Origin of the sequence: Fodinibius sediminis, assembly GCF_900182555.1 — a bacterium.
Classification (GTDB): domain Bacteria; phylum Bacteroidota; class Rhodothermia; order Balneolales; family Balneolaceae; genus Fodinibius; species Fodinibius sediminis.
In genome coordinates this window covers 230,687-277,566 of the sequence record NZ_FXTH01000006.1, presented here as the reverse complement: position 1 = coordinate 277,566, position 46,880 = coordinate 230,687, and the positions used below count along the sequence as shown (strand labels likewise).

40 protein-coding genes, 6 tRNA genes and 1 pseudogene (1 of these 47 cut by a window edge) are annotated in these 46,880 nt (G+C 50.6%); 30 read left to right on the top strand and 17 right to left on the bottom strand.

From position 1 onward, the window contains the following. The 9 genes from FN808_RS09065 to queA all read right to left on the bottom strand — a co-directional run. On the bottom strand, positions 1–137 hold a 137-nt coding region (locus tag FN808_RS09065), incomplete at its 3' end, for a GTP-binding protein (RefSeq protein WP_246068320.1). Between the two features lie 60 nt (positions 138–197). Beyond that, positions 198–269, bottom strand: a tRNA-Thr gene (locus FN808_RS09060). Positions 270–292: 23 nt separating this feature from the next. After that, a tRNA-Gly gene (locus FN808_RS09055) sits at positions 293–365 on the bottom strand. 70 nt (positions 366–435) lie between these two features. Then, positions 436–518, bottom strand: a tRNA-Tyr gene (locus FN808_RS09050). Positions 519–589: 71 nt separating this feature from the next. Next, positions 590–661: transfer RNA gene (locus FN808_RS09045), tRNA-Thr, on the bottom strand. 163 nt (positions 662–824) lie between these two features. Beyond that, positions 825–1,445, bottom strand: a complete 621-nt coding sequence (locus FN808_RS09040; RefSeq protein WP_142714236.1) for a DedA family protein — start codon at positions 1,443–1,445, stop codon at positions 825–827. Continuing rightward, the gene (gene ispF, locus FN808_RS09035) at positions 1,442–1,921 is read right to left on the bottom strand and encodes a 2-C-methyl-D-erythritol 2,4-cyclodiphosphate synthase (protein WP_142714235.1); all 480 of its coding nucleotides are present in this window, start codon (positions 1,919–1,921) and stop codon (positions 1,442–1,444) included. The genes FN808_RS09040 and ispF overlap by 4 nt, the downstream gene beginning before the upstream one ends. Before the next feature lie 2 nt (positions 1,922–1,923). Then, positions 1,924–2,622, bottom strand: a complete 699-nt coding sequence (gene ispD, locus FN808_RS09030; protein WP_142714234.1) for a 2-C-methyl-D-erythritol 4-phosphate cytidylyltransferase — start codon at positions 2,620–2,622, stop codon at positions 1,924–1,926. Then, entirely contained in the window at positions 2,623–3,669 is a 1,047-nt protein-coding gene (queA, locus tag FN808_RS09025) for a tRNA preQ1(34) S-adenosylmethionine ribosyltransferase-isomerase QueA (RefSeq protein WP_142714233.1), read from the bottom strand. A 108-nt stretch (positions 3,670–3,777) separates the two neighbouring features. On the opposite strand from queA, the gene FN808_RS09020 reads away from it, so the two are divergent. From FN808_RS09020 to FN808_RS08970, 11 genes are all read left to right on the top strand, one after another. Continuing rightward, positions 3,778–3,866, top strand: a tRNA-Ser gene (locus FN808_RS09020). A 176-nt stretch (positions 3,867–4,042) separates the two neighbouring features. Continuing rightward, a complete protein-coding gene (locus FN808_RS09015; RefSeq protein ID WP_142714232.1) occupies positions 4,043–4,570 on the top strand; it encodes a hypothetical protein in 528 nt (175 codons plus the stop codon). 15 nt (positions 4,571–4,585) lie between these two features. Continuing rightward, positions 4,586–5,038: a LytR C-terminal domain-containing protein gene (locus FN808_RS09010; RefSeq protein ID WP_142714231.1), complete on the top strand. Its 453-nt coding sequence runs from the start codon at positions 4,586–4,588 to the stop codon at positions 5,036–5,038. Between the two features lie 6 nt (positions 5,039–5,044). After that, complete coding sequence (gene rsfS / locus FN808_RS09005) at positions 5,045–5,458, top strand: ribosome silencing factor (RefSeq protein ID WP_142714230.1); 414 nt, start codon at positions 5,045–5,047, stop codon at positions 5,456–5,458. Between the two features lie 3 nt (positions 5,459–5,461). Continuing rightward, positions 5,462–5,890, top strand: coding sequence for a hypothetical protein (locus FN808_RS09000; RefSeq protein ID WP_142714229.1), 429 nt, complete (start codon positions 5,462–5,464; stop codon positions 5,888–5,890). Between the two features lie 3 nt (positions 5,891–5,893). Further along, positions 5,894–6,868 (top strand): 2-hydroxyacid dehydrogenase, encoded by a 975-nt coding sequence (locus FN808_RS08995; protein ID WP_142714228.1) that lies wholly within the window; start codon positions 5,894–5,896, stop codon positions 6,866–6,868. A gap of 44 nt (positions 6,869–6,912) precedes the next feature. After that, positions 6,913–10,830: a sensor histidine kinase gene (locus FN808_RS08990; protein WP_142714227.1), complete on the top strand. Its 3,918-nt coding sequence runs from the start codon at positions 6,913–6,915 to the stop codon at positions 10,828–10,830. A 79-nt stretch (positions 10,831–10,909) separates the two neighbouring features. Beyond that, positions 10,910–12,280: an MATE family efflux transporter gene (locus FN808_RS08985; protein WP_246068317.1), complete on the top strand. Its 1,371-nt coding sequence runs from the start codon at positions 10,910–10,912 to the stop codon at positions 12,278–12,280. Between the two features lie 76 nt (positions 12,281–12,356). Beyond that, complete coding sequence (locus FN808_RS08980; RefSeq protein ID WP_142714226.1) at positions 12,357–13,460, top strand: type III polyketide synthase; 1,104 nt, start codon at positions 12,357–12,359, stop codon at positions 13,458–13,460. 50 nt (positions 13,461–13,510) lie between these two features. Further along, positions 13,511–14,161, top strand: a complete 651-nt coding sequence (locus FN808_RS08975) for a methyltransferase domain-containing protein (protein ID WP_246068316.1) — start codon at positions 13,511–13,513, stop codon at positions 14,159–14,161. Beyond that, entirely contained in the window at positions 14,154–15,323 is a 1,170-nt protein-coding gene (locus tag FN808_RS08970) for an FAD-dependent oxidoreductase (protein WP_142714224.1), read from the top strand. Before FN808_RS08975 ends, FN808_RS08970 begins: the two co-directional genes overlap by 8 nt. A gap of 115 nt (positions 15,324–15,438) precedes the next feature. Here the strand turns inward: FN808_RS08970 and acnA are convergent, their stop codons facing one another. Next, complete coding sequence (acnA, locus tag FN808_RS08965; protein ID WP_142714223.1) at positions 15,439–18,156, bottom strand: aconitate hydratase AcnA; 2,718 nt, start codon at positions 18,154–18,156, stop codon at positions 15,439–15,441. Between the two features lie 366 nt (positions 18,157–18,522). Here acnA and FN808_RS08960 point away from each other — a divergent pair, with 366 nt between their 5' ends. The 9 genes from FN808_RS08960 to FN808_RS08920 all read left to right on the top strand — a co-directional run bounded on the left by FN808_RS08960 (position 18,523) and on the right by FN808_RS08920 (position 31,258). Continuing rightward, positions 18,523–21,840 carry a PAS domain S-box protein gene (locus FN808_RS08960; protein WP_142714222.1) on the top strand — a complete coding sequence of 1,106 codons (3,318 nt, stop codon included), beginning with the start codon at positions 18,523–18,525 and terminating at the stop codon, positions 21,838–21,840. A gap of 174 nt (positions 21,841–22,014) precedes the next feature. Beyond that, positions 22,015–22,458: a 50S ribosomal protein L13 gene (gene rplM, locus FN808_RS08955; RefSeq protein ID WP_142714221.1), complete on the top strand. Its 444-nt coding sequence runs from the start codon at positions 22,015–22,017 to the stop codon at positions 22,456–22,458. Positions 22,459–22,464: 6 nt separating this feature from the next. Continuing rightward, positions 22,465–22,851: a 30S ribosomal protein S9 gene (rpsI, locus tag FN808_RS08950; RefSeq protein WP_142714220.1), complete on the top strand. Its 387-nt coding sequence runs from the start codon at positions 22,465–22,467 to the stop codon at positions 22,849–22,851. A gap of 152 nt (positions 22,852–23,003) precedes the next feature. Further along, the gene (gene rpsB, locus FN808_RS08945; RefSeq protein WP_142714219.1) at positions 23,004–23,840 is read left to right on the top strand and encodes a 30S ribosomal protein S2; all 837 of its coding nucleotides are present in this window, start codon (positions 23,004–23,006) and stop codon (positions 23,838–23,840) included. Positions 23,841–23,894: 54 nt separating this feature from the next. Further along, entirely contained in the window at positions 23,895–24,728 is an 834-nt protein-coding gene (tsf, locus tag FN808_RS08940) for a translation elongation factor Ts (protein ID WP_142714218.1), read from the top strand. A gap of 121 nt (positions 24,729–24,849) precedes the next feature. Continuing rightward, on the top strand, positions 24,850–25,575 hold the full coding sequence (gene pyrH, locus FN808_RS08935) for a UMP kinase (protein ID WP_142714217.1): 726 nt from the start codon (positions 24,850–24,852) through the stop codon (positions 25,573–25,575). A gap of 66 nt (positions 25,576–25,641) precedes the next feature. Next, positions 25,642–26,211, top strand: coding sequence for a ribosome recycling factor (gene frr, locus FN808_RS08930; RefSeq protein WP_142714216.1), 570 nt, complete (start codon positions 25,642–25,644; stop codon positions 26,209–26,211). Positions 26,212–26,316: 105 nt separating this feature from the next. After that, entirely contained in the window at positions 26,317–29,838 is a 3,522-nt protein-coding gene (gene smc / locus FN808_RS08925; protein WP_142714215.1) for a chromosome segregation protein SMC, read from the top strand. 160 nt (positions 29,839–29,998) lie between these two features. Then, positions 29,999–31,258 (top strand): 4-hydroxy-3-methylbut-2-enyl diphosphate reductase, encoded by a 1,260-nt coding sequence (locus FN808_RS08920; RefSeq protein WP_142714214.1) that lies wholly within the window; start codon positions 29,999–30,001, stop codon positions 31,256–31,258. 25 nt (positions 31,259–31,283) lie between these two features. Here FN808_RS08920 and FN808_RS08915 read toward each other — a convergent pair whose 3' ends face one another. The 5 genes from FN808_RS08915 to FN808_RS08895 all read right to left on the bottom strand — a co-directional run bounded on the left by FN808_RS08915 (position 31,284) and on the right by FN808_RS08895 (position 36,234). After that, complete coding sequence (locus tag FN808_RS08915) at positions 31,284–32,288, bottom strand: CdaR family protein (protein ID WP_142714213.1); 1,005 nt, start codon at positions 32,286–32,288, stop codon at positions 31,284–31,286. Positions 32,289–32,406: 118 nt separating this feature from the next. Continuing rightward, positions 32,407–32,709, bottom strand: coding sequence for a DciA family protein (locus tag FN808_RS08910; protein WP_142714212.1), 303 nt, complete (start codon positions 32,707–32,709; stop codon positions 32,407–32,409). A 22-nt stretch (positions 32,710–32,731) separates the two neighbouring features. Further along, complete coding sequence (gene recF / locus FN808_RS08905; protein ID WP_142714211.1) at positions 32,732–33,859, bottom strand: DNA replication/repair protein RecF; 1,128 nt, start codon at positions 33,857–33,859, stop codon at positions 32,732–32,734. An 88-nt stretch (positions 33,860–33,947) separates the two neighbouring features. Beyond that, positions 33,948–35,234, bottom strand: a complete 1,287-nt coding sequence (gene eno, locus FN808_RS08900; RefSeq protein ID WP_142714210.1) for a phosphopyruvate hydratase — start codon at positions 35,232–35,234, stop codon at positions 33,948–33,950. Positions 35,235–35,394: 160 nt separating this feature from the next. Then, positions 35,395–36,234, bottom strand: coding sequence for a hypothetical protein (locus tag FN808_RS08895; protein WP_142714209.1), 840 nt, complete (start codon positions 36,232–36,234; stop codon positions 35,395–35,397). A 200-nt stretch (positions 36,235–36,434) separates the two neighbouring features. On the opposite strand from FN808_RS08895, the gene FN808_RS08890 reads away from it, so the two are divergent. The 9 genes from FN808_RS08890 to FN808_RS08850 all read left to right on the top strand — a co-directional run bounded on the left by FN808_RS08890 (position 36,435) and on the right by FN808_RS08850 (position 42,201). Beyond that, complete coding sequence (locus FN808_RS08890) at positions 36,435–36,827, top strand: hypothetical protein (RefSeq protein WP_142714208.1); 393 nt, start codon at positions 36,435–36,437, stop codon at positions 36,825–36,827. A gap of 18 nt (positions 36,828–36,845) precedes the next feature. Then, the gene (prmC, locus tag FN808_RS08885; protein WP_142714207.1) at positions 36,846–37,715 is read left to right on the top strand and encodes a peptide chain release factor N(5)-glutamine methyltransferase; all 870 of its coding nucleotides are present in this window, start codon (positions 36,846–36,848) and stop codon (positions 37,713–37,715) included. A 399-nt stretch (positions 37,716–38,114) separates the two neighbouring features. Further along, a complete protein-coding gene (gene dnaA / locus FN808_RS08880) occupies positions 38,115–39,566 on the top strand; it encodes a chromosomal replication initiator protein DnaA (RefSeq protein ID WP_142714206.1) in 1,452 nt (483 codons plus the stop codon). Positions 39,567–39,572: 6 nt separating this feature from the next. Further along, positions 39,573–39,944, top strand: a complete 372-nt coding sequence (gene folB, locus FN808_RS08875; RefSeq protein WP_142714205.1) for a dihydroneopterin aldolase — start codon at positions 39,573–39,575, stop codon at positions 39,942–39,944. Next, positions 39,926–40,414 carry a 2-amino-4-hydroxy-6-hydroxymethyldihydropteridine diphosphokinase gene (gene folK, locus FN808_RS08870; protein ID WP_142714204.1) on the top strand — a complete coding sequence of 163 codons (489 nt, stop codon included), beginning with the start codon at positions 39,926–39,928 and terminating at the stop codon, positions 40,412–40,414. The genes folB and folK overlap by 19 nt, the downstream gene beginning before the upstream one ends. Positions 40,415–40,418: 4 nt before the next feature. Continuing rightward, entirely contained in the window at positions 40,419–41,069 is a 651-nt protein-coding gene (locus FN808_RS08865; protein ID WP_142714203.1) for a deoxynucleoside kinase, read from the top strand. Continuing rightward, positions 41,069–41,332 carry a hypothetical protein gene (locus FN808_RS08860; RefSeq protein WP_185958321.1) on the top strand — a complete coding sequence of 88 codons (264 nt, stop codon included), beginning with the start codon at positions 41,069–41,071 and terminating at the stop codon, positions 41,330–41,332. Before FN808_RS08865 ends, FN808_RS08860 begins: the two co-directional genes overlap by 1 nt. 92 nt (positions 41,333–41,424) lie before the next feature. Next, a complete protein-coding gene (locus FN808_RS08855; RefSeq protein ID WP_142714201.1) occupies positions 41,425–41,970 on the top strand; it encodes a tetratricopeptide repeat protein in 546 nt (181 codons plus the stop codon). A 146-nt stretch (positions 41,971–42,116) separates the two neighbouring features. Beyond that, positions 42,117–42,201: transfer RNA gene (locus tag FN808_RS08850), tRNA-Leu, on the top strand. Positions 42,202–42,365: 164 nt separating this feature from the next. On the opposite strand, the pseudogene groL reads toward FN808_RS08850, so the two are convergent. Together groL and FN808_RS08840 are read right to left on the bottom strand one after the other, a co-directional pair. Then, a pseudogene (groL, locus tag FN808_RS08845) lies at positions 42,366–44,001 on the bottom strand (chaperonin GroEL). Positions 44,002–44,130: 129 nt separating this feature from the next. Further along, positions 44,131–44,484: a hypothetical protein gene (locus tag FN808_RS08840; RefSeq protein WP_142714200.1), complete on the bottom strand. Its 354-nt coding sequence runs from the start codon at positions 44,482–44,484 to the stop codon at positions 44,131–44,133. Between the two features lie 302 nt (positions 44,485–44,786). On the opposite strand from FN808_RS08840, the gene FN808_RS08835 reads away from it, so the two are divergent. Further along, a protein-coding gene (locus FN808_RS08835) for a Lon protease family protein (protein ID WP_142714199.1) crosses the window boundary here: on the top strand, positions 44,787–46,880 show its 5' portion. Its footprint extends 372 nt past the window's final position; only the first 2,094 of its 2,466 coding nucleotides appear in the window; it begins with the start codon at positions 44,787–44,789; its stop codon lies beyond the right edge, outside the window.

Genomic DNA, 46,880 nt, shown 5'->3' with positions numbered 1-46,880 from the left:
TGCTTGGCAACCCCGCCGTAGTGCTTGGCCATCACCGTCGTGATCGCCGCCGTCGTGGTCGTCTTCCCGTGGTCCACGTGACCAATCGTTCCTATATTTACATGTGGCTTCGTTCGCTGATATGTCTCTTTTGCCATGAGTACAGTGTTTACAGTTAAATGTTACAATCACATCGATGTTTATTGCAGCACTTCGTGAGCCGTTAGTCGGAATTGAACCGACGACCCCTTCCTTACCATGGAAGTGCTCTACCCCTGAGCTATAACGGCTTGGTGCATATCCCAGCGGGATGAGCGGGCGACCGGAGTCGAACCGGCAACATTCACCTTGGAAGGGTGACACTCTACCAATTGAGTTACGCCCGCTTGTCCTAAACCCCAAATCAGAGCCTCATAACAACTGCAATGAATGGCTGCCTGTTGGAACTTAGCGTTGTGGGGGGAGCAGGATTCGAACCTGCGAAGTCTCACGACAACAGATTTACAGTCTGCCCCAGTTGGCCACTTTGGTATCCCCCCAAATGAGTTCAATATGTCAAGTATCGGCATTTGCGCTTGCACTCACAAGCAACCTCCCGATGCGCTATATGAGCCGGTGGCCGGAATCGAACCGACGACCAACGGTTTACAAAACCGTTGCTCTACCGCTGAGCTACACCGGCTTATCGAGACAAAATATCTGCCTGCTTACCCAACGCACGGGTTTACATTTCAGCCTCCTGCCGAAAGACTCGAAAGCTAAGCACAGTTTTTATTTTTGTCAACAATCAAAGACAATAATTTTTCTTTTTTTCATCACCGCGCCGGCAACCATAAAATCACCGCCTATTTTCTGTAATAATGAATTCCAATTCGTATCAGCGCATACAGGACGACAACACCAAGGATCACTTTTCCATAAATCGAAAGATATTCTCCAATCAATCGCCAGTTCTCGTGCACGACCCATCCAAAACCGAGCAAAATACCGTTCCACAAAACAGAACTTATGGTTGAACACAGAATAGTGGAGCTGATGCGCGTGTGACCAAGACCGGCGGCCAGGGAGATGACCGATCGCGTTCCGGCCAGGAAACGGTTGGCCAGCACCACTCCCATGCCCCACTTCTGCATCCAGGAGCGCACCTTGTTGAGATATTCCACGGGGATATACCGAAGTACACGCACCCCTTTCTGCTTTTGCTCTATCTGCTCGCCCCAGCGGTGACCGATCCAGTACATCGTCATGAACCCAAAGACAGAAGCCACCGTTGTCAATATCAGCACGGGGACCACCCCGACTACCGACTCTGCGGCCAGATACCCCCCGAAGGCCACAAGAACGTCGCCCGGGATGGGAGGGATGACGTTCTCCAGGTAGGCAATGGCAAGAAACACCAGGTAGATACTTGCCGGGGGCAGTGTCTTGATCAGTTGAATAAGCTCCTGCGTAAACTGTTCAATCATACCTTCTCTTGTATCAACAGGGCGACGGCACGCGCCGACATTCCCCGTTCTTCTCCTTCAAATCCCATGGCTTCGGATGTCGTTGCCTTGACCGATACCTGCGAGCGGTCTACCTGGAGGTCATCGGCGATGTTCTGGCGTATCCGCATCACATAGGGAGCCAGCTTCGGCTTTTCCGCCACCACAGTCGCATCAATATTAGCTACTTCATATCCCCTTGCCCTGACCATTGCAACAACTTCCCGCAGGAGGTTGCGACTGTCGGCCCCTGCATACTGCTCATCCGTATCGGGAAAATGCTGACCGATATCGCCCAGCGCACAGGCCCCAAGGAGGGCATCGGAGATAGCGTGAAGAAGCACATCAGCATCAGAATGCCCCTGCAGGCCCTTTGTGTGGGGAACCTCCACGCCTCCCAGAATCAGGGGCCGCCCCTTTTCGAGACAATGGACATCATATCCGTAACCGATACGCATGGTCATTTTCTGTTTTTTGCTATGAGTAAACTCGCCAGTTCCAGGTCCACAGGATAGGTAAGCTTGATGTTCATGCGCCCCCCTTCAACCATTTTTACCGGATGCCCCATACGTTCGATGAGAGAAGCGTCATCGGTAGCCGTAAAATCCTCTTCTTCAGCACGCCTGTAGGCTTCCGTCAACAGTTCTTTCTTAAAAATCTGCGGCGTCTGGGCCTGCCACATCTGGGATCGCGGCGGTGTCTCCCTGACCATATGCTGGTCGTCAAGATGCTTTATGGTGTCTCGCGAGGGAACGCCCAGAAGAGCGGCGCCCACCTCTGAAGCTGCCTGACAACATGCCTCTATATGCCTGTGTTCCACAAATGGACGGACGGCGTCATGGACCAGCACAAGCTCTGCTTCATCAGCAATTTGGTCCAGGGCATTGCGGATCGAATGCTGCCGCTCGGCTCCGCCGACCACTGCCAAGCCGTCAATATGATCTGGAAGGATCGTTTTCAAAAGATCCCGGGTATCCTCCAACAAAGCCTCCGAGGTCGCCACAACGACCTGCCGCAGCGACGCAAGCGGAATGAAAGCGCTTATGGTACGCTCCAGAATAGTACAACCCTCGAGCATCAAATAAGGCTTTGGAGTCTCCTTCCGCATACGGCTGCCCGACCCGGCTGCTGGAATAATAAGTGCTTTTGGGTCCGCCATCTAGATGATCAGCATTGAATCTCCAAATCCGAAGAAACGGTAGTCATTCTCCTTTGCCTCCTCATAAGCTCTCATGACAAAATCATAGCCGCCGAAAGCCGCACCCAGCATAAGCATGGTTGACTCGGGCCGGTGGAAATTAGTGATCACACCTTCGGTAATCTTGAAATCGTAGGGAGGATATATAAACTTGTCGGTCCAGCCCGTGCCCGGCTTGGAAATACCGCTTGCCGTGATGCTCGTCTCGATTGTTCGCACAGCCGTAGTACCACATCCAACCACCTTGTTATCCCTGCTCGCCAGGGCTTTGTTGATCTTGTCGGATGTCTCTTTGGAGATATGATAGTTCTCGGAATCCATCCGGTGCTTGGTCAGATCCTCCACCTCTACCGGCCGGAACGTTCCCCAGCCGATATGCAGGGTGATGGGCAGCACTTCCACGCCCTTGTCTTCCAGCTTTTCGACCAGTTCATGCGTAAAGTGCATGGCTGCAAAAGGAGCCGCAACCGATCCGCGCTCCTTGGCAAAAATAGTCTGGTACTGCTCCTTGTCCTCTTCCCGCGCCTCCCGTTCGATATAAGGGGGCAGCGGCATCTCTCCTATCTCATCGAGAAGCTTGTAAAGCTCTTCGTTGGTCCCTTCAAACAAAAAGCGGATGGTGCGTCCGCGCGAGGTCGTATTGTCGATTACCTCCGCCATCAGGTTGGGACCAAAATACAGCTTATTGCCAATACGGATTTTTCTTGCGGGCTCTACAAGCACGTCCCAAAGCATATTTTCAGGAACCAGCTCACGCAGCAAAAAGACTTCAATATCGGCATCCGTCTTCTCCTTCTTGCCCTTCAGCCGCGCAGGAAACACCTTGGTATCATTATAGATAAGGACATCACCCTCATTTAAATACTCGTGGATATCCGAAAACTTTTTATGGGTAATGCTCTCATCTTCGCGATCCAGAACCATCAGCTTCGAGGCATCGCGCGGCTCTACCGGTTCCTCGGGAACATTAAAATCATCTGTCTCAAACTTAAAGTCGGTTAGTTTCATTAGCGAACTATTGCCTTTTAATTGGTTTTATTAACCCGTATTTTTATTAAATTCAAAGCTTTCAAATATACTCTTTTTTCACCCGCAGGACAAGTTCAAAATTTCTACGGAGGTGTGCCAGAGCGGTCGAATGGGGCGGTCTCGAAAACCGTTGAGCCGTTTTTACGGTTCCGGGGGTTCGAATCCCTCCACCTCCGCACCGTTAGCATGCCCCTCCCAACGAGGAAGAATACCTGCCGGGCCGCCGGGGCTGCCCCCCCGTAAAAACGACCTCAAAACCCTTTCTTATAGATTGATACTTTATTATACTTAACCACAGGGTCAATGCGTTATACCAAGCCTTATGAGTTTAATTAATCTGGGATCTTGCATTATGAAAAAAACATCACTTCTCTCATTTCTGGGTGCATTCTTGACACTGACAATCGGCATCCAGTCGTTGGCACATGCTCAGCTTCGAAAAGATACCCATAACAGCACGGAACTGATGGGGCCCGTTATCAAAAAACAGGATCCAAGCGAGGGAGCCAACCTGGGGAATTTGTTTAACATGCAGATGGATCATTCCTATTCCATGATGTTTGGAAGCGCTGGCGGGCAGATGCAAAATATGAACGCCTATACCAACACCATGCACTTTTTCTTCACCGATAAACTGACCGGCCGGGTAGACCTCTCCCTCTTGCACTCTCCTTTCGGCAACAGCTTTATGTCGAATGGCAACGGGATGAATACCGAATTTTTGCTGCGCAATGCCGAGCTCAGCTACCAGATCAGTGAGAAAAGCAATATCCGCATTCAGGTGCAGCAAATGCCTGACAATTACTACGGAATGAACCCCTGGGGCATGGGCGGCAGCCATTACAACCCTTTCTATTCAAGGCATAATATTTTTGATTGATCCGGGCTGTACCGCATGACTTCAAGCAACAAGGAATCTAACTCGTTTGCTCTCAATGCTGCCATCGGTTTTCTCAGCCTGCTGCTGGTATTGTTGCTGTTCGGGCTTTTCACCCGGCTTGTTTATCCCCGCATAGAAAACCAGCGTACAGAGGAAAATTCCAAGCTCATTGGCAAAATCATCCAGCTTGAAGTGCTCAATGGGTGCGGCGTACCGGGGCTTGCCAACACCTTTACCTCTGCCCTCCGTAAAAACGGCTTCGATGTTGTGGAAACCGGCAACTTTAAAAACTTTGACATGACCGAGACCGTCGTCATTGCCCGCACCAGAGATCCCAAGAATGCACAGCGGGTAGCTGATGCACTGGGAATAGATCCCGAAAATGTTTTTATAGAAGCATCCGAGGATTTTTATCTCGATGCAACCGTTGTAATCGGATCCGATTACAAATCTCTAACACTCAACTAAATTTCTATGAACAATACGTCTCCTCAAGAGGACCAACAATTTATAAGCGTTGACAACACTAAAACGGCCGACTCGGACAAGCTTATCGAGGTCATCACTGATGCCATGCTCGACCGCAAGGCCGAAGATATTACAGTGCTGGATGTCCATGCACTCACCACCCTGACCGATAAATTCGTGGTATGTCATGCCTCGACAGATGTCCAGATCAAAGCCATCGCCAACAACGTTGTCAAGGAAACCCGTGAGAGGCTGGGCGAGAAACCCTGGAAAGAAGAAGGACTCGAAAGCCGGCGCTGGGTTATCCTCGACTATGTCAATGTGGTTGTGCATATTTTCAAGGAAGAGCTGCGCGAATACTATGGCCTTGAACGGATGTGGAATGATGCCCCGGTGCAGAAAATCCAGGATAATTCTTGATTGATGCTCAAATTTTACCTGTTTTCAGCCCTATCGCTTATCCTTCTCGGCGGCTGTGCCTCTTCCGAGCACAAGCAGCAGACGGATGATGGGAAACCGGCCTACCCTGACCTGGTAGAACTGAAAGATCCCGAAACAACACCGCATCAGAATGGAAAGGTTTATGTCGACTCGGTCAGACAGGTCACGGTCAAATCCCGTGAAGCACTGCTGATCTCCGGAAGCCTGGCCGATGGCTGTACGCACCTGGCCTCGATCGACCATCGCATTGCAGGTCAGACACTGATTATTGAGCTTTCGGCCTGGCGCAACGCCGATCGCATGTGTACACAGGCCCTGGTCCCTTTTTCTTTTATCTACGACAAGTTGAAACCGGAAGAACTCAAAGAATACTCAACAGCTACCATTAACGGCCAAAAATATTCTCTCTGATTCATGAACAAGCGTGTACTGGTTACCGAACCTATCATTCCCTCTGTCATTGACACCCTCAAAGAACATTTCGAGGTAGAGGTTGGCGAGCGCGGAACCTACAACGATGAACAGGCCCTTATCGACGCCATCCCTGAGTATGACGCTCTTCTGCCGATGCTTTCCAACCCCGTCACCGTAGACGTTATCAATGCCGGCAAGAACCTTAAAATTATAGCCAACCATGCGGTCGGCTATAACAATATTGACGTGGAAGCGGCCCACAGGCAAAACGTGCACGTAGCCAACACCCCCGGGGTACTCAGCGACTCCTGCGCAGAGTTCACGATGGCCCTGATGCTGGCTGTAGGCAGGCGGCTTTACGAGGCCCAACGCCACCTGCAGGACGGAAACTTCGACGGCTGGGACCCACTTGGATTCCTGGGCATGGAGCTGCAGGGCAGCAGGCTCGGCATTATTGGAATGGGACGTATCGGGCAGGCGGTGGCGCGGCGGGCCCGGGCGCTGGGCATGGAGATTCTGTATCACAACCGGAGTCGGCTTGCAGCGGATATCGAGGACCCCCTGAGTGCGGAATACTGTGAAGAGGTTGCCGATCTGGCCCGCCGCGCCGACGTGCTAACGCTCCACTGCCCGCTTACCGAAGAAACAACCCATTTGATAGACAACCGCATTCTCTCGATAATGGGCGAGGATACCATCCTGATCAACACGGCCCGGGGCCCGGTTGTGGATGAAGCCGCCCTTGCCGAGGCCCTGCATGAAGGGAAGATTGGAGGAGCCGGTATCGATGTTTTTGAAAAAGAACCCGAGGTACATCCCCGGCTAAAGACCGCGCCCCGTTGTCTTCTGACGCCTCATATAGCCAGTGCCAGCCACAAAACGCGGGAAGCTATCGGCATGCTGGCGGCCAACGCTATTATCGGCATCCTCCAGGGGGCTTCACCTTCTGACATTCCCAACTTGATTGAACCTTAAATTCGATTCATATTCATTATGTCTGATGAATCGATAATTTTTACATGGAATATTCTCTGGATAAACGTCGCTTGTATTACCTGTTGGGAGCGACCCTGATAGCACTGCTGGTGCTTCTTCTTGCTCTTGAAGGATGGCGGTATGCCGTAAAACCATCGCAGTCCGGCAACCGGCAGCTGGTGCAGCAGGAACTGGCCAATGCCGCTGAAACGTTCAGTGAGAAGCAGCAGCGGCTGCTCGACCGTTCCGAGGAACTGTCGCTGGCCCTGCAGCCCCTGTTGCTGAACAACAGTGCCACCTCCGAACTCTATAACGCCCTGGAGCCCTATTCCGACTTCTGGAGCATTTCACTGTACCAAAGCAAGAAACCTGTTGTATGGAAAGGCTTTGCACTGGATAACCGTACATCGGAAGACCCTTTTAATAATTCGCGTGAGCCACAGGTTTTGCTGCGCAAGAAGAATAACATCATCTACTGGGAATGCCATGTCCCATTCAGCATCAAGCGTGATGAAAAGACCGTATGGTACCGTCTTTTCACCAGCTATCGCGTTGAACAGAGCAACCCCCTGGCCATCGGTGATCAAAGTGAGTTCAACCTGTTCCATTCCGGTCGTTCGTCGGAAAATTCCTATCTGCTCGATTTCAGTCTTTTCAGTCCCCCCCCGGAAGATTTCACCGCGGCACACCCGCTCACCAACCTCGCCGGTGATTCGGTGGGTGTCGTGTATGCCAGTGCTGACAAATTTCAACAAAAGGAAGCAGAATGGATACAGGATAGCCGCTTCTGGCGCTCGATATTTGCCGTATTTTGCGTTGTCGTTCTCATCTCTTTTTTCTTTGCTGCCATCGATTATATCAGCTGGTGGGCCAGCCTGTTCATTCAGCTTGTTTTCATTGGCCTTGGCTGGCTTATCTTCACCCATTATGACCTCCTTTCCTATTGGATGCTTGCACTCACGGAGGCTTCAGGGGCCACACCCTCGTGGACCCAGACAGTTGTACATCTGAGTGATACCTTTGCCCATGCCACCTTTGCACTGCTTGCATCCATTGCCTTTACACGAAAGATGCCGTTCTTTAACCGCAGTATCAGTGCGCATTCGTACCTGGGCACAATGGTCCTCGCCAGTTTGGTTGGCATCATCAATGCCGTCACCCTTCCAGTCGTGTTCGACTGGATTTATCAGCAGACGGTCGTCAGTAATATCCCCCTCCTGGACCTCCGTATTTTTCCCTACTGGCGCACAATTGTACTTTATCTAATCGTGGGGTTGAGTATTTTTGCCCTTGGGAACCTCCTTATTTCTCTCAATCTGCTGCTCTTCCGCACCACGCATCACCAGGTCAAGCTCTCAGCTTCCGTACTGTCAATATCGTTCTTTATCAGTCTTTTTATTTCCCAGCTGTTTATCTACGACCAGGCCGTGCTGAACTGGTTATTTCTGACAGGCACCTGCAGTTTCATCATCATTACAGGCATGGCCCTGGGGTATGCCCGCAATATCGCATGGATCGCTTCCCTTTCCCCATTGCGGAAAGTCGTTCTCGGGAGTATTCTTATCGCCGCCATCAGCATGCCGATGTTCTACCAGGCCTATCTTAACCATCTGGATGCCGAACTGATGCAAACAGCCAGGGAATATGCCCAGGAAGAGGACAGCCAGGCCAATGAGTTGACAGAACAGCTTCTGACTACACTGGAAGGGGAATTTAATTCCATCACTTATGAGGATATTCAGGAAAACCGGTCGGCGTTGCAGGCCCGTTTCACTGAAGTCATCCAGCGTTTCCTGGACCCCAAGCTGAATGTCTACTCTTTCGATCTTCAGCTCGTCAGTAATTCTCAAGAACTCATCGCCGACTACTCAACCAATTTAAACTCTCCTGACTGGACCAACATCTTTAATATTTCTGCCCTGGAGCTGGTAACCGAGATCCAGCAGATCACCAAGTCTACCATCCGGCCAATCGTGCAGCAGCCGAACCTGATCAACCAACAGGACTACCAGACCTTCTACCGGGGCTGGATTCCGATCTTTGGCTCCTCGGAATACACTCCCCTGGCCTGGATCCTCTGCTCCGTATATAAGGAACGGCCCCAGTTCAACAAGCCCCTTCGGGCGGTCATGGCCTCCCTGACCTACGAAGACTGGAATAATGCCTACCTTATGCAGCGGTATGAGGACGGCAACCTTGTTAATACAACCCACAAAGGGTTTACAGGCTATTTCCCCAACTATCAACAGCTGGACAGTCCTGATTTCGGGCAAACGAACACCGATTCGGTAATGTACTATAACAACCGGGCCAGCGACTCTATATACCGCATGCTGCTAAAGAAGGAATCGGATGATACCATCATCAAGATAAGTACTACGCTGGCTGAGTACCGCGTAATCCTGTTCTCTTTCTTCCGGTTTAGTTTTACCCTGCTCATTGCCGGATGCCTGTTTGCCCTTCTCATCCAGCTGGTCAGCCGGGGGCGCATCCCATTTTTGGGTGAAAATAAACGATTCCAGGATCGCATCCTTGACAGTTTCCTGCTGGCTACCCTCATTTTTCTGGGTTTTCTGATAGGCACCTCTCACTATGCCATCAAACAACAGAACCGGGAAATCGTACGGCAGGAACTGTTCGATAAACTCCGGCAGCTGGCCACTTCCATCGAAGCGAACCAGCGTACCTTCAGCAGCAACAATCTGGATGCATCCCTTTCGCTGGAATCACTGGCCACCCCCTGGAATGTGGATGCCACTCTGTATAACGACAACCAAGCCCCAAATGGTCATCGGGTCCGGGCAACAACCACGCCCCAGATTTTTCAGCAGCATCTTCTGCCCGCGGCACTGCCGTTTGAAATTTACAACCAGCTGTACGTCCGCCAGCAGCGTGATGCTTACTCAAACGTGAACCTGGCCGGACAGTCGCTGCTCATCGGCTATCGCTCAATCCTTAATAACCAGGGCGAAACGGTAGCAACAATCGCCATTCCGACCTTTCTGGAATCTCCAAAGTATGACCAGCAGCTCCTGGAGACCACCAGCTACCTCATTTTAACCTACCTGCTGGTATTTGGGTTGTTTATTCTGGGCTCGGTATTCATTTCCAAATCATTAACACGCCCGCTAACCCACATCCAGCGGGGACTCAACCAAATCTCCGGGGGCGACCTGGATACCACCATCCCGGTTACCAGCAAAGACGAAATTGGAAATTTGGCCGAGGCCTACAACCAGATGGTCTTTAAACTTAAAAAACTGCAAAAAGAACTGGCGGAAGCTGAACGGGAAGCAGCCTGGAAAGAGATGGCCCAGCAGGTAGCTCATGAAATCAAAAATCCTCTCACCCCGATGAAGCTTAACGTTCAGCATCTGGAACGACAGCTTAAAACGGATAAATACGAGGGGCAGGAACTTAAAAAACACATTCAAAAAATTACCGGAAATCTCATAGAGCAAATACAGTCGCTCAGCAACATCGCATCCGATTTCTCCAAGTTTTCCCAGCCTATTGAAAAAGATTTTACTGTCATAGATCTCGGGGAGGTGTTAACATCCGTGGTTCAGCTGTATGAACACGACCGGCAGCTGAACATAACCCTTGACATTCCCGACCAACCCGTGGAGATACGCGGCATCGCTGACGATCTGAAAAGGGTGTTCATCAACTTGGTGAAAAATGCCTACGAAGCGATGGATAAGGAGGGTACTATTTCACTTACCCTTTACCGTGAGCAAAATAACGCCTTTATTGAAATTGAGGATAACGGCCGTGGCATCCCCGAAGAAAACCGCAGCGATATCTTTGTCCCCAGCTTCTCCACAAAATCCGGGGGCACTGGTCTCGGGCTGGCGATCTGCAAAAAAATTATCGAAGCCCACGATGGCAGCATCTCTTTTGCCTCGGTGGAAGGCGAAGGCACCACCTTTGTCATTAAGTTGCCCCGGAAGCAGGGATAATAATTCCGCCCCCCTATCTTTTACGCCGCAGTTTTCGTACCATTAGCGCTCCCTGACAAGTTAGCTGAAAAACCCAATCGTGCTTTCGTATCTACGATCAGAAAAACACCATCTGCGCAAAGAAGCGAGCCTCACTCTCAAAATAGGTCTGCCTGTCATCATTGCACAGCTTCTGCAGATGTCGATGAACTTTGTGGATACCGTAATGGCCGGCAACCTGTCTGCGCAGGACCTTGCCGCCGTAGCTGTGGGAGGCGCCGTTTTCATGCCCCTGATCATGCTTGCAGCCGGCATTCTGATGGCCGTCACTCCCGTTGTGGCCCAGCTCATAGGCGGCCGCAATTTTAAGGAAGTCGGCGTCAATGCACGGCAGGTGCTCTGGCTCAGTCAGATTATGGCCATCCCCATCTTTTTTATGATCCGCAATTTAGCGTTTGTAATGCACTTCCTGGAGGTTACTCCGGACATCATTCCCATAGCACAGGGATATTTGGATGCCATATCCTGGGGCGTATTTGCCGTTTGCGGATACATGGCCCTCCGGTTTTTTAACGAAGGCATGTCCGTCACCCGTCCTGCCATGTATTTTGCACTCCTGGGAGTGGTAGTAAATATCGGTGGCAATTACATTTTCATGTACGGGAAGCTCGGCTTTCCCCGGATGGGTGCGGCAGGCTGTGGTTACGCCTCGGCCCTTGTCGGCTTTGTGATGTTCCTGGGGATGCTTTTGTTCACGATGACCTATCGGCCATACCAGCGGTTTGAGATTTTTTCCAACTTCCGAAAACCGGAATGGACCTACCTCAAAGAATTGCTCCACGTGGGGGTCCCCATCGGTCTCAGCTCAACGATGGAAGTCACCATGTTTGCCCTGGTCAGCCTGCTGATGGGATCACTGAGTACCATCGCTGTTGCCGGTCACCAGGTTGCAATCAACTTTGCAGCCATGACATTCATGGTTCCTTTCGGGCTGTCCACGGCCATCACCACGCGGGTGGGCAATGCCATAGGCAAGGGCAAGATCCACGAGGCCCGGCGTCGCGGATATATCGGCATATCCCTTGCCACCTTTTTCATGTGCATGACCGCGGTCATCATGTACCTCTTCCCGGACCTCATAACCAGCATTTATACACAGGATGAGGCGGTGCGGGAAGTAGCTGTCAGCCTGCTGTATATGGCTGCTATTTTCCAAATTTCCGATGGTCTCCAGGTCAGCGGCTACGGGGCTCTTCGCGGCCTCAAGGACACGAAGATTCCCATGGTCGTCAATTTTATTGCTTACTGGCTGGTCGGACTGCCCCTGGGCTACTATCTGGGCATCATACGCGGCATTGGTCCCCAGGGCCTTTGGATGGGACTCATCGCCGGACTCACCATCGCCGCTATTCTTCATAACGTTCGATTTTACTCGCTCACCCGGGGCTGTTTGCCTAACCGAACCCCCTGATATTCAAATTAGGATTTGGGGATATTTAGTTTCAAATTTAAGTAGTTTCGTGTCAATCCTCCTTAACCCCAGCTGGATGTCAACCTTCATACACAATATTGCTACTGCTGTCCCCCCGCAGTCTTATGCACAGACGTTTCTGCGCGATCAGATGAAAGAATATCTGGGAGACCGGGAGATCACCCAGCGCATCATCCACCGGATCTATTCAAAATCCGGCATTAAAAAAAGACACACGGTCATCAGGGACTTTGAAGCCAACGGGGATGCACGCCTGTTTTTCCAGCCGGACGGCTCCCTGTCCATGCCTTCAACCGGCACCCGCAACCAGATCTATACCGAGGTAGCCAAATCCCTTTTTGTTGAAACGGCGCGCAAAACCATCGCCCAAAACCCCCGGATTGACAAAACAGATATCACTCATATCATAACCGTTTCCTGCACGGGTTTTTTTGCACCTGAACCCGGTTTTGAAATTATCAACCAACTTGGGCTCGAGGCAACGACCGACCGCTACCATATCGGCTTCATGGGGTGTTTCGCTGCTTTCCCGGCCATGCGCATGGCCCGTTCATTCTGTGCATCTCAGCCGAATGCCACAGTACTGGTCGTATGCCTGGAACTCTGTACACTTCACCTGCAGGACTCCACCATACCCGACCACCTTATTTCGGCTTCGGTCTTTGCCGACGGTGCTGCAGGAATGATTATCAGCAGCCATCCCCCAACCGGTTCGGCCCTGCGATTCGATGAGTTTTCTACCTCCATCGCACATAAGACCGAGCAGGAGATGACCTGGACAATTGGCGACACCGGCTTTGAGATGATGCTTTCAAGCTATGTGCCCGAAATCATCCAGTCGAACCTGGCAAGTGCCCTTCAACCGCTGTTCAGTCAATATGACTGTCAGCCGGGGGCCATCGAACACTGGGCAGTACACCCCGGGGGGCGCGCTATCCTTGACAAGATCGAGCAAAATTTTGAGCTTTCCACCAACCAGCTGGCAGCCTCGCGAACCGTTCTGGCCAACTACGGCAATATGAGCAGTGCCACCATTCTCTTTGTCCTCGACGAACTGATGCAGCAGCCGCAGGAGAACCCCCATGCATCCATCCTGGCGATGGCTTTCGGCCCCGGCCTCACCATTGAAAGCGCCCTGCTAACAAAAACCAATGCCTGATCCTCATGCCGCTGTTCCTTTCATCACGCAATAGAACCGGTAAAGAGCGGATGGATGAACCGGACTGCCATCCGCTGAAGCTTGAAAACACTTACCGGCAGTTTAAAAAAATTAATGGTCTTCTCTCCCAGTGGCGCTCTATTTATCAGAAGGAATTGCGTCCCTACCTCCAGGCAGCAGGACATGCTCGCTTGCTGGATATCGGCTTCGGCGGAGGAGATATTCCACTCAAACTGGCAACATGGGCCGCCGGAGATAAGCTGGACCTTCATATTACTGCTGTGGATACGGACAAGCGTGCTTTTGACTTCGTAAGTAAGCAATCACACCCTGATAATATATCGTTTCTCAACTGTTCAGCAGAAAAACTGGCCGGAGAAGGCAAAAAATACGATTTTGTTATTTCCAACCACCTGGTTCACCATCTGTCCAAAGAGCAGCTCCGCACCTCCCTTTCGGAAGCACGAGAGCTGAGTACGCACAAAGTCATCTTCAATGATATTCGGCGCAGTGATCTGGCTTATTTGCTTTTTAGCCTGCTGACGCGGCCACTTTTTCAAGATTCCTTTATTATCCGGGATGGACTCACCTCCATAGAACGGAGTTATACCCTCACCGAGTTGAAGCAAACCGTCCCTAAGGGATGGCAGGTACGCAAACTGTTCCCCTTTCGACTCCTCTTGACCTATCACCATGCCTGACCCCCCCTCCCATACCGTTCCCGTAGCGATTGTGGGCGGTGGCCCTGTGGGACTTTTCCTGGGTATCTGCCTGCAAAAAGCCGGTGTCCCGTCTCTGATCCTTGAACAACGAGCCGCACCGAGCAGTAATTCACGGTCGCTCGGCATACATCCTCCTGCTCTTGAACTTTTTAAAGATCTGGGCATGGCGGATCAACTGATATCCCGGGGTGTTCGCATCAAAAAGGGACATGCTTACTCCAGTACCGGCAAAATGGGTTCCCTTTCCTTCGACTCATGCCCCCCTCCCTTTAATTTTATCCTTTCCCTGCCGCAAAGCCAGACAGAACAGCTGCTTGAACACGAGCTTCGCCGGCTGAACAGCCAGTCGATCATTCGTAAAGCCAGGGTGACCGGCATCAAGGACCGTAACAACAAGGTAACCCTCACCTATCGAACCCCCGAGGGCGAACATACCCTGAGGGCACAGTACCTGATCGGATGCGACGGCAAGAACAGTTTTATTCGCCAGCAAGCCGGCATTCCTTTTGAGGGATATTCCTATCCTGACACCTATGTGATGGGGGATTTCACCGATAATACGGAATTTGGAACCGATGCCGCTGTTTTTCTCTGCGACGAGGGTCTCATAGAATCCTTTCCCCTGCCCGACAACCGGCGACGATGGGTCGTTAAAACAGGGCGCTACCACTCCTCCCCCCGGCGAACCATCATTGAAGAGGCGGTCCGCCAACGGATTTCTCACTCCCTGTCCCACACCGATCACTTCATGCTCAGCAGCTTTGGTGTTCAGAAACGAATAGCCCGGCCTATGGTACAGAATCGGTTGATCCTGGCAGGTGATGCCGCCCATGTGGTCAGCCCCATTGGCGGACAGGGGATGAACCTGGGCTGGCTGGGAGCCCGGCAACTTGCTGATTGCCTCAGAACCATTCTTATTTGTGACCTGCCCGGCAACGATCTTCTGTACCGGTTTCAGCAGGATCAAATAAAGGCGGTGAACAATGCCATCGCGCGCAGTGAATTTAATATGCGGCTCGGTCGGAAGGCCCCATTTCCGGCTCTGCGAAACGCCACTGTTTCCTGGATGCTGCTTCCCCCTTTCGCACCCCTGATGGCCCGGCTTTTTACCATGCATGGCCTCCGGCGATGGATTATCTAACACTGATAAACGATACACCTCCTTCGGCCTATTTTTAGCTGCCGTCGATCAATAAAAAAGCCCGGCCAGTTATGGCCGGGCTCTAAAATAACTGTTTCCTACCTGTATTCAGGTATTAGTTTTCCTTCTTATCTGCCTTGTGGTAGTCACGCAGCACATAATGCAGGATACCTCCGTTGCGGTAGTAATCAATTTCAACAGGTGTATCAATACGGTTAACCGCTTCAAAAGAAATGGTTTCGCCATTTTCCTTGGTTGCCGTTACGGGCACCAGCTGTCGCGGTTCCAGATCATCCGATACCTCAATGCTAAAGGTCTCAGATCCATCCAGTCCCAGGGTATCCGCCGATTCACCCTCTTTGAACTGCAGAGGCAGCACACCCATTCCTACCAGGTTGGAACGGTGGATGCGCTCGTAAGAGGTCGCAATCACAGCTTCCACACCCAATAAAATAGTGCCTTTGGCCGCCCAGTCGCGCGAAGAGCCTGTTCCATACTGAGAACCGGCCAGCGCCACCAGCGGAGTACCATCCTCTTTATAACGGGTAGCGGCGTCGTAAATGGTCGTCACCTCATCATCAGGGAAGTAGGTTGTATAGCCCCCTTCCGTTCCCGGTGCCAGCTGGTTCTTGAAGCGCACATTGGCGAAGGTTCCCCGAGTCATCACCCGGTCATTTCCGCGACGAGAACCATAGGAGTTAAAGTCAGCCGGTTCCACGTCATGCTCCATCAGGTACTCCCCAGCCGGTGTGTTGATACCGATGTTGCCGGCCGGTGAAATATGGTCCGTTGTAATGGAGTCACCGACTTTTACCAGCGCCCGTGCTCCTTCGATCGACTTAATGGGCTCGGGATCCTCGCCCATATCTATAAAGAAGGGAGGTTCCTGGATGTAGGTAGACTCGTCTTTCCATTCGTAGAGTTCGCCTCCGCCTACGGGGATAGCATCCCATTCTTCGGATTTGAAAATGTCGCCATACTGCTTGTCAAAAAGCTCCGGACGAATAGCACTGTCGAGATGCTCAGTAATCTCTTCAGAGGTTGGCCAGATGTCTTTCAGGTAGACATCGTTGCCGTCCTTGTCCTGTCCGAGCGGCTCGTGCTCCAGGTCAATATCCACGGTACCAGCCAGGGCATAGGCTACAACCAGCGGCGGAGAAGCCAGGTAATTGGCCTTGACCCAGGGATGAATTCGTCCCTCGAAGTTCCGGTTGCCCGAGAGCACACCGGCTACAATAAGGTCGCCCTCTTTGACTGCTGCCTCTACGGCCGGCGGCAGGGGACCCGAGTTACCAATACAGGTTGTACATCCATAACCCACCAGGTTGAAGCCCAGCTGATCCATATAGTCCGTAAGACCTGCCTCCTCAAGATAGTCTGTTACCACACGCGATCCGGGGGCCAGGGATGTCTTAACGTAAGGGGGTACTTTCAGTCCTTTTTCGATCGCTTTCTTTGCCACAATACCGGCACCCAGCATCACGCTTGGGTTTGAGGTGTTGGTGCAGGACGTAATAGCCGCGATAACCACGTCTCCGTGCGTCATCTCTATTTCCTGTCCATTCTTGAAGATTCCCTTGTTGGCCAGCTTTTCCTGGCCAAGGTTGAAGCCCATCGTCGGATCATCACTGGTAAGGCTGCTCTCAAACGTCTTCTTCATATTGGGCAGCGTGATACGATCATGCGGCAGCTTTGGTCCTGCAAGCGATGTCTCCACTTCACCAAGATCAAGTTCCAGGGTGTCACTGTACACCGGATCGGGAGTATCGGCAGTGTGGAAGAGCCCCTGCGCCCGCATATAGTTTTCAATCAACTGGACTTGCTCCTCTGAACGGCCGGTACGTCTCAAATACCGCATCGACTCGCTGTCCATCGGGAAGAAGCCCATGGTAGCCCCGTACTCAGGTGACATATTAGCGATCGTGGCGCGGTCGGGCAGACTCATGTTCTCCAGCCCATCACCATAAAATTCAACAAACTTGCCCACAACACCATGGCGACGCAGCATCTGGGTTACCGTCAGCGTCAGGTCGGTAGCTGTAATACCTTCGCGAAGCTTTCCGGTGAGCTTCATGCCCACTACTTCAGGAACCAGCATGTGAATCGGCTGTCCCAGCATGGCTGCTTCCGCTTCAATACCACCAACGCCCCAGCCTAAAATTCCGAGACCGTTGATCATGGTCGTATGTGAGTCGGTACCGACAAGCGTATCGGGAAATACTACGGTCGATCCGTCTTCTTCCTCCCGGCTGAATACGCCCTGTGCAAGGTATTCGAGGTTCACCTGGTGCACAATACCGCGTCCCGGTGGCACCACCCGAAAATTGTCAAAGGCCTTCTGTCCCCATTTCAAAAATTCATAGCGCTCGCGGTTACGTTCAAATTCCTTTTCCACATTGTGCATGAACGCATAGTCCTGGCCAAACTCATCGACCTGTACCGAGTGGTCAATCACCAGGTCCACAGGCACCTGCGGATTGATGGAGGTCGGATTCCCCCCCATCCGCTTCATGGCCGACCGGAGGGCGGCAAGATCAACGACTGCGGGCACCCCGGTAAAGTCCTGCAATACCACCCGCGAAGGCTTGTATGGAATTTCTCCTTTCGGATCTTTTGCATTATAGTTTGCCAACAGTTCGATATCCTTGTCGGTAATAATGAAATCATCATGCTCTCTCAGTACCGACTCAAGTAAAATTCGTATCGTAAAAGGGAGTTTGCTTATGCTATCATATCCAAGCTCTTCCAACTTTTTCAGACTGAAAAGCTGAGCTTTTCCGGAACCGGTATCGAATTCGATTTTCGTATTTTGAAATTTATTCTGGGTGCTCATCGGTTCTAAAGTATTTAGGTTAATCCGTAGTTCTATTCTTAAATGCTTGTTTTTTCCTGCACGAAAGTTACTATTTATTTTCCAGAATATCTTATTCCGATCTGGATTTATATTCTTTCTACGAGGACCCTAAACAAATCTATTTCATGGGGTTACAAACAATCCCCCGGGAGGTGGAACATTTTACAACCGAATTCCATTAATATAATATAACGGATGCTATCGCTGCTGGCCGTGGGAATAGGATAACAAAGGCCCTGCAAACTCTTCTAAAATAAGCGCTATTCATCTTCAAAGGTCAGGCAATATTTTAGAATAAAAAGGGTTGGAAAGGCTACAACCAGCAATAATAACTCAGCAAACATTATGTGTACAGGCAGTTTTCCCTGGCCAGTCGGCAAGGGAACGATGGCCGAGCAATTTCGCGGCCATGCATGGAGTGAAACATCACTTGGTTCCATCAGCCAGTGGCCGGAGAAACTAAAAGCCACCGTTGATATCATATTACATGCCGACACCCCCCGGGCCGTTTTTTGGGGGACAGACTTCACCTTCCTTTACAATGATCGCTGGACAGACCTTCTTGGCGACAAACACCCTTCCATTCTGGGTACGTCCCTGGAGAAGACGCAGCCCGCCTTATGGGAAAAGATTAAATCTGAGCTGAAGGCGACCCGGGAAACAGGCGCTCCCCGGGAGCTGAAAAATCTTCAGCTCCCGGTTGGCAGGGAACAGGATGATGACACAGCCCTATTTAACCTGCGTTTCACGCCCGTTTTCTCTGGCACAGGAACCGTGGCTGGCATCATTTCAAAAGCCGCTCTTGCACCAATTAATCAGGAATTTGATCAGCTGTACGAGAGTTCCAGCTTTCAAGATGAAAAAGCCCGTTTACGTTTACTGGCACAGGTTGTACAAAATTCGCCTCATTTCATCAGAGTATCAGACACAGAGGGCAATCCGCTCTTTATCAATGAGTCGGCCCTGCAGCTGATAGGCATGGACTGGCAGGAGGCTCAAAAGACTCCGGTCCATGAATTCTTTGTTGAGGAGGAACGGGAATATGTTGAACAACATGTATTGAAATCGGTAGTTGAGAATGGCTCCTGGTCTGGTGAACTGCACTTCCAGCATGCAAAGACCGGGAATAAAATACCGGTCTTATACTCCATATTCAGAATTGATGACCCCCAGACCGGAACCCCCACTCACTTTGCTACCATCACCCGCGACCTTACCAAACAAAAGGGAACCGAGCACAAGCTTCGCAAGAGCGAGGAACTCTACAAAAGTTTATTCGAGTCGATGGACGAAGGCTTTTTTCTCCTTGATATGCTGTATGATGTCAGCGGCAGGCCGGTTGATTTCCGGTTTGCGGAGGTCAACCCTGCCTTTTCAGCCCACTCCGGGCTGGATGCCGGCGATGTTGCAGGCAAGCGGGTTAAAGAAGTACTGCCCGATATCGAAGATTACTGGATCGAACAATACGGCGAAGTGGCAAGGACGGGTGAACCGGTCCGGTTCACTGATTATTCCCAACCCCTCGAGCGCATTTTCGATGTGAATGCTTTTCCTATCGCCCCCCCTTCAGATCACAGGGTGGCTGTTCTTTTTAAGGATGTTACCGAACAAGTAAAAACGAAACAGAAATTGCAGCAACATAAGAACCGGCTGCAAACTGCCCTGGAAATTGACACGGTTGGCGTGCTCTTCTGGGGTCCCCGTTATACCCTTACCGAAACAAACCAAGCCTTTCTGCAAATGAGCGGCTTCGGCTATGAAGAAGCTATCGGTAAAAGCTGGAAGGAATTTACTCCCGACGAATACTATACGAAATCTGAAAAAGCGATAGCAGAGCTCAACGACACCGGCTCAACCGACGCATATGAAAAAGAGTATTACCGCAAGGACGGATCGCGGTGGTGGGGATTATTTGCGCCGCGCCGCATCAATGAAGATGAAGTGGTGGAATATGTTGTTGACATAACGGAACGGAAACATCGTGAAGAAAGAGAGCATTTTCTGCTGGAACTCAATGACACACTGCGCCCCCTCTACAATCCGGACAAAATACTGGAGGAAGCCATGCAACTGCTGGGTGATTACCTCGATGTCAACCGGGTTATATACCTTAATAATAAGGATGAAGACCAAAAATTCATCATCAAAAGTGACTATACCAGCGGGGTTTCCAGCATAGCCGGAGAACACCTCTCGGATAAATTTGGGACCTCGATGTGGAACCAGCTCAAGTCCGGTAATACCTACGTTGCCAATAACATACCAGATGACCCGGCACTGAGCGGCAAAGTCAAGAAGAATTACAACAAGATAGAAACCGCAGCCAAAGTTGGGGTCCCCCTTGTGAAAAATGATAAGCTGGTGGCTATTCTTGCTGTTCACCAGGCCGAAGCACGTGAATGGACGGAACAGGAAATGGCCATCGTCGAAGAAACAGCCGAGAGAACATGGGCCTATGTCGAACGGTCGAAGGCAGAACAACAATTAATTGAGCTGAAAAACACCCTCGAAGACCGCGTCAAAAAAAGAACGAGGGCATTGAAGTCGTATCAAAAAAAATTGCAGTCCCTAACCACCCGCCTGAACAAGACCGAAGAACACGAGCGCCAGCGCCTGGCTTCGGAACTCCATGACAACCTGGGCCAAATGCTCACCCTAGGGAAAATATCCCTGCAGAACATACAAACAGAGGACCTATCCGGGGAGGCCAGTGATGAAATTGCAACGGCAACCGGTATAGTCGATGAAGCCCTGAATTATACCCGGGAGCTCATGACCGAACTTAAACCGCCTCCCGGCTCCGAGCAGGAAGGGATAAAAGACAGCCTGGAATGGGTGGCCAACAAGATGGAAAAAAATGAGATGGAGGTAATGCTGTCCTATGATGATGAAAAGATGCCCCTTACTGACGAGGTCCAAACTTTTGTATACCAGTCCGTTCGCGAATTACTGTTTAATGTTTTAAAACATGCCGGCGTAAAAAAAGCCCGGGTGAATGTCTCTCGACAGGAAAAAAATATACGGGTATCCGTCGAAGACGAGGGCACGGGGTTTGAAATCGGGGCCAACGATCCCGAGCCGGACGCCAACGGGGGGTTTGGCCTGTTTAATATCCGTGAACGAATGGACTGGATCGGCGGCGATTTTGAAATTCACTCTGAGCCGGGAACCGGCACCCGGGCTGTCATTTATGCCCCCTTAAAAAAAGACCAGCCCGATGCTGCCGCGCTGCAGGGCAATGAGCTCACGCCCCCCGCAGAGCCTGAAGCCCCCCCCGTCCACTCTGAAAAGATCGATATTCTGCTTGTTGACGATCATGACATGGTCCGAAGGGGACTTCGCAACCTCATAGAGGTTCAGGATGAACTTATTATTATAGCTGAAGCCGGCAACGGCAGGGAAGCCGTAGATCTGACCAGAGAACTGCAGCCGGATATCGTTATCATGGATGTCAACATGCCTGTTATGAATGGTATTGAAGCCACCGAGATACTCTCTGAGGAATATCCCGAAGTGCAGGTAATTGGACTTTCGCTGCACGACCAGAAAGAAGTATCCCACAAAATGCAGCGGGCCGGGGCCTCGGCCTACCTGACAAAAGATGAAGCCTTTGAAACCTTAACCGGTACGATCCGGAACATATTCCAGGCAGACAGAAGTTGATTTATGTACTCATAACGACGCATTTTACTATGACGTCCGGACTCCTTCTTCACCGCCGGGAATTCATCCGTATCCACAAAGAGCAGTACCCTTAATTTTATCATTGCAAATTGCTCAAAAGAAGTCTATTTTACGGGACTTCATACAAAAGCAATTTTTAAACAATTTTTAACTGTGGATACTAATAGTTACAAGACCTACTCTGCTAAAGCGAGTGATATCGAAAAGAAATGGGTTCTTGTTGATGCTGAAGGACAGGCCCTCGGACGCGTGGCTTCCAAGGTGGCAACTTACCTGAGAGGCAAGCACAAGCCCGAATTCACCCCGCACATGGACACCGGTGACAATGTCGTTGTAATTAATGCCAGCAAGGTTACTCTGAGCGGCAACAAATTGCAGCAAAAAGCATATTTTCGTCATACCGGCTACCCCGGAGGGGAGCGCTTTACTTCGGCAGAAGAGATGCTGGACAATGATCCTTCCTTCCTGATTACCAATGCGGTAAAGGGAATGCTGCCCAAGAACAAGCTTACCAATAAGCTGATGACAAATCTAAGGGTCTATGCTGGTCCAGTACATGAACAAGAAGCACAACAACCTGAAAAAATCGAGCTTTAATAACGAATGGAACAGAAAAATTTCATCGGAAGAAGAAAGACCTCTACGGCGCGGCTGTACATCAAACCCGGATCGGGAGAATTTAAGGTAAACAAGCGATCGCTGGATGAATACTTCAGTACGAAAGCACATCAGAACGTTGCTTCGCTGCCACTTGATGTCACTGAGTCCAACGGACAGTTCGACATCAAGGTAACCGTTCGCGGCGGTGGCATTACGGGACAATCCGGAGCCATTCAGCATGCGCTCGCCCGCGCACTCGATGATCATAACGAAGAGTGGCACAGCGTATTGAAATCGCACGACCTGCTAACCCGCGACGACCGTATGGTTGAACGCAAGAAGTACGGACAACCTGGTGCTCGTAAGAAATTCCAGTTCTCCAAGCGTTAATATTGTACGCATACCGCTTTCTTCTTTACAACACAATTTCCTAATCACACATACGCAGCGACTCAGTGCGCCGAGTGCTCCGGCTTTTCGCCGGGGTTAGCGCCGGGTACGACCTGCGTAGAGGACTAACTCAAACACAAATCACCCTAACTATGCCTAGTACACCCGACTTAGAAAAACTATTGAAAGCCGGTGCCCATTTCGGACACCTTACCCGCCGGTGGAATCCCAAAATGAAGGAATTTATCTTCATGGAGCGCAACGGGATTCACATCATTGACCTCAAGAAAACGCAAAAATATTTCCAGGAAGCACTGGAGGAAGTAGCCAAGCTTTCCCGTGCCGGAAAGACCATTCTTTTTGTGGGAACCAAGAAACAGTCTCAGGATATCATCAAAACGGAGGCCATACGATGTGGCATGCCCTATATCACGCATCGCTGGCTGGGCGGCATGCTGACCAACTTTTCCACGGTCAAGAAAAGCATCTCGCGCATGGAAGAGATTGACCGCATGAGCAAGGATGGCACCTTCGATGAACTGACCAAGAAGGAAGCCCTGATGCTCGACCGTGAGCGCGAAAAACTCGAGCAAACCCTGGGTGGCATCGCCAATATGGGTCATCTGCCGGGTGCTATTTTTGTGGTAGACACCATCAAGGAGGATATCGCCGTCAATGAGGCGGTGAAACTTAATATTCCGATTGTTGCCATGGTAGACACCAACAGTGATCCCGATATCCCGGATTACATCATTCCCTGCAACGACGACTCCGCGAGAACCATCCAGCTTATTGCTTCAAGCATCGCCGATGCTATTATCGAAGGAAATGCCGAACGGGAAGCACAGAATGAAGAGGAGCTGATGGAACAGGCAGCCAAAGAGGCACAGAAAGCGGAAGAACAGGTGAAGGTAAAGAAAAAAGCCACCGGAAAACGCCGCTCTCGCCGAAAAAGAAAATCAGATGATTCTTCCGGCGAAGAAGAATAGATGACCCTTTATTGATTTAATCCACAACCAAAAATTTAAACAGCATAACTCAACATGAGTATTTCTGCCAAAGACGTAAAAGAACTGCGTGAACAAACCGGGGCGGGCATGATGGACTGCAAAAAAGCCCTCCAGGAAGCAGACGGAGATTTTGATGAAGCCATTGAGATCCTTCGGAAAAAAGGACAAAAACTATCTGAAAAGCGTGCCGACCGCGAAGCCAACCAGGGATTGATTCTCACTCGCCTGAGCGAGGACGGAAGCAGGGCCGCCGCTATTGAGATCAACTGCGAAACCGATTTTGTAGCACGCAATGAGGATTTCCAGAACCGGGCTCAGGAATTTCTTGATCTCGTTTATGAGAATGAGATTAACTCCGTGGATGAATTGCTGGAAATCAAACTTGATGATCTTACCGTAGCCGATCACCTAAAGGATATGGTTGGAAAGATCGGCGAAAAAATAAAATTCAGCCGTGCCCTGTTCGTTACCACAGATGGCCAGTTTATTTCCTATATCCATCCCGGCAACCAGCTCGGCGTAGTCGTTGAATTCGAAGGCGACATCTCTGATGATGATATCGCTAAAGACGTGGCTATGCAGGTGGCCGCCATGAACCCTATCGCCGTCAACAGAGAGGGAGTCGACAGCTCGGTTGTGGAAAAAGAACTTGATATTGCCAAAGAGCAGCTGCTCAATGAAGGCAAGTCTGAAGAGATCGCCGAGAAGGCAGCCCAGGGCAAGTTGCGCCGTTTCTATGAAGAACGCGTTCTGCTGGAACAGAAATTTGTCAAAGACAACAGCATGTCGGTGGAAGCATACCTTAAAGAAAACGATATGCCGCTGGTGAAATCCTTTCACCGGCTTCAGCTCGGCGAAAAGTCGTAAATACCCCTATTCTTTAAAAAAGGCTACCAATTCGGTAGCCTTTTTTTTATGCTTAAGAGATCCTGATTTTAAACCGGGTTATGTAAATTATCAACAGCAATAAAAATGGGATTCTAATACAGTGGCCAACAAGTACAAACGAATTTTACTCAAAATAAGCGGCGAAGCCCTGTTGGGAGAACAAGGACACGGCATTGACGGTGATATCCTGACCCAATACGCCGATGAGATCAAATCTGCCCATGACGAAGGTTATGAAGTCTCCGTGGTCGTCGGCGGCGGCAATATTTTCCGCGGCGTCAAGGGAGCCACCGAGGGCATGGACCGGGTGCAGGGCGACTACATGGGCATGCTGGCGACCATGATCAACAGCATGGCCCTCCAGGATGCCCTGGAACGCAAGGGCGTGCACACCCGCCTTATGTCGGCTATCCGCATGGAAGAAATTGCCGAACCCTATATACGGCGCAGGGCCATCCGTCACCTGGAAAAGGGACGGGTTGTCATCTTCGGCGCAGGTACCGGGAACCCCTATTTTACAACCGATACGGCAGCTTCTCTGCGTGCCATCGAGGTCGAAGCCGATGTCATATTAAAAGGCACCCGCGTCGACGGTATTTTTGACTCTGACCCTGAAAAGAATCCGGATGCCCAGAAGTTCCAGACCATTACCGGCGAAGAAGTGCTCGACCGCCGGCTCTCTATCATGGATCTCACCGCCTTTACGCTGTGCCGCGAGAATGAGACGCCCATCATCGTGTTCAATATGAACATAGTAGGCAACCTTAAAAAAGTTCTCAACGGAAAGGAAAATATTGGCTCCACGGTAGTTTGGGAAGATTCATAGATTTCTTAAATTCATTCTGATCTTTTACCTGCACCATAAGTGATTAAAATTAAAGTTTGATCTATTATGATACCATCAGAGCTACAGAGCATCATTGACAGTACCGGAAAAAAGATGGATGAAGCCATCATCTACTATAAAAAAGAACTCTCCCACGTTCGGGCAGGTAAAGCGCAGCCCGCACTGCTGGATGGCATCAAGGTTGATTATTATGGATCCCAGACGCCGCTGAACCAGCTGGCCAACGTGAGTGCTCCTGAATCGCGGCTGCTCACGGTCCAGCCTTTTGACAAGTCGGCCCTGGAGGATATTGAAAAGGCCATCATGTCGGCCGGACTGGGACTGAATCCCAGTAATGACGGCAATATTATCCGCATCCCCTTGCCTATTCTGTCGGAAGAACGACGCAAGGAGCTCGTGAAGCGTGTCAAGGAAATTGCCGAAGACACCCGCATATCCATTCGCAATGCCCGCCGGGAAGCCAATGACGAGATCAAGAAGAAAGTGGAGCAGGAATCACTTCCGGAAGATTCAAAATATGAAGCCGAAGAGGCTGTGCAGGAGCTTACCGACCAGCATACCAAGCGGGTGGATGAACTGCTGGAGAAGAAGAAAGAAGAAATCATGACTGTTTGACGAAAATCCCAATATCCAAGATAGAAAATTCAACTACCTTGCGCCGTTTCCCCTGCCATACCAGTGAACGGCTGTTTGAATTTTGCTATTTGGCACTTTTAATGCATGTATATATCCGAACTGGAACTTCAGGGCTTTAAGAGCTTTGCCTATAATACCAAAGTCTCCTTTGACAAGGGAATTACTGCGATTGTAGGCCCCAATGGCTGCGGCAAATCCAATATTGTGGATTCCATGCGCTGGGTATTGGGTGAGCAGCGCCCCACCCTGCTGCGTTCCTCAAGCATGTCGAACGTAATTTTCAATGGAACCGCCAAAAAGAACGCCCTGGGTATGGCGGAAGTATCGCTTACCCTGATCAACAACAAGGGACTGCTTCCCACCGAGTATAATGAAGTGACCATCGCCCGCCGCCTCTACCGATCCGGCGAAAGCGAATACCTTATCAATGGAACAACCTGCCGGCTCAAGGACATTAATGAGCTGTTCATGGATACGGGCATGAGTTCGGATGCCTACTCGGTGATTGAACTCAAAATGGTTGAAGAGATCCTCAACGACAAGAACAATGACCGGCGAAAACTGTTTGAGGAGGCCGCCGGGATCACCCGATACAAGGAAAAGCGCAAGCGCACCTTCCGTAAACTCGAGGATACACAAAAGGATTTGCAGCGGGTGGAAGACATCCTGGTCGAGGTCCGGAAAAAGACTAAATCGCTGGAACGCCAGGCAGACAAGGCCCGCAAGGCCAAAAAATACAATAAAGAGCTTGAACAGCTGGACAAGGCGCTCAACAAGCATGAGTTCAGTAAAATCCAGGAAGAACTGGAGCCGCTGAAGGAACGCATCGGAAATGCCGACAAGGAGAAAAAAGAGATTCTTTCCAAGACAAAAAAACTGGAGCAGGAAGAAGAGGCCGCCCGCGAGGCACTCTCCGAAAAGGAGCGCAAGCAGTCGGAAGCCCAGCGCCGCGTCAGCCAGCTGCACTCTAAAATCCGGGATACCGAAACCAACCTCCAGATTACGCGCGAGAAAATCAGCAATGAAGAAGGCGTCATTGAGCAGTACGACAAGGATATCGAACAGAGCGAACAGGACCTGAAAGACCTGCGCGAGGCGTTTCAGAGCAGCCAGGCCAAGCTTGAAACGTTTGATGAAGATCTCCAGAAGGCCGAAAAGAACCTGGATGATTCGAAAAGCCGCTATAGTGAAATCCAGAAACAGTTTACAGCCGAACGTAAAAAATTAAACAAGCTTGAAAAAGAGTTCTCCAGCACCAACAGCGAACTCAATAACCTTCAAACCAAACGCATTAAAATAGAGTCGCGACTGGAGAATACCGAGGGCGACCTCCTTCGGATCCGCGAAGAAATCGAGGACCTTGAAGACGAGATCGCCAATTTCCGCGGGGAGAAAAAGATGCTCTCCTCAAAGCTCGATCAGGCCACTGAAGACCGGGACAGCCAGCAGCAGCAATTGCAGGAGGCCCGGGAGAAGCGGGAGAAGCTGAGCAGCCGCCAGGAAGAGCTGAAGGATAAAATACGAAGCCAGCAGAGCAGCCTCGACTCGGTAGCGTCTGAAATTCAGCTGTTGCAGGATATTGCCAGCTCCAACGAGGCGTTTCCCTCGAGCGTACAGTTTCTGCTCGAGGAACACAGCGACCGCTTTCCCTTTATGGATGTGGTATCCAACCTTCTGTCTACTGATGAAGAGCATGCCGTTGCCCTGGAAGCTGTGCTGGGAGAGGCCCTGAACTTTGTAGTGGTGGACACACTCCGGGATGCCCGGGAAGCCGCCCGCCTGCTCAAGGAGCAGGAGAAGGGACAAGCCACCTTCATTCCCCTCGACAAGCTGGCCGACTCTTATCCGGCTGAAGAAGGCTCCATGGTGGAGGTGGTGCATACTGAGCCCCGTTTTGAAGCGCTCAAAACCTTGTTGCTGGGACACACTTTTGTTTTTGACAGTGTGGAGAACGCCTGGCAGCACATTTCCGGCAACCGCCAGACCGGCGTCACCCTCGAGGGGGAAGTGATTACCAGTGGCCATTTTCTGCAGAGCGGAAGCAAGTCCCAAAATGCCGGCATTCGCGTGGGACTGCAGGATAAAATAACCAAGCTTACCGAGCAAAGGGACAAGCTGACATCGGAGATCGACGGCTCCCGGGAAAGGCTGCAGCAGGTAGGCGAGCAGTACCAGGCCATCAAGCTGAATGAGCTGGAACAGCAGCTCAAAGAAAAAGAGAAGCACCTGCGATCCATAGAGAACAAGATCAACAGTTTTGAGTCCAGGATTCAGATCTATGAGAAGAATATCGGGGAACTCAGGGATCGGCGCGAAGCGCTGACCAGCAGCGAGGGTTCTGCGCGGGATGAACTCGACCAGCTGCACCCGCGGCAGAAGGAGCTCCAACAGAAGCTGAAAAAACTCCACAAGCAGCAGGAGGAGAAAAAACAGACGCTCCAGGAGCTGGAAGAGGAGCGTTCTATAGCCCAGAGCCGCTATAATGATGCCCAGCTGAAACACCAGGATCTGCAGAACAAGGTGGAAAACCACGAGCGGGATATCCGCCGGGCCCAGGACGGCATCAAGAACCTGAAGAAGCGGCTGAAAATGCGCTCAGAGAAAACAAAGGAAGCTAAAAAGCGCATCACCAGATACAAATCCTCGATTGAGCAGCTGGAAGATCAGTTCGAAAACCTGAAAACGAAAAAGCGGGAAGCTGACAAACAACTTGAGCAGGCCGAGGAGGCCTCCGGCAAGCAGCGTGGACGCATTAATGAGATCGAAAAGGAACTGAAGGAAGTGCGCCGTCGCAAAGAGGTGAACATGGAACTGGTGCACCACCTGGCAATGGCCAAAGAGAAATTTGAGATGCAGATTGAGAATCTCTCGGATCACATCTGGGAGACCTACGGGGTTCTGATGGACCAGATTGACGAGAAGCTGCCTGAAGATACCGAAGCGGATGAAGCCAAAAAACGCATCGCCTGGCTGAAACAGAAGCTCAAAAAGATCGGGGATGTGAACCCCCTTGCAATCGAAGAGTACGAAGAGGAAAAGGAACGCCTCGATTTTTATGAAGAACAAATCGGTGACCTCCACCAGGCCGCTGAAGAGCTCCGTGAAACCATCGACAAGATCAACAAAACAGCCACGGAACGTTTTAATAGGACCTTTGAGAAAATTCGGGTAAACTTCCAGAAGGTCTTCCATACCCTCTTCAACGATGATGACTATTGCGACCTGGTCATCGACCAGGAGGCCGAGGATCCCCTTGATGCAAGCATTGAGATCAAGGCCAACCCGAAGGGTAAGCGTCCCTCCACCATCAACCAGCTGTCGGGGGGTGAAAAAACACTGACGGCCATCGCCCTGCTCTTTGCAATTTACCTTGTAAAGCCCTCGCCCTTCTGTGTACTGGACGAGGTCGACGCCCCCCTCGACGACGCCAACATTGAGCGATTTGCGGCCATGATCAAGCGTTTCAGCGATGACACCCAGTTCATTATCATCACCCACAACAAAAAAACGATGAGTAAAGCTGAGATGATGTACGGGGTGACGATGCCGGAGACCGGTATCAGCCGGCTGGTTGGGGTTAAGCTGGACGAAGTGGCCGAAGCATAAGCCTCCCCTCCGGCTGCTGCTCCCGCCGTATCCTTCCGCACAGTACCATAATTTCAACCACAACGCCCTGATGTTTCGCCCCAAACTTCGTATATTGGGGATTCACTAAAAGTCGTCAAGCAAGGTTTCCCGAGAGAACCCGAAAAACAGCACGTGCACCATGGGGCGAAAAAAATTCAACATTCCAGACATCTACCAATCTCCCATCATCCGCAAGGTAAAAGATGCCAACAAGGTGATGGACCCGCGCAAAAAAGACCTCGAGCCAAGCGTCCTTGATTTCGGTCCCGTGCAGTTTTATGTACCCCGTCATTTCGGCTTCTGCTACGGGGTCGAAAATGCCATCGACATTGCCTACGAAACGGTGGAGCAGCACCCTGACCGGGATATCTACCTGCTCAGTGAAATGATCCATAACCCCACCGTCAACGAAGACCTGCTGGATCGGGATGTCAAGTTCCTTTTTGAAACGGACGGGACAGAACTGATTCCCATCGAATCGCTCGACGAGGATGATATTGTCATCGTACCCGCCTTTGGCACCACGCTTGAAATTCAGCAGCGGCTCCGGAAGCAGGGCATCGATCCCTACCAGTACAATACCACCTGCCCTTTCGTAGAGAAAGTATGGAAGCGCGGCAAGCAGCTGGGCAAAAAAGGATACGCCCTGGTCATCCACGGCAAGCACCGCCATGAGGAGACGCGGGCCACATTTTCGCACAGTGCGGACCATTCGCCCTGCGTAGTGCTTCTGAATCCCGAGGAAGCACGGATCCTGGCTGATATCTTAACCGGCGCACGTCCAAAATCAGATTTTGAAACCTACTTCGGACACAAGAGTACTGAAGGCTTTGATCCGCACAAGGATCTTGAACACTTCGGAGTTATCAACCAGACCACCATGCTGGCCACCGAAACCCAGGAGGTGATGGATATCCTCAAGCAGGCTGCTATTGAACGATACGGCAAAGCCGACATCCTGGATCATTTTGCCGACACTTCCGACACCCTTTGCTATGCCACCAACGAGAACCAGTCGGCCACCCTTGCGCTAGCTGAAACCGATGCTGATTTCTCCATCGTCGTCGGTGGGTACAACTCCTCAAATACCATGCACCTGGTTGAAATCCTGGAACACGCCTTCCCCACTTATCACATTCGTGATGCCGGTGAATTTGAAGGCCCCTCGCTCATCAATCATTTCAACCAGTGGGACAAAGAGATGAAGCAGACTGCAGACTGGCTGCCCGTTCCAACTGGCGAAGAGGAGCCCGTGAAGATAGGCATTACCTCAGGCGCCTCCTGCCCCGATGTACTTGTTGATGAAGTAATCCTGAAAATTCTCTCCTATTTCAATACCGACCGTACAGTAACAGAGGTGATCAAACCATTTGAGGAAAAGCTCCAGGAATCAGGATAGCTATTCTTTCGGGATAGGCACGGGCTTAGTCGTCAAGCACCATGAAGTAGGCGACCCGTTCCGGCTGAAAAGAACGAATCTTAACATATTCATTGTCCGACAGCTTTTCTACGCGGGGGGATACATAGCCTGTTGTATCCTCCTGGATCTGATCGTACGTTAGATAAGCCTCAAAGAGCTCTTCATTTTTTATATCGGCGTACTCATCAACGGGTACATCAAAGGTCACGGTAATAGACGAGGGGCTGTAACTTATTCGCCTGCCTTCGGGCAGATTGCGTGTTTCCAGATCAATCGTTGTTTCTCCTTCAGTAAACTGGTCAACCGTCCCGTTAATTCGAACCTCACTCTGCGACAGGCTTATAAGCTCACTTCTTTTCAGTGTGACGCGCTCTGAAATATCCGCTGACACCTCGCTCAGTGTCAGAGAATCGGTAGGCCAGGCTGTAATTCCTTTCACCAGGGATACTGCTCCGCTGATCCGTACACTGTCCGGATCCACCGTTGGATCCCCGATAAAGCCATACTGCCTCTCGAAAGAGATATCAACCACGGGCTTGACCGGCACTGTCTTGGATACCCGCTCCTCCAGATTCAGTGTCAGCATCAATGGCTGTACCTTCTGCACATTCACCTCGGATATGGCATTCATCTGGCGCTGAACCTGATCATACAGATTAATTTCAGAACCGGTAACATTGAGATTTACCGAGGGCGGGTTATTGTAGATACTGATCAGCTTCCAGCCTTCGCCGGTAATGCTGACCGTAGCGCTTTTGGGCAGCTCCTGGGCCAGCGCCCGGTCATCGGGCATGCCAACGGCCACAATGGGAAGATCAACATTCAAATTATAATCCCTGCTCAAATTCACCATGAACCAGAGACAGACAGCCAGAATAAGGGATACAGCAAAAACAACAATGCGTTCACGCCCCACATCCGCAATCTCATCCTCATTCGACTTCTGAATGAGATTCTCCCACGTCTCCGAAAATTTCTGCTTTATATTTTCCAGCACTGGCAATTGCATAAATAGTGAAACTTCTCAGGCTAATATAAACGGGCACGGTCTGGTTTGCAATAGATCATGGCCGAATTTTACGAGCAGGAAACAGTCCATGAATCGCCTCTCAAGAACAAGCGGGCAGTCAGGAGCGGACAACAATCTCCCTGATAATTTTCTCGCCTACTTTGTCATTGAGTTTTTTTGCAATGCTGAAGCGCTTCATATGGATTTCCTGCCGCCAGGCAGGATTTTTTACATGGACCACCAGATTGCCGTGTTCAAAATGGACATTTTCCGTTTCATCCGCTATGCGTTTGCCAACCGTCTGTTCCCAGATTGACAGGATCATTCCGCGCTTCAGCCGCTTGCTGTGCGGATAGTCATCCAGGAAATCCTTGAGCGCATCTTTCAGCAGCTTGGGACTATTTGACCGATATCGTGCCATATTCATTCACCCATTTTAAATATTACAGCGGTGTTACCTGCCCCTGTTCCACCCGGTACTTCCTGTTTTTTTCCCCATCGAAGGTGACGTACTCATCAAAAGGGATCGGATTGGCGGCCGTGACAAAAGTTTGTCCGGCATGCTCGATCAGCGCATTCAACAGTACCCTGGTCCGCTCAGCATCCAGGTCGCCAAAGACGTCATCCAGCAAAAAAATAGGCAGATCATCCAGTTCATCTGAAAAATACAAAAGCTGCGCCAATTTCAAAGCCAGGGCAAAAAGACGGTGCTGCCCCTGCGAGCCGTACCTGCGAAGCTCGAAATCATCGAGATAAAACACAATTTCATCGCGGTGTGGTCCCACCAGCGTAAGCTCCCGTTCCATTTCATGTTCCTGCTCGTCCCCGAGCGCCGCTGCATATCGTTCCCGGACGGTTTCTTCTTCTTCCGAAGGCTCACAAAAGGTTTGATATTCAAGGTGCGGCTTGTGGCGCATCCCGGAGATGAGCTCGTACTCTCGTGCCAGATAATCCTGGAACCGGTTCAGCACTTCCGTTCGCTTGGCTACAATGCGCGTGCCATATTCTATAAGCTGGACATTCCAGGGTTCCAGGTATGTTTTAAGCACCTCGCGGCTGCCCCGGAATTCCTGCAGCAGTTTATTTCGCTGCTTGCGGGCCTTGCGGAAATCCAGCAAATCCTGCAGGTAACGGGGGGAGAGCTGGCAGATAAAAGAATCAATAAACGAGCGGCGCTCTTTAGGCCCCTCGCTGGTCAGCTTCTTGTCGCCCGGCGCCAGCACCACCACCGGCACCATCCCAATCAGGTCGGAGAGACGATCAAGGGGGCTTTCATTAACAAAAATCTTTTTGCCCTCTCCCCAGGAGTATGAGCAGCCCACATCAAAGCTGGTTCGGATACTGCCCTCGAAATGCCCTTTGATCATAAAGAACGTCGCATCGTGATGTGATACATAGCGGTCGCTGTTGGTTACAAAACTGCGACTCATGCACAGGTAGTGGATAGCATCAATTAAATTGGTTTTACCCGCCCCGTTTTTTCCGACAATGACATTCAGGTGGGGAGCCCACTCAACGGTTGTGTCGACATGATTACGAAAATTTTGTAATCGCAGGCTCGTATTGCGCATATAGGTTGACAGGCTGAAAATAGTACAGCGAAGGGGTTCCCCTCCGCTGTACTGTTGATATAATTACAGGCCGAAACAGCTGCAGCTGTTAGAAGCCGAACGTATCGCTTCCCATAAAGATCGCATTGTCACCCAGCTGCTCTTCGATGCGCAGCAACTGGTTATACTTGGCAATACGATCGGTTCGACTCATGGAACCCGTCTTAATTTGTCCGGCGTTGGTCGCCACAGCCAAATCAGCAATGGTCGTATCCTCGGTCTCACCGGAACGGTGTGAAATGACGGCCGTATAATCGTTCTTGTGTGCCATCTCGATGGCATCCAGTGTCTCTGTAAGCGTGCCAATCTGGTTTACCTTGATAAGGATGGAGTTAGCCACTCCCTGCTGAATGCCTTTGGCAAGGCGTTCGGTGTTGGTCACAAACAGGTCATCACCCACCAGCTGTACGCGGTCGCCAACAGCATCTGTAAGTTTCTTCCACCCATCCCAGTCATTTTCGTCGAGGGCGTCTTCAATAGATACAATGGGATACTTGTCGACCCAGCTGGTCCAGAACTCCACCATCTCTTCATTGGTCCGCTCGCTGCCGTCGCTCCATCGGAACTCATATACCTCTTTTTCGGCATTATAGAATTCCGCTGTAGCGGGGTCGAGTGCGATGACGACTTCCTCCCCGGGAGCGTATCCCGCCTTTTCAATGGCCTGCAGGATTACTTCAACCGCCTCCTCATTGGAGTCCAGATCAGGTGCAAAACCGCCTTCATCTCCCACAGCCGTATTATAGTTTTTAGCAGACAGCACGCGCTTCAGGTGATGAAAAATTTCTGATCCCATACGTACAGCCTCGGAAAACGTATCCGCACCGCTGGGCATAATCATAAATTCCTGCAAATCCACATTGTTATCCGCATGCGAGCCTCCGTTGATAATGTTCATCATCGGCAGGGGCAGCACTTTGGCATTAACTCCGCCGATATACCGCCACAGAGGGATGTTAAGTGCGTTGGCCGCGGCATCAGCAGCGGCAAGCGAAACCCCAAGGATGGCATTGGCTCCCAAATTACCCTTGTTTTCCGTACCGTCTATTTCCAGCAGCAGATCATCAATGGCTACCTGGTTAAACACTTCCACGCCCCGCAGTTCACTGGCTATAGCCGTATTTACGTTCTCCACGGCCTGTGTTACTCCCTTGCCCAGGAATTTCTTGGAATTGGAATCGCGGAGTTCAACCGCTTCATGTTCTCCGGTGGAGGCCCCCGATGGGACCGCTGCCCGGCCCATAACCCCATTGGTCAGCACAATATCAACTTCTACCGTGGGGTTCCCCCGGGAATCGATAATCTGGCGTCCGATAACTTCGTCTATTAAACTCATACTCCTTTAATATTAATGATATGTATTGATTTCGGTGAAATTGTTTCGAAAGGTACAAGGATTTTATCTATGGATAAAGGGAAAAAGAAAGGCGTACAAGGTGCAGACTCAGCATACCGGCTGCCACAGAAGGTATTACCGCCTCCAGGCATGCTGCCCGCTACCACATACCTCCGAAGGTGAATTTGATCTGCGGGGTACCAAAATATTTCTGCGCATCAAAATGCGGTCGCTGTTCCCCCTGGTCATTGAATATAACCGGATTGCCGTTCTCATTATAGCCATATGGACGATAAGGCTCCATTATTTGCAGTCCCTGGCTGAAATAATAGAAGAAGTAACCAAATTCAACCGTGGTACGTGTACCAAATGAACGGCCCAGATCGGCCCCTATTTTCAGCTCACCGCTGTACCCCCACTCGGTTTCCCCGTCACTCCATCCGGTAAAGAAATCGTTTATGCGCTCTGCTCCCCTGATGAAGCCAGTATTGGGATCTACATAAATGCTGCGAAATCCGCTGCCGTCAGAATCATTGACATAGGGATAGACAAAAGCCATGGCGGGACCGGCTGCAGCCCCCACAAACAACCGGAAGTTATCTTCAATCTGCCGGGCGAAGATACGTTGCTCCACCCCAAACAGGAAGGGAAAAGCAAAACCTCGCTTGTATTTATTGGGAATGATGCGGTCGCCGGTAAAAAAACTCTGGAACGTCTGCTCGCTCACATCCCGCAGGCCCGTAATACCCGTCTGGAAACTGACCTCCGTATAATCGCTCACTACCTTCTTGAAGTAGCCGCCCACTCCAAAGCCGAAGTTATTGAGCATAATATCAAAACCAATGCCCGTATGATAGCCCTCGCTCAGCGGCGTTCGGGGATTGGGAGCAGTAACCACATCCGGCTCTTCCAGCTGAGCATAGGCGGCATTGGAAACAGCTGCCAGGCTCACCATCATTACAAATGCAGCCAATACCTGTTTAGTCCTGATTTTTTTCATGGGTGAATCTTCCTTGATCTTTCTGCAACGAATAACCACATATTAATTTAACCAATAGTATCCCAAAAAATTATGAATTATTTAAATTTTACTTGAATAAATTTGTATTTATATACAAGTAAATTTGACTCTGGGTCAATAAAGGCGTTTATTCAGGCTGTTTACAACCGATGTAACTCACCAACCGAAGTAAATATATTATGAGTTCTGTAAGCAAGTATGTTGTTTTCGGACCTGCCGACACGCTGCGACGCATGCCGGCGCAGCTGTTCAGCAGCATCGAGCCCAAATATACCTACAGCTATGAATCATCTAATCATAAAGATGAAGTTCATGTTGCTGTATTTGAAGAATATGAAAAACAGATTAATGCCAGTGTCACCCTTACGTGCATTATTGAATTTACCGGCAAGCAAAATCGGTTTATCCTGAAAAAAACAGGGGGACGTATGGGCTTCAGGGGCAGTTCGCTTGACGAAGAGAAACGCACCATTGACGACGAAGTCACTGATTTTATTCTTGATTTTGCCAAACGATTTGGTCTTACGGTCCAGCAGGAACAGGATCAGGAAACCGAAGAGGACGACTCTTAACAACCCTTACCGCTGCACATGAGCAACAAGGTGAAGGAATGGACGGTCCTTTCCATGTTGGAATGGGCTACAGATTATTTTAAGTCAAAAGATATTCCCGATCCACGGCACAGTATCGAATGGCTGCTTGCCGAAACGCTCAATATCAAGCGGCTGGATCTCTATCTTAAATACGACCGACCGCTATCCCCGGACGAACTGGAGGAGTTGCGCCCCATGGTCAAGCGGCGTGCCAAGCACGAGCCCCTGCAGTATATTATCGGGTTTACGGACTTTGTAAATGCTCGTATCACTGTCTCCCCGGATGTCCTCATCCCCCGCCTCGAAACCGAACAGCTGGTTGAGATCATCCTTGATCGCCATTCCGATGCAGATAGTCAGCCCCTTGCTATACTGGATATTGGAACAGGGTCCGGATGCATCCCCATTGCTCTCAAAATGGAAAGACCTCAGTGGCAGCTCTACGGAATGGACATCTCTGCCGGGGCCCTGGAGGTGGCCCGGCGCAATGCGCGGGAGAACGAGGTGGAAGTCACCTTTTATGAGGAAGATATTCTGAGTGACGAACACCACTCCCTGGATCCCCCCCTGGATCTTGTCGTTTCAAACCCTCCCTACATTACCGAAGGCGAAGCTGAAGAGCTGGAACCCCAGGTCCGGTCCTACGAGCCCCACCAGGCCCTGTTTACCAGTGACATGGACCGAATGTATGACCATATCATTCATTACGCCGAAACAAATCTCGCACCCGGGGGATGCCTCTATCTCGAGCTTCATGAAAAATTCGGCGGACAGGTACAGCAACTATTTGATCCCTCATCGTGGACGACCTCTGTGCTGAAAGATTATGACAAAAAGGAACGGTTTTTAATCGCCCACCTGCAGTAGGAGAGTACTCATCCCCACCACCTGACTCTGCCATATTGACCTGTTCCAAAGCGGCAATACTCATCCACAATTTAATGTGGATAACTTGTTGAAAACTTTTTTCTGCTCCATTATCTCCCATTACAAAAAGGTGAAATCAATGTTAGCGGTGCATTAAGCACTGTCAAGTCATTTTTGATAGAAAAGCTATAAAATATTTAACTTACTGCGTGGCAAAAAGTTACAATGTTTAGAGTAATGTGGATAACTTTTGGATAACGGGGAGATATTTTTTTGACATCTGCCGATGAAATTGCCATCTTCATTTCACCCTAAATAGTGACAGCATTCAAGACGTGTGGATAACTACAGGGCTTATTTGCACAATAACACATTAATTTTACAGGAGGTCTTGGGACGTTGAGTACTCTTTCTGCCGAAGCTGCTTGGGAGCAGTGTCTGGAAATTATTCAGGATAATATTAGCTATCAGAAGTATAAGTCATGGTTTGAACCGATAGATCCCGTCAAGCTCGAAAACAACACACTGACCATTCAGGTTCCCAGTCAATTTTGGTATGAATGGCTGGAAGAACATTATTATGGCATGCTGCGGTCGACGCTGGCCAAGGTTCTGGGTGAAGATGGAAAACTTGAATATTCGGTCGTACTTGAAAAATCTGAAAATGAGTCCGATAACCGGTCGGTACGCCTGCCCCAGCGACCAATGCCCCCCGACACCAATCAAAGTCAGGAAATGCGTGGCTATTCCGAGCACAGCCCGGGGAAAATTGAAAATCCCTTTGTCATTCCCGGTATCCAAAAAGCAAAGATAGATTCCAACCTCAACAACAATTATGTTTTCGACCGGTATATTGAAGGCGACTGTAACCGCCTTGCCCGGTCCGCGGCCATGGCTATCGCTGAGAATCCTGGCAGCAACTCCTTCAATCCCTTTTTTATTTATGGGGGCACCGGGCTGGGCAAAACCCACCTTATCCAAAGCATCGGAAACAAGGTCAAACAGGAGTACGGCAACGACCTTGCTGTGCTCTACATCTCCTCGGAGAGCTTTACCAACGAATTTGTGCAGGCCATCCGGAATAACCGCGCCAGCGAATTCACCATGTTCTACCGGCAGATCGATGTGCTGATCGTCGATGACATTCAGTTTTTCAGCGGCAAAGAGAAGACGCAGGAAGAATTTTTCCATATTTTTAATGCGCTGCACCAGGACGGAAAGCAGATTATCCTGAGCAGCGACCGTGCCCCCCGCGAAATTCCTGACATTGAAGAGCGACTTATATCCCGTTTCAGCTGGGGACTCAGCGCCGACCTTCAGATCCCGGAGTATGAAACCAGATATGCCATTCTTGAACGGAAAGCAAACGACAACGGCATTGAACTCTCGCACGACGTACTCGAATTCATCGCACATAATTTTAAATCGAACGTGCGCGACCTGGAGGGAGCGATCATAAAACTTCTGGCCTTTGCCTCCCTGCAGCATGTAGATGAGATTGAGCCCCAGATGGCCAAGCAGGTGCTGAAAGACATGATCAAGGAATCGCACACTTCCATCTCCATTGAACAAATTCAAAACTACGTGTGCGACTACTTCGGAATCGATACCAACAAGGTGCGCGAGAAAACCCGCAAGCAGGAAATTGTTGAGGCGCGGCAGATTGCCATGTATCTCTCCAAGCAGTTTACGGATTCAAGCCTCAAGACGATCGGCCTTCATTTCGGCGGACGGGATCACTCGACGGTCATTCATGCCATCTCCACTGTGGAAGAACGCATGCAAACCACGGCCAAGCACAAGCGAATGGTCGACGAACTCCATCAAAAAATTGAAATGGCCACCATCTGATATCCCATGGATATGGATACCCTGACGCTTAAAAGTCTCAGTTTCAAGGCCTTTCACGGGTATTACGAGGAAGAACGTCAACAGGGAAACCACTTTGAGATCGACCTGGTGTTCCGGACAAACCTCCGGCCGGCCGGCAAAAGCGATCGCCTGGAAGATACCATCGACTACCAGAAGGCAACCGACATTGTCCGGGAGGTAATGGAAGGTCCCTCGCAGAAACTAATTGAAACCCTGACCAAACACATCGGTGACCGCCTGTTTGCCGCCTTCCCGCGGGCGGAACAGCTTGAGGTTGCCGTTCGCAAACTCGCTCCACCGCTCGACATAGAAACCACTTATTCCGAAACACGCATGTCATGGCAACGGTCGTCGTAGCAGTCGGTTCCAATATTGGAGATCGCCGCCAGCATCTCGCCGATGCCAAGCGCTATCTCAGCGCATTGTCGGATGCTCCGCTCCGGGCCTCTTCAATCTATATCACCGAGCCAATAGGCCCTTCTTCGCGGGATTTCTTCAACGCCGTAGTAGCCCTGTCCACCGCAGAAAAACCGGAACCGCTCATCAAGAAGTTTAAATCGTTTGAAGCCGAACATGGCCGCTCACCCGATCATACGCGCTGGAGCCCACGCACCATCGACCTCGATATTATTTCCTATGATGACTTGGTGATCCAAACGGATACTCTTATCATTCCGCATCCTGAATATCACAGGCGTTTGTTTGTGCTGGAGCCCCTGCAGGAGCTGTTTCCGGAATGGCAAGACCCACGGACGGGTCAGCCCGTGGAACGGCTTCTCATGCAGGCCTCCCCCATGCGCATAAAAAAAACGGATTTACGTTGGTAATACTATGGAGAACCAATTTGAATTTATTGCCATTGAAGGCGTTATAGGAGCGGGCAAAACCTCGCTGGCCAAACTGCTTACCGAGCGGCATAACGCGCGGCTGGTCCTCGAGCAGTTCAAGGACAACCCTTTTCTGCCCAAATTCTACGAAGACCGCGAGCGATATGCCTTTCCCACCCAGATGTCCTTTCTGGCCAGCCGGTTCAAGCAGCAGCAGGACATGCTGAGCAAAGATCTGTTTCGTCAACTGACGATTTCCGACTACATTTTTGAAAAGGATCGTATTTTTGCCCGCCTGAATCTCGAGGATGATGAACTGGCCCTCTACGATTCCATCTTTGAAATTATGACGGGCATCTCAGCCAAACCCGACCTGGTTATCTATCTGCAATCGTCGGTCGACCGTCTTATGGAAAACATACGGCAGCGCGACCGCAATTATGAGCGCAACATCTCCCCCTCCTACCTCCGCGAACTCAGCGAAGCCTATAATCATTTCTTTTATCACTACAATAAATCCCCCCTGATGATCATTAACACATCAGAGATCGATTTTATTAGTAATGAAAAACACTTAGATTATATAGAAGAGCAAATTTTTGAGCAGCCTATACGCAATAATACACATATTCATATTATCCCTGATCAACTGTAATGATACGCACACTCCTATTTTTAGTACTGATGTACCTGTTAATCAAGTTCATCAGTCGTCTTTTTTTACCATCCGGATCCAGTAAAGATCGCAGGCGAGGTTCCAGTTTTATCCACCAGACCTTCAGCCAGTTCCAACAAAATCAAAAGCAGCAAAACGGAAGCAGCAGGCAGCAAGGCAAAAACCACTTTGAAGAAATAGAGGAAGCCGAATACGAGGATATTACCGAGGAGGAAAATTCAGCCTCCAAATCGTCTGATTAACGCCTGAACTTTGCTTATCTTTGGAGCGAACACTGACTACTACTGACGCAGATCACATAACAGTACATTTAATTTGAAAGCAGTTATTTCGCATGAACTTTGAAGAACAATTAGAAGAGGGACTTTCCCTGCTCCATGAAGGTGATTATGACCATGCACTGGATATCTCCTACCAGCTTCAGAAAATGGAACCCCAGTCGGCTGATGGGTTCCACCTGGAAGGCATGGTATTCCAGAAGCTCAACCAGTGGGAAAAAAGTATAGAAGCGCTCGACAAGGCCATTAAACGCGAACAGGAAAAAAGTGGCTTTTACAATCTACGCGGCTTTGCCAACCTTCAGCTGGAGAACCTGGAGAAGGCCAAGGAAGATTTTAACCAGGCCATAAACCTGGATGATTCGCCGGCGGCCCATCGCAACCTGGTGCTCTACATGATTATGAGTGACGATGGAAATGAAGCCATCAGCTACCTTCTGGATCGTATCCGGAATAACCCGAAAGATGTAGAGAACTGGATCCTCATGGGCGACTTGATGCAGCGCGCCGGACAGGGAGCCAAGGCCCGCACCTACTACGAGCAGGCACAAAAGATGGATCCCGACAACGAATACGTCAAAGAACAGCTGGCCGAAATCTAATCATATACCATTCACTATACGCTCTCGGAGGCAATTCGAATCAATCAAAAAAGCCCGGCCTCAAATCTTCTTTTTTCAGTTTTACATATTGGGATTTAAAGGCTAAACATTTATATTGGGGCTCTTGATTTCAGATCCCTTCAGATGCCCTGGTGGCGGAATTGGTAGACGCGCTGGCTTGAGGGGTCAGTTCCCATTTCGGGAGTGCTGGTTCGACTCCAGTCCAGGGCACTTAAACCCTTGCAAGCCTTTGGCTTGCAAGGGTTTTTTATATTATCCATCCAAACTTGTGCCTGCGGTCATCAACATTACTCCTCCGGTACCCACTTTATAATAAGTCCGCATTCCAAACAGAAAGATACAGGGTAGCCCCACCCCGAACTACCGGCCACCGCTTATCCCATATACCCGTCCTCCATCTCCGAATGCTCGCGAAAGGCCGTGGGCTTATCCTCCACCTCGGTCATGGTTGCTTCGGTCAGAAGCAGTGTCCCCGCCACCGATACCGCATTTTCAAGGGCAATACGCACCACTTTGGTAGGATCCACGATGCCGGCCTGATAGAGATCCACAAACTGGTTGACAGAGGCATCGAATCCTGTTTTGCCATCCCCTGCAATCATCTTTTCAACAACCACTCCGTCATCGGCACCGGAATTTTCAGCAATCTGCCGGGCGGGGGCCTCGAGCCCGTGGCGCAGGATCATCACGCCCGTCCTCTCATCTCCATCCGCCTTCCGTGCCTCCTCTTCCAGCGCCGGGATGGCCTGCAGCAGAGCCAGTCCCGCCCCCGGCACAATACCCTCTTCTATCGCTGCCTTGGTGGCACTGATAGCATCTTCATACGCTTCCTTCCGGCTTTTGAGCTCAGTCTCGGAAAGGGCTCCCACCCGGATCACCGCCACCCCGCCCGAAAGCTTGGCCAGGCGTTCCTGCAGCTTTTCCCTGTCGTAATCCGAGTCCGTTATCTCAATCTGCCTGCGCAGTTCGGCGCAACGCCCCTCGATGGCCGGCTTCTCGCCCGCTCCTCCAATGATGGTAGTTGTATCTTTGTCGACAACCACCCGCTGTGCCTTGCCAAGGATCTCCGGGGTGACATTCTCCAGTTTCATCCCCAGCGACTCAGAGATCAGCTCTCCCCCGCTAAGCAGGGCAATATCCTGCAGCATGGCCGTTCGGCGGTCACCAAATCCCGGGGCCTTGATGGCGACACAGGACAGCACGCCCCGGATGCGGTTGACTACGAGGCTTGCCAGGGCTTCACCGTCCACATCTTCGGCTATCACCACCAGCCCCGACTGTCGCTTGGCAATCTCCTCCAGCAGGGGAAGAAGATCTTTCAAACTGCTTATTTTCTTGTCGTACAGAAGGATGAGCGGATTCTCAATCTCTACTTCCATCTTCTGCGGATCCGTGACAAAATAAGGGGACAGGTAACCGCGGTCGAACTGCATTCCCTCCACTACTTCCACCAGGGTCTCCGTTCCCTTCGCCTCTTCCACGGTAATGACACCCTCGGGACCAATCTTATCGATGGCTTCCGCCACCAGGGCGCCGATGGCCGTGTCATTATGAGCTGAAATGGTGGCCACCTGCTCTTTCTCCTTGTGGCTTTTTACAGGCCGCGATATCCCCCTGAGTACCTCTACAACCACCTTCAAGCCGCGATCCAGCCCCCCGTTTCAGCTCAATGGCACTGGCCCGCGCCGCTACATTCTTTAGTCCCTCGGCAAAGATAGTGTAGGCGATGATAGTGGAAGATGAGGTCCCATCCCCAACCAGGTCGCCCGTTCGTTCGGCGGCTTCCTTCAGGACCTGGGCCCCCAGGTTTTCTTCCGGATCTTTCAGGACCACCTCCTTGGCAATCGTGACCCCGTCGTTGCAGACAAGCGGTTTGCCCCATTTTTTTTCAATCAGTACAGATTTTGATTTTGGGCCCAGGGTTACACGCACTGCATCATAAAGCGTGGTCGCCCCTTTCAGTATTTTTTCACGTGCATCGGTTTGAAACAATAATTTCTTGTGCGCCATATTTCCCCTGAAGGTCGTTGATCTGTTTTGCTATTTTAGCTACAAAATACAGGCTGTGCCAAGAACAGGATGTAAGTATCCATTGCACTTCTCGGTAGGGGCAGAGCTTACAGCTCCGTCTCATGCTGTCTACATGTGGTTCAGCATCCGGTCGATCAGTTCGGTCTGCTTTCGTGCTATCTCCCTCACATTTGTGGGATCTCCGTCCACCAGCATAAGCACCCGGGCCAGCGGGGAGAGCTTCCAGTCTTTGTATACGTAATCGGGACCGCCCCGGTATACCGGGAAGAAATGTTCTTCGGTGGAGAGATCAAGCGTTTTAAATATTTGCAGACTGTGCTGTACGGAATCATCAACTTGTGCGAGCTCCCCTTCCTCTACAGCCAGAAAATGGCTGGCATAATAACTGCACTTCTGATGGGTTACCGCATCGAGGAACTCTTCAATTGATTTAAAATTGTATTCATGTAAAACTGAAGGCATGCTTTTCGTTTCCATCGGCAAGTAGATCCTGTAACAATAAGAGTTAGTACAATCAAACTTATGGTTAAGGCTAAATATTTTATCCCAGGATTCAAGTAGGTGGATTACCCCGGCACGACGTAGGGAATACTTGATCCTGCCGGGGATGGACGCTCCTTGCTCTTGCTTTTATCCCTCCCCGTCCTCTTGTAAATAAGGTAACGCCCTACATAAATGTTCGGAAATCCCCATGGAAGACATCCGGCCGATAATAGTTAAAATCTACCATTAGGTGTGAAGTAACCTCCATTTAGCCAACTATTATGATTGAAGAAAAGCCAGAACCCGCGACCCGTATCAGCAGCCTTCCCGCAGACCAGTTATACCGCACATGCACCTTCGACGGATTCTCCTTCGAAACCACCGACGATCTTGAAACGCTTGACCATCTCCTGGTCGGCCAGGACCGGGCCCTCACCTCGGCCGAGTTTGGCATCAAAATGCAAAAAGACGGTTACAACATGTATGCCCTTGGACCGGAAAATACCGACAAGCGGAACCTACTGGAGGAACTCATCAAGAAAGAGGCCGCAGAGAAACCCGTGCCCAGAGACTGGTGCTATGTCTGTAATTTTGACAATGAAAACAAACCTGTTGCCCTGGAGCTGCCGGCAGGCCGGGGCGTCAAGTTCCGGGACATGATGAACAGTTTCTGCGAAGATCTTCCAAATATTCTGACCTCGGCTCTTGAAAGTGAGGAATATCAGAACCGGCGACAGACCGTCGAAGAGGAATGGAAAGCCCAGGAGCAACAGACGTTTGCCGACCTGCAGGAACAGGCCCAGGAAAAGGGATTGACAATCCTAAGCACCCCGATCGGCTACTCCTTTGTTCCTATCAAGGAAGATCGCATCATGACCAATGAGGAAATAAAGGAGCTTTCGGATGAAGAAAAGCAGCGGCTGGAAAATGAAGCTCAAAAATTTCAGAAGGAGCTGCAAAAGATCCTACGCCAGGCACCCAAGCGGCAGCGTACATACCGCTCGATGCGGGAAGAGCTGAACAAGGAATTTGCCGAATTTTCGGTCCGGGGGCTGATCGAAGAGGTTGAAAATGAATTCAGCGACCTGCCCGAAATTCTGGAATACCTCAAGCAGGTCCAGCAGGATATCATCCTCCACGTAGAACAGATTGTCAATCCCGGAAGCGGAAACCCCTTCGTTCGCGGCAGCGACTTTGACAGCAGCAAATCTCCTGCCGAACACCCCGTACTGTGGCGTTATACCGTCAACGTGATGGTTGACAACACCGACACGGAAGGCGCCCCGGTGATTTATGAGGACAACCCTACTTTTATCAACCTTATTGGTCGGATCGAACATCTTTCCGAGATGGGCACGCTAACCACCGATTTCACCTACATCAGACCCGGAGCCCTGCTGCGGGCCAACGGCGGGTACCTGCTGCTGGATGTAAACCGCATACTCACGCATCCCTTCTCCTGGGAAGGGCTGAAGCGAGTGCTGCAGAGCAAGAAGCTGAAAATTGAATCACCGGGAGACATGTACGGGCTGTTCAGTACTGTTACGCTGGAACCCAAGCCCATCGACCTGGACATCAAAGTGGTCCTGATGGGAAGCCGGCTGCTGTATTACCTGCTCTGTGCCTACGATGCCGACTTCAAGACCCTGTTCAAAGTGGATGTAGACTTTGCAGATGAAATTGACTGGACCCCCGACAATCAAAACCTCTTTGCCCGCATCATTGCAATGCTGGCTCAGAAGCATGAGCTCAAACCGCTCAACCGGTCGGGCGTGGCGCGCGTTGTCGAACATGCCTCTCGGCTGGTCAGCGACAATGAAAAAATGAGCACCCATTTTCGTGATGTCATCGACCTGCTCCGGGAAGCGGATTTCTGGGCGCAGCAGGAAGGTCGCCGGGTTATCAACAGGGAGGCGGTACAGAAAGCCATCGACCAACAGCTCTACCGGTCGGGACGATTGAGAGACCAGGTTCAGGAGTCCATCCTCAGGAAAACAATCTTTATTGACACCGACGGCGTCAAGACAGGGCAGGTTAATGGACTTTCGGTCATTATGCTGGGCAGCCTGGCCTTCGGCCACCCCACCCGCATTACAGCCCGTGTCAAGGTGGGACGGGGCGAAGTCATCAATATCGAACGGGAAGTTGAGATGAGCGGTCCCATTCATTCGAAGGGTGTGCTTATCCTTTCCTCCTTTCTGGGAGCCCGTTATGCCATTGAAAAGCCCCTTTCCCTTTCCGCCAGCCTGGTATTTGAACAATCCTATGGCGGTGTGGAGGGCGACAGTGCCTCCTCAACCGAACTGTATGCCTTGCTGTCAGCCATCGCAGAGGTTCCCCTGAAGCAATCCATCGCTGTTACTGGTTCCGTGAAT

Excerpts from the sequence above, each read along its gene's own strand:
- FN808_RS09015 (WP_142714232.1), top strand. The coding sequence starts at position 4,043 with ATGAAAAAAACATCACTTCTCTCATTTCTGGGTGCATTCTTGACACTG.
- rpsI (WP_142714220.1), top strand. The coding sequence starts at position 22,465 with ATGGAACAGAAAAATTTCATCGGAAGAAGAAAGACCTCTACGGCGCGG.
- recF (WP_142714211.1), bottom strand. The coding sequence starts at position 33,859 with ATGCGCAATACGAGCCTGCGATTACAAAATTTTCGTAATCATGTCGAC.
- frr (WP_142714216.1), top strand. The coding sequence starts at position 25,642 with ATGATACCATCAGAGCTACAGAGCATCATTGACAGTACCGGAAAAAAG.
- FN808_RS08865 (WP_142714203.1), top strand. The coding sequence starts at position 40,419 with ATGGAGAACCAATTTGAATTTATTGCCATTGAAGGCGTTATAGGAGCG.
- tsf (WP_142714218.1), top strand. The coding sequence starts at position 23,895 with ATGAGTATTTCTGCCAAAGACGTAAAAGAACTGCGTGAACAAACCGGG.
- ispF (WP_142714235.1), bottom strand. The coding sequence starts at position 1,921 with ATGCGTATCGGTTACGGATATGATGTCCATTGTCTCGAAAAGGGGCGG.
- FN808_RS08980 (WP_142714226.1), top strand. The coding sequence starts at position 12,357 with ATGTCAACCTTCATACACAATATTGCTACTGCTGTCCCCCCGCAGTCT.
- prmC (WP_142714207.1), top strand. The coding sequence starts at position 36,846 with ATGAGCAACAAGGTGAAGGAATGGACGGTCCTTTCCATGTTGGAATGG.
- FN808_RS08975 (WP_246068316.1), top strand. The coding sequence starts at position 13,511 with ATGGATGAACCGGACTGCCATCCGCTGAAGCTTGAAAACACTTACCGG.
- FN808_RS08995 (WP_142714228.1), top strand. The coding sequence starts at position 5,894 with ATGAACAAGCGTGTACTGGTTACCGAACCTATCATTCCCTCTGTCATT.
- FN808_RS08990 (WP_142714227.1), top strand. The coding sequence starts at position 6,913 with ATGGAATATTCTCTGGATAAACGTCGCTTGTATTACCTGTTGGGAGCG.
- folK (WP_142714204.1), top strand. The coding sequence starts at position 39,926 with ATGGCAACGGTCGTCGTAGCAGTCGGTTCCAATATTGGAGATCGCCGC.
- rsfS (WP_142714230.1), top strand. The coding sequence starts at position 5,045 with ATGAACAATACGTCTCCTCAAGAGGACCAACAATTTATAAGCGTTGAC.
- FN808_RS09040 (WP_142714236.1), bottom strand. The coding sequence starts at position 1,445 with ATGATTGAACAGTTTACGCAGGAGCTTATTCAACTGATCAAGACACTG.
- FN808_RS08895 (WP_142714209.1), bottom strand. The coding sequence starts at position 36,234 with ATGAAAAAAATCAGGACTAAACAGGTATTGGCTGCATTTGTAATGATG.
- FN808_RS08920 (WP_142714214.1), top strand. The coding sequence starts at position 29,999 with ATGGGGCGAAAAAAATTCAACATTCCAGACATCTACCAATCTCCCATC.
- ispD (WP_142714234.1), bottom strand. The coding sequence starts at position 2,622 with ATGGCGGACCCAAAAGCACTTATTATTCCAGCAGCCGGGTCGGGCAGC.
- FN808_RS08860 (WP_185958321.1), top strand. The coding sequence starts at position 41,069 with ATGATACGCACACTCCTATTTTTAGTACTGATGTACCTGTTAATCAAG.
- acnA (WP_142714223.1), bottom strand. The coding sequence starts at position 18,156 with ATGAGCACCCAGAATAAATTTCAAAATACGAAAATCGAATTCGATACC.
- FN808_RS08915 (WP_142714213.1), bottom strand. The coding sequence starts at position 32,288 with ATGCAATTGCCAGTGCTGGAAAATATAAAGCAGAAATTTTCGGAGACG.
- FN808_RS09000 (WP_142714229.1), top strand. The coding sequence starts at position 5,462 with ATGCTCAAATTTTACCTGTTTTCAGCCCTATCGCTTATCCTTCTCGGC.
- FN808_RS09010 (WP_142714231.1), top strand. The coding sequence starts at position 4,586 with ATGACTTCAAGCAACAAGGAATCTAACTCGTTTGCTCTCAATGCTGCC.
- FN808_RS08910 (WP_142714212.1), bottom strand. The coding sequence starts at position 32,709 with ATGGCACGATATCGGTCAAATAGTCCCAAGCTGCTGAAAGATGCGCTC.
- rpsB (WP_142714219.1), top strand. The coding sequence starts at position 23,004 with ATGCCTAGTACACCCGACTTAGAAAAACTATTGAAAGCCGGTGCCCAT.
- FN808_RS08970 (WP_142714224.1), top strand. The coding sequence starts at position 14,154 with ATGCCTGACCCCCCCTCCCATACCGTTCCCGTAGCGATTGTGGGCGGT.
- smc (WP_142714215.1), top strand. The coding sequence starts at position 26,317 with ATGTATATATCCGAACTGGAACTTCAGGGCTTTAAGAGCTTTGCCTAT.
- folB (WP_142714205.1), top strand. The coding sequence starts at position 39,573 with ATGGATATGGATACCCTGACGCTTAAAAGTCTCAGTTTCAAGGCCTTT.
- FN808_RS08855 (WP_142714201.1), top strand. The coding sequence starts at position 41,425 with ATGAACTTTGAAGAACAATTAGAAGAGGGACTTTCCCTGCTCCATGAA.
- FN808_RS08840 (WP_142714200.1), bottom strand. The coding sequence starts at position 44,484 with ATGCCTTCAGTTTTACATGAATACAATTTTAAATCAATTGAAGAGTTC.
- FN808_RS08960 (WP_142714222.1), top strand. The coding sequence starts at position 18,523 with ATGTGTACAGGCAGTTTTCCCTGGCCAGTCGGCAAGGGAACGATGGCC.
- FN808_RS08890 (WP_142714208.1), top strand. The coding sequence starts at position 36,435 with ATGAGTTCTGTAAGCAAGTATGTTGTTTTCGGACCTGCCGACACGCTG.
- queA (WP_142714233.1), bottom strand. The coding sequence starts at position 3,669 with ATGAAACTAACCGACTTTAAGTTTGAGACAGATGATTTTAATGTTCCC.
- eno (WP_142714210.1), bottom strand. The coding sequence starts at position 35,234 with ATGAGTTTAATAGACGAAGTTATCGGACGCCAGATTATCGATTCCCGG.